General features: G+C 27.6%; 47 protein-coding genes (1 of these 47 running past the window's edge). 26 read left to right on the forward strand and 21 right to left on the reverse strand.

The features are described from left to right. The 15 genes from I1A51_RS09040 to I1A51_RS09110 form a co-directional block, all read left to right on the forward strand. Positions 1-1,969 (forward strand): DUF7507 domain-containing protein (locus I1A51_RS09040; protein WP_196893193.1); only part of this gene is annotated, 1,969 nt, incomplete at its 5' end. A 22-nt stretch (positions 1,970-1,991) separates the two neighbouring features. Then, positions 1,992-2,933: a PorP/SprF family type IX secretion system membrane protein gene (locus I1A51_RS09045; protein ID WP_196893194.1), complete on the forward strand. Its 942-nt coding sequence runs from the start codon at positions 1,992-1,994 to the stop codon at positions 2,931-2,933. Between the two features lie 86 nt (positions 2,934-3,019). After that, positions 3,020-4,936: an OmpA family protein gene (locus I1A51_RS09050; RefSeq protein WP_196893196.1), complete on the forward strand. Its 1,917-nt coding sequence runs from the start codon at positions 3,020-3,022 to the stop codon at positions 4,934-4,936. A gap of 119 nt (positions 4,937-5,055) precedes the next feature. After that, positions 5,056-6,231 (forward strand): GlmU family protein, encoded by a 1,176-nt coding sequence (locus tag I1A51_RS09055; RefSeq protein ID WP_196893198.1) that lies wholly within the window; start codon positions 5,056-5,058, stop codon positions 6,229-6,231. 160 nt (positions 6,232-6,391) lie between these two features. Next, complete coding sequence (locus I1A51_RS09060; RefSeq protein WP_196893200.1) at positions 6,392-7,747, forward strand: NAD-dependent succinate-semialdehyde dehydrogenase; 1,356 nt, start codon at positions 6,392-6,394, stop codon at positions 7,745-7,747. A 514-nt stretch (positions 7,748-8,261) separates the two neighbouring features. Then, positions 8,262-8,735 carry a c-type cytochrome gene (locus I1A51_RS09065; RefSeq protein WP_196893202.1) on the forward strand — a complete coding sequence of 158 codons (474 nt, stop codon included), beginning with the start codon at positions 8,262-8,264 and terminating at the stop codon, positions 8,733-8,735. A 79-nt stretch (positions 8,736-8,814) separates the two neighbouring features. Next, on the forward strand, positions 8,815-10,224 hold the full coding sequence (gene rlmD / locus I1A51_RS09070; protein WP_196893204.1) for a 23S rRNA (uracil(1939)-C(5))-methyltransferase RlmD: 1,410 nt from the start codon (positions 8,815-8,817) through the stop codon (positions 10,222-10,224). Between the two features lie 70 nt (positions 10,225-10,294). Continuing rightward, positions 10,295-10,753: a DUF6452 family protein gene (locus tag I1A51_RS09075; protein ID WP_196893205.1), complete on the forward strand. Its 459-nt coding sequence runs from the start codon at positions 10,295-10,297 to the stop codon at positions 10,751-10,753. Continuing rightward, positions 10,719-11,435 carry a DUF6048 family protein gene (locus tag I1A51_RS09080; protein WP_231374001.1) on the forward strand — a complete coding sequence of 239 codons (717 nt, stop codon included), beginning with the start codon at positions 10,719-10,721 and terminating at the stop codon, positions 11,433-11,435. The genes I1A51_RS09075 and I1A51_RS09080 overlap by 35 nt, the downstream gene beginning before the upstream one ends. A 19-nt stretch (positions 11,436-11,454) precedes the next feature. Then, positions 11,455-12,399: an isopenicillin N synthase family dioxygenase gene (locus I1A51_RS09085; RefSeq protein ID WP_196893207.1), complete on the forward strand. Its 945-nt coding sequence runs from the start codon at positions 11,455-11,457 to the stop codon at positions 12,397-12,399. 171 nt (positions 12,400-12,570) lie between these two features. After that, on the forward strand, positions 12,571-12,756 hold the full coding sequence (locus tag I1A51_RS09090; RefSeq protein WP_196893208.1) for a hypothetical protein: 186 nt from the start codon (positions 12,571-12,573) through the stop codon (positions 12,754-12,756). Next, positions 12,732-13,088 (forward strand): translation initiation factor, encoded by a 357-nt coding sequence (locus I1A51_RS09095; RefSeq protein WP_196893209.1) that lies wholly within the window; start codon positions 12,732-12,734, stop codon positions 13,086-13,088. The genes I1A51_RS09090 and I1A51_RS09095 overlap by 25 nt, the downstream gene beginning before the upstream one ends. A 111-nt stretch (positions 13,089-13,199) precedes the next feature. Then, a complete protein-coding gene (locus I1A51_RS09100; RefSeq protein WP_196893210.1) occupies positions 13,200-14,072 on the forward strand; it encodes a nucleoside phosphorylase in 873 nt (290 codons plus the stop codon). A 70-nt stretch (positions 14,073-14,142) separates the two neighbouring features. After that, positions 14,143-15,012, forward strand: coding sequence for a substrate-binding domain-containing protein (locus tag I1A51_RS09105; RefSeq protein ID WP_196893211.1), 870 nt, complete (start codon positions 14,143-14,145; stop codon positions 15,010-15,012). 19 nt (positions 15,013-15,031) lie between these two features. Beyond that, positions 15,032-15,196 carry a hypothetical protein gene (locus I1A51_RS09110; RefSeq protein WP_196893212.1) on the forward strand — a complete coding sequence of 55 codons (165 nt, stop codon included), beginning with the start codon at positions 15,032-15,034 and terminating at the stop codon, positions 15,194-15,196. A 51-nt stretch (positions 15,197-15,247) separates the two neighbouring features. On the opposite strand, the gene I1A51_RS09115 is transcribed toward I1A51_RS09110, so the two are convergent. Continuing rightward, positions 15,248-15,997: a hypothetical protein gene (locus I1A51_RS09115; RefSeq protein ID WP_196893213.1), complete on the reverse strand. Its 750-nt coding sequence runs from the start codon at positions 15,995-15,997 to the stop codon at positions 15,248-15,250. Between the two features lie 13 nt (positions 15,998-16,010). Continuing rightward, positions 16,011-16,919: a hypothetical protein gene (locus I1A51_RS09120; protein WP_196893214.1), complete on the reverse strand. Its 909-nt coding sequence runs from the start codon at positions 16,917-16,919 to the stop codon at positions 16,011-16,013. A gap of 285 nt (positions 16,920-17,204) precedes the next feature. Here I1A51_RS09120 and I1A51_RS09125 point away from each other — a divergent pair, with 285 nt between their 5' ends. Next, positions 17,205-17,822 (forward strand): porin family protein, encoded by a 618-nt coding sequence (locus tag I1A51_RS09125; protein WP_196893215.1) that lies wholly within the window; start codon positions 17,205-17,207, stop codon positions 17,820-17,822. Positions 17,823-17,875: 53 nt separating this feature from the next. Here the strand turns inward: I1A51_RS09125 and I1A51_RS09130 are convergent, their stop codons facing one another. After that, on the reverse strand, positions 17,876-19,225 hold the full coding sequence (locus tag I1A51_RS09130) for a DEAD/DEAH box helicase (RefSeq protein WP_231374002.1): 1,350 nt from the start codon (positions 19,223-19,225) through the stop codon (positions 17,876-17,878). Between the two features lie 370 nt (positions 19,226-19,595). Between I1A51_RS09130 and I1A51_RS09135 the strand changes: the two genes are divergently transcribed. After that, complete coding sequence (locus I1A51_RS09135; protein ID WP_231374003.1) at positions 19,596-20,564, forward strand: M23 family metallopeptidase; 969 nt, start codon at positions 19,596-19,598, stop codon at positions 20,562-20,564. A 203-nt stretch (positions 20,565-20,767) separates the two neighbouring features. Here I1A51_RS09135 and I1A51_RS09140 read toward each other — a convergent pair whose 3' ends face one another. From I1A51_RS09140 to I1A51_RS09155, 4 genes are all read right to left on the reverse strand, one after another. Beyond that, positions 20,768-23,179 (reverse strand): ABC transporter permease, encoded by a 2,412-nt coding sequence (locus I1A51_RS09140; protein ID WP_196893216.1) that lies wholly within the window; start codon positions 23,177-23,179, stop codon positions 20,768-20,770. 2 nt (positions 23,180-23,181) lie between these two features. Beyond that, positions 23,182-25,587, reverse strand: coding sequence for an ABC transporter permease (locus I1A51_RS09145; protein ID WP_196893217.1), 2,406 nt, complete (start codon positions 25,585-25,587; stop codon positions 23,182-23,184). 161 nt (positions 25,588-25,748) lie between these two features. Further along, positions 25,749-26,450, reverse strand: a complete 702-nt coding sequence (locus I1A51_RS09150; RefSeq protein ID WP_196893219.1) for an ABC transporter ATP-binding protein — start codon at positions 26,448-26,450, stop codon at positions 25,749-25,751. A 54-nt stretch (positions 26,451-26,504) separates the two neighbouring features. Then, on the reverse strand, positions 26,505-27,752 hold the full coding sequence (locus I1A51_RS09155) for an efflux RND transporter periplasmic adaptor subunit (protein ID WP_196893220.1): 1,248 nt from the start codon (positions 27,750-27,752) through the stop codon (positions 26,505-26,507). 234 nt (positions 27,753-27,986) lie between these two features. Between I1A51_RS09155 and I1A51_RS09160 the strand changes: the two genes are divergently transcribed. Both I1A51_RS09160 and I1A51_RS09165 read left to right on the forward strand, forming a co-directional pair. Further along, positions 27,987-29,360: a sigma-54-dependent transcriptional regulator gene (locus I1A51_RS09160; protein ID WP_196893221.1), complete on the forward strand. Its 1,374-nt coding sequence runs from the start codon at positions 27,987-27,989 to the stop codon at positions 29,358-29,360. Between the two features lie 28 nt (positions 29,361-29,388). Then, positions 29,389-30,708 carry a sensor histidine kinase gene (locus tag I1A51_RS09165; RefSeq protein WP_196893222.1) on the forward strand — a complete coding sequence of 440 codons (1,320 nt, stop codon included), beginning with the start codon at positions 29,389-29,391 and terminating at the stop codon, positions 30,706-30,708. 58 nt (positions 30,709-30,766) lie between these two features. Here the strand turns inward: I1A51_RS09165 and hutH are convergent, their stop codons facing one another. Then, positions 30,767-32,278 carry a histidine ammonia-lyase gene (gene hutH, locus I1A51_RS09170; RefSeq protein WP_196893223.1) on the reverse strand — a complete coding sequence of 504 codons (1,512 nt, stop codon included), beginning with the start codon at positions 32,276-32,278 and terminating at the stop codon, positions 30,767-30,769. Between the two features lie 332 nt (positions 32,279-32,610). Between hutH and I1A51_RS09175 the strand changes: the two genes are divergently transcribed. Beyond that, on the forward strand, positions 32,611-33,615 hold the full coding sequence (locus I1A51_RS09175; RefSeq protein WP_196893224.1) for a TlpA family protein disulfide reductase: 1,005 nt from the start codon (positions 32,611-32,613) through the stop codon (positions 33,613-33,615). A 78-nt stretch (positions 33,616-33,693) separates the two neighbouring features. Further along, positions 33,694-34,734 (forward strand): TlpA family protein disulfide reductase, encoded by a 1,041-nt coding sequence (locus I1A51_RS09180; RefSeq protein WP_196893225.1) that lies wholly within the window; start codon positions 33,694-33,696, stop codon positions 34,732-34,734. 64 nt (positions 34,735-34,798) lie between these two features. On the opposite strand, the gene I1A51_RS09185 is transcribed toward I1A51_RS09180, so the two are convergent. The 4 genes from I1A51_RS09185 to dapF form a co-directional block, all read right to left on the reverse strand. Next, positions 34,799-35,434, reverse strand: coding sequence for a lysozyme family protein (locus tag I1A51_RS09185; RefSeq protein ID WP_196893226.1), 636 nt, complete (start codon positions 35,432-35,434; stop codon positions 34,799-34,801). 289 nt (positions 35,435-35,723) lie between these two features. Further along, complete coding sequence (gene mltG / locus I1A51_RS09190) at positions 35,724-36,752, reverse strand: endolytic transglycosylase MltG (protein WP_196893228.1); 1,029 nt, start codon at positions 36,750-36,752, stop codon at positions 35,724-35,726. After that, positions 36,746-37,279, reverse strand: coding sequence for a GNAT family N-acetyltransferase (locus I1A51_RS09195; RefSeq protein WP_196893230.1), 534 nt, complete (start codon positions 37,277-37,279; stop codon positions 36,746-36,748). The genes mltG and I1A51_RS09195 overlap by 7 nt, the downstream gene beginning before the upstream one ends. 1 nt (position 37,280) lies before the next feature. Continuing rightward, positions 37,281-38,066 carry a diaminopimelate epimerase gene (dapF, locus tag I1A51_RS09200; protein ID WP_196893232.1) on the reverse strand — a complete coding sequence of 262 codons (786 nt, stop codon included), beginning with the start codon at positions 38,064-38,066 and terminating at the stop codon, positions 37,281-37,283. Positions 38,067-38,389: 323 nt separating this feature from the next. On the opposite strand from dapF, the gene I1A51_RS09205 reads away from it, so the two are divergent. Both I1A51_RS09205 and I1A51_RS09210 read left to right on the forward strand, forming a co-directional pair. Beyond that, the gene (locus tag I1A51_RS09205; protein WP_196893234.1) at positions 38,390-39,814 is read left to right on the forward strand and encodes a Do family serine endopeptidase; all 1,425 of its coding nucleotides are present in this window, start codon (positions 38,390-38,392) and stop codon (positions 39,812-39,814) included. Between the two features lie 118 nt (positions 39,815-39,932). Beyond that, a complete protein-coding gene (locus I1A51_RS09210; RefSeq protein ID WP_196893236.1) occupies positions 39,933-41,381 on the forward strand; it encodes a glyceraldehyde-3-phosphate dehydrogenase in 1,449 nt (482 codons plus the stop codon). An 84-nt stretch (positions 41,382-41,465) separates the two neighbouring features. On the opposite strand, the gene I1A51_RS09215 is transcribed toward I1A51_RS09210, so the two are convergent. Next, entirely contained in the window at positions 41,466-42,104 is a 639-nt protein-coding gene (locus tag I1A51_RS09215; protein ID WP_196893237.1) for a low molecular weight phosphatase family protein, read from the reverse strand. Positions 42,105-42,192: 88 nt separating this feature from the next. Here I1A51_RS09215 and I1A51_RS09220 point away from each other — a divergent pair, with 88 nt between their 5' ends. Beyond that, positions 42,193-42,765 carry a Smr/MutS family protein gene (locus tag I1A51_RS09220; RefSeq protein ID WP_196893239.1) on the forward strand — a complete coding sequence of 191 codons (573 nt, stop codon included), beginning with the start codon at positions 42,193-42,195 and terminating at the stop codon, positions 42,763-42,765. Positions 42,766-43,058: 293 nt separating this feature from the next. On the opposite strand, the gene I1A51_RS09225 is transcribed toward I1A51_RS09220, so the two are convergent. From I1A51_RS09225 to I1A51_RS09235, 3 genes are read right to left on the reverse strand one after another with little or no spacing between them, the layout of a single operon-like run. Further along, positions 43,059-43,799 carry a CDP-alcohol phosphatidyltransferase family protein gene (locus I1A51_RS09225; RefSeq protein ID WP_196893241.1) on the reverse strand — a complete coding sequence of 247 codons (741 nt, stop codon included), beginning with the start codon at positions 43,797-43,799 and terminating at the stop codon, positions 43,059-43,061. 53 nt (positions 43,800-43,852) lie between these two features. After that, positions 43,853-44,491 (reverse strand): SanA/YdcF family protein, encoded by a 639-nt coding sequence (locus tag I1A51_RS09230; RefSeq protein ID WP_196893243.1) that lies wholly within the window; start codon positions 44,489-44,491, stop codon positions 43,853-43,855. Beyond that, complete coding sequence (locus I1A51_RS09235) at positions 44,484-44,936, reverse strand: DinB family protein (RefSeq protein ID WP_196893245.1); 453 nt, start codon at positions 44,934-44,936, stop codon at positions 44,484-44,486. Before I1A51_RS09235 ends, I1A51_RS09230 begins: the two co-directional genes overlap by 8 nt. A gap of 139 nt (positions 44,937-45,075) precedes the next feature. Here I1A51_RS09235 and I1A51_RS09240 point away from each other — a divergent pair, with 139 nt between their 5' ends. Beyond that, on the forward strand, positions 45,076-45,756 hold the full coding sequence (locus I1A51_RS09240) for a PepSY domain-containing protein (RefSeq protein WP_196893931.1): 681 nt from the start codon (positions 45,076-45,078) through the stop codon (positions 45,754-45,756). A gap of 33 nt (positions 45,757-45,789) precedes the next feature. On the opposite strand, the gene I1A51_RS09245 is transcribed toward I1A51_RS09240, so the two are convergent. The 4 genes from I1A51_RS09245 to I1A51_RS09260 all read right to left on the reverse strand — a co-directional run bounded on the left by I1A51_RS09245 (position 45,790) and on the right by I1A51_RS09260 (position 54,585). Next, positions 45,790-48,678 (reverse strand): T9SS type A sorting domain-containing protein, encoded by a 2,889-nt coding sequence (locus I1A51_RS09245; protein WP_196893247.1) that lies wholly within the window; start codon positions 48,676-48,678, stop codon positions 45,790-45,792. Positions 48,679-48,910: 232 nt separating this feature from the next. After that, positions 48,911-50,254 (reverse strand): adenylosuccinate lyase, encoded by a 1,344-nt coding sequence (gene purB, locus I1A51_RS09250; RefSeq protein ID WP_196893248.1) that lies wholly within the window; start codon positions 50,252-50,254, stop codon positions 48,911-48,913. A gap of 73 nt (positions 50,255-50,327) precedes the next feature. Next, positions 50,328-52,181 carry a transcriptional regulator gene (locus tag I1A51_RS09255; protein ID WP_196893250.1) on the reverse strand — a complete coding sequence of 618 codons (1,854 nt, stop codon included), beginning with the start codon at positions 52,179-52,181 and terminating at the stop codon, positions 50,328-50,330. Continuing rightward, positions 52,156-54,585, reverse strand: coding sequence for a P-loop NTPase fold protein (locus I1A51_RS09260; RefSeq protein ID WP_196893252.1), 2,430 nt, complete (start codon positions 54,583-54,585; stop codon positions 52,156-52,158). Before I1A51_RS09260 ends, I1A51_RS09255 begins: the two co-directional genes overlap by 26 nt. Before the next feature lie 106 nt (positions 54,586-54,691). On the opposite strand from I1A51_RS09260, the gene I1A51_RS09265 reads away from it, so the two are divergent. Beyond that, complete coding sequence (locus tag I1A51_RS09265; RefSeq protein WP_196893254.1) at positions 54,692-55,858, forward strand: T9SS type A sorting domain-containing protein; 1,167 nt, start codon at positions 54,692-54,694, stop codon at positions 55,856-55,858. A 98-nt stretch (positions 55,859-55,956) separates the two neighbouring features. Here I1A51_RS09265 and I1A51_RS09270 read toward each other — a convergent pair whose 3' ends face one another. After that, positions 55,957-57,671: the 3' portion of an amidohydrolase gene (locus I1A51_RS09270; protein ID WP_196893256.1), read on the reverse strand. The gene runs 163 nt beyond the window's last position; only the last 1,715 of its 1,878 coding nucleotides appear in the window; its start codon lies off the right edge, out of view; the stop codon is at positions 55,957-55,959.

Below are 57,671 nucleotides of genomic sequence, written 5' to 3' on the forward strand. Positions count from 1 at the left end.
AACAGTTGTGGAAGATACACTTTCGGATGATCCAGAAACGGCAGCAGATAATGATGAGACGATTACTGCTTTAAATCAAACTGGAACAATTGAACTTACAACAAATGATTCATTAGATTTAGGTGCAGATGGAATTTTAAATGCTGGTGATGTAATTACTTATACAATTGAAGTTACAAACACAGGAAATACAACATTGAGTAATATTTCAGTTACAGATTCAGGAATTGATTTTGGAGGGAATCCAACAACAGCTTCTTCGTTAAATGTAGGAGCAACAGAAACTTTCACAGGAACTTATGTTTTAACTCAAGCAGATATTGACAGTGGAAGTTATTCGGTGCAATCATCAGTTACATCAATGCTTCCTGATGGAACAACTGTTGTGGAAGATACACTTTCAGATGATCCAGAAACGGCGGTGGATAATGATGAGACGATTACTCTTTTACATCAAATTCCAGGAATAGAAGCAACAAAAATTGTGAATGATATTGATGATAATGGTGATGGAATTTTAAATGCAGGAGATGTAATTACATATAATATCACAATTAAAAATACTGGAAATGTAACTTTAACAAATGTTACACCTATTGATATTATTGAAAACTTCAATGGAGATACATCTACTTTATCTATCAATTTTGTATTGGCAAATCAATTAAGTCCAGAAGGAACATTGAAAGTAGATGAAGTTGCTTTTTATAATGTAAGTTATGTAATCACACAAGCAGATGTTGATGCTGGAGGAATCAGAAATAGTGTTACTGTAACAGCTGACAGTCCGACTGGTGAGGAAATTTCGGATGTGAGTGATGATAATGATGATACAGATGGAAATACAGAAGATGATAAAACGGAAACTGTAATTCCTGATACTTCAACAACTGGATCACCAAGTTTAGATGTTGTGAAAACAGCAACTGTACAAGATAATGGAGATGGTGAATTAGGAGTTGGTGATGTTGTAACTTATACAATTACAATTGAAAATATTGGAAATGTTACTTTATCAAATATGGTTTTAGAAGATATTTTCCAAAATATTAATGATGAAGCATTAGAATTAACTACAGGTCCTACTTTCGAAGGAGGTTCTTTAGGAAGTTCTGAAGGAGCTGTTCAAGTTGGGGAAATTATCACTTATATAGCAACATATATAATCACTCAGGCAGATGTAGATGCTGGAGGAATTAAAAATATTGCAATTGTTGATGCGATTACTCCAGGTGGTTTAGAAGTTACAGATACAAGTGATGATGGAAATGATACAGATGGAAATGAAGATGATGATCCAACTGAAATTATTTTTGATGCTTTATTTGAAGTTTCTGTTCTTAAAGAAGTAGATAATCCTACACCAATTGTTGATAATAATGTGATTTTTACAATTTATTTAATGAATGAAGGAGATGTTACAGCTAGTAATATCAAGATTTCTGAAGAAATTCCTTCTGGTTATGAATTTGTAAGCGCGCAATCAAGCATAGGTGAATATTCCGCATCTTTAGGAATTTGGACAGTAGATTTATTACCGATTGAAGCAGTAGAAACTTTAGAAATTGAAGTAAAAGTTCTTGGAGATGGTGATTACGAAAATATAGTTACAATTACTGAGTTTGAAGGTGGAATAGATGCAAATGAGAAAAATAATACAGCATCTGCTATTACAGAGCCTTCATGTCTGACAATATATAACGAGTTCTCTCCAAATGGAGATCAAATTAACGATACATTTATTATTGATTGTATAGAAAGATATCCTAATAATAGGCTAGAAGTTTATAATCGTTGGGGAACCATGGTTTATAAAAAAGATGGCTATTTAAATGAATGGGATGGAACTTCTGATGCAAGTGCAACAGTCAAAGAATCAGATGGGTTACCAATTGGAACTTATTATTATATTTTGAATTTAAATGATGGAACAGAGCCAATTAAAGGATGGTTATATATTAACAGATAAAAATTGATACGCTTTGAAAACAATGAATTATATAAAAAAGAAATCATCCTTTTTAAAATTAATTGGATGTTTAATCATAACAATTTTTGGAAATACCAAAATTGGATATGCACAGCAAGAGCCTCAGTATACACAATATATGTATAATACAATGGCAATAAATCCAGCTTATGCTGGACAAAGAGATGTGTTAAGTATTACAGGTTTATATCGATCACAATGGGTCGGTATATCTGGTGCTCCTGAAACACAATCTTTCGGAATTCATTCGCCTTTAAGAAATGAAAATATAGGTTTAGGTCTTACAGTTGTAAATGATAAACTTGGGCCAGCAAATGAATTATATGTGAATGCAAATTTTTCTTATTCGATAAAATTAAATGAAAGAAATTTAAAATTGTCTTTTGGAGTAAAAGGAGGTTTTAATCATTTAAAAACAGATTGGAGCAAAGGAAAATTTAAAAATCCAGATTTACTTTATAATGAAAATATTAGTCAGTTTTCACCAACAATTGGAGCTGGATTATATTTACATAATAAGAAATGGTATGTAGGATTATCTGTTCCGAGTTTCTTGACGACAAAGCATTTTAGAGAAAATGAATATGCAATCGGAAAAGAAAGATTACACTATTATTTAATTGGAGGATATGTGTTTGATTTAAGTGAAAATTTAAAATTCAAGCCAACTGTTTTTGGAAAAGCTGTTGCAGGTTCTCCTTTAACTGTTGATGTTTCTGCAAATTTTTTAATCTATGAAAAGTTTACAGCAGGAATAGCATATCGTTGGGATGATTCTGTAAGTGGATTATTAGGTTTTCAAGTTTCTAAAGATATTTTCATAGGTTACGCTTATGATTATTCTACTACAGATTTACAAGATTATAATGATGGAAGTCATGAAGTCATTTTACGCTTAGAATTCAGAAAACATACACCTTATTTATCACCTAGATTCTTTTAAAATTTTACAAAATGAAAATCAAAAATATACTGATCATATCATTTGCATTTTTCTTTTCTGTGTCCATTTTTGCACAGAAAGGAAAAATGAAAAAAGGAATAAAAAAGTATGAAAACCTAGCTTATATTGATGCAAGTGAAAAACTTTTAGCAGCAGTTGAAGCTGGAGAAAAATCACCAGAAGTTTATCAAAAATTAGGAAATACTTATTATTTCAATAATAAAATGGAAGATGCTGTAAAATGGTATTCTGAATTATTTTCTTTAGGAGAAAAAGTTGATTCTGAATATTATTACAGAATTTCACAAGCTTATAAATATCTTGGAAAATATAAAGATTCAGATACTTGGATGCAAAAGTTTGTAGCTGAAAATCCATCTGATTCAAGAGCAAAATTATATGAAAAACAACAAGATTATTTAATAAATATTGATGATTTTTCGAAAGAAATTAAATTGAAAAATGTTGTGTTTAACAGTGAGAAATCAGATTTTGGAGCAACACTTTTTGAAGGAAAAATCTACTTTGCATCGAATAAAAAAGATGGAGATAAATACAAATGGAATGAAGAACCATTTTTAGATATTTATGTAACAGATTCTAGTTTTATTCAAACAGAAAGTTTCGATAAAAAATTGAATTCAAAACTTCATGAATCGTCTATTGTTTTTACACCAAATGGGGAAATTGCTTTTTTTACAAGAAATAATTATGTAGAAAATAAAGAACATACAGATTCTGTTGGTGTCAATCGTTTACAACTTTTACGAGTGCGAAAAGACGCGGAAGGAAATTGGGGAAAAGCTGAATTAGTTTCTATTAATAATGAAAATTATAGTATTGCACATCCAACTATAAATAAAGCTGGAACTAATTTATATTTCGCTTCAGATATGCCAGGAACACATGGTAAATCTGATATTTTTGTTTCTACAATTGATGTAGAAGGAACTCTTGGAACTCCAAAAAATTTGGGAGAATTAATTAATACAGAAGGACAAGAAACGTTTCCTTTTATCAATGAAAAAGGAGATTTGTTTTTCTCTTCCAATGGACAAGTTGGTTTAGGAGGTTTGGACGTTTTTGTAGTTCGTGAATTGGAATTTACAAAACCTTTAGAAGAACCGCTTTATGTGGAAAATATGGGAATGCCAATCAATAGTTCTAATGATGATTTTGCTTATGCTGAATATTTAAGTAAAAAGAGAAAAGGATTTGTTTCTTCAAACAGAGAAGGCGGAAAAGGAAATGATGATATTTATAGCTTTATCGTTCCAAAATGTTATCAAATTATTGATGGAATTGTAAAAAATCGTCAAACCGATCAAATTTTAATTGGAGCAAAAGTTGCTTTAAAAAATAAAAAAGATAGAAATGATCATTATGAGATGATTTCTAAAAATGATGGAACTTTTTCTTTTAAAGTTGGTTGTGAAAAAACTTTTAGAGCTTTTGGAACAAAGGAAGATTTTACACCAGATAAAGAAGATATTTTTATTCCAAGAAGAAAAAAGAAGAATTTTATCACATTACGATTAAATCCAATGCCTAAAAAAGAAGAAATTATTTTAGTGGATACAAAAGGTGAAGAACAAATTGTAGATGTGGATTTAAATGAATTTCAGAAAGGACAAAATTTACGTGAATTGTTAGGATTAAAACCAATTCGATTTGATTATAATAAATCTTCAATACGTAAAGATTCAAAAGAAGAATTATTAAAGATTATTCAAGTTTTAAAGAAATATCCAAAGATGAAAATTGACATTCAATCGCATACGGATGCGAGAGGAAGAGCTTCTTATAATTTAAAACTTTCTAAAGCAAGAAATAAATCTACTGTAGATTTTATCATCAAAGAAGGAGGAATTGATCCAGAAAGAATTTCAGGTCAAGGATTTGGAGAAACGAAAATTTTAAACAAATGTAAAGATGGTGTAAAATGTACAGATGCTGAACATGAAGAAAATAGAAGAAGTGATTTTATTATTTTAGAAAACTAACTAGAAATTTTCATATTCAATTTAAAACCTATGTCAATTTAGATATAGGTTTTTTTTGTGGAATTAATTTTTTTGCTGAAAATAGTCTACATTTATACACGCTTACAAAACGAAAAAAGATGAACTATATATTATTTGATGGAGCAGTAAGAAATAGTCTGTTGCCATTTACATATACAAGACCAGTTGCAGATATTCGCGTGGGAATTCTTACAATTCGTGAGAAATGGGAAAAGTATCTTGGATTCACAACAACTACAATTACTGAAGAATATTTAGAAGAAAAATTTCCGATGATTGAAGCAGAAAAAAATATCATGATTGATGCTTCGGTTTTGCCTTCGGAAGAATTAGTTTCTGTAATTAAAGATTTGAAAGAAAATCAATGTGTTGTTTATAAAGAAGAAATTATTGCTTTTTTTACAACAGAAAATCAAGAAGAAGTTGATTTTGATGCATATGATGTAATTGAATTTACAGAAGAAATTATGCAAATTCAAAATACTTGGGATATTTTCGCAAAAAATGGAGAAGCAATTCAAGCAGATTTTGATTTATTGACAGAAGGAAGAGTTTCACAGCCAATTTCTCCAACAAATAATGTATTACATCCAGAAAATATTTTTATTGAAGAAGGTGCAAAAATAGAATTTGCAACATTAAATGCTTCTACAGGACCAATTTATATTGGAAAAGAAGCAGAAATTATGGAAGGAAGTTTGGTTCGTGGACCTTTAGCACTTTGTGATCATTCTGTTTTAAAACTTGGAGCAAAAATTTATGGACCTTCGACTTTCGGACCTTATTGTAAAGTGGGAGGAGAAGTAAATAATTCAGTGTTATTTGGTTATTCAAATAAAGGACATGATGGTTTCTTAGGAAATTCAGTTCTTGGAGAATGGTGTAATATTGGAGCAGATTCTAATAATTCAAATCTGAAGAATAATTATGCAGAAGTTCGTCTTTGGAATTATGAAACAGAAAATTTTGCAAAAACTGGATTGCAATTTTGTGGTTTAATGATGGGAGATCATTCTAAATGTGGAATTAATACAATGTTTAATACAGGAACAGTTGTAGGAGTTAGCGCAAATGTTTTTGGAAGTAATTTCCCTAGAAATTTTATTCCGTCATTTAGTTGGGGAGGAGCTTCAAAAATGATTACTTATCAAATGCGAAAAGTAAATGAAGTTGCTGAAAAAGTTATGGCAAGAAGAAATATGGTTTATGATGAAGTGGAACAACGAATTTTAGAACATATTTTTGAAGAAACAAAAAAATATAGAAAAGACTAAATTATACAGAGCGATAACATTTTGTTGTCGCTTTTTTTATGATTATTTTTAGTAGAACATATGTAGAATAATCTGAAATTTGTATAAAGAGATTCATTTTGTATTCTTTTTTAAAAATGAAATCACAAAAAGATAATTTTAAACTAAACCAGAATTGACCATGAAATTTGAAACGATTAATCCAGAAAACCAAGAAGTAATTCAAGAATATACCTATCTGACTTTAGAACAATTGCATGAAAAATTAGATTTATCAAAACATGCATTTACTTATTGGAAAACGGAATCTTTAGAAGCAAGAAAGTTTCTGATTAATAATGTAAAAGAATTGTTGATTACAAAGAAATTAGATTATGCAAATGTAATTACGACAGAAATGGGAAAACCAATTTCTCAGTCGATTGCAGAAATTGAAAAATGTGCTGCACTTTGTGATTATTATATTGGAATTGTTGATGAAAGTTTGGCTCATAGAGAATTTCATACAGAATTTAAAAAGAGTTATGTTCGATATGATCCAATCGGTGCAGTTTTCGGAATTATGCCTTGGAATTTTCCATTTTGGCAGGTTTTCAGATATGTGATTCCAAATATTTTAGTTGGAAATGTAGTTTTATTAAAACATGCACAAATAACAACAGGATGTTCTTTAAAAATGCAAGAATTATTTGAAGAAGCAGAATTGCCAAAAGGAGTTTTTCAAGCATTGGTTTTAGATAAAAAACATACAGAAGAAGTAATTAAAAACTCGATTGTTGCAGGAGTAACTTTAACTGGAAGTGAACCAGCAGGAAGAATTGTTGCTTCTTTAGCAGGAAAATATTTAAAGAAAAGTGTTTTAGAATTAGGAGGAAGTGATCCTTTTTTAGTTTGTAAAGATGCGGATATTGTCAAAGCTGCAAAAAATGCTGTTTTTTCAAGATTGATTAATACAGGACAAACATGTATTTCTGCAAAACGATTTATTGTAGAAAAAGAAGTGTCAGAGAAATTTATTACGGCTGCAATTTTAGAAATTGAAAGAATTAAAAGCGGTTCTCTTTTAGATGAAAATACACAAATTGGTTTTATGGCTAGAGAAGATTTAGCAGATACTTTAGAAAAACAATTGGAAGATTTAGAAAGATCTGGAGGAGAAATTTTAGTAGGAGGAGATCGTGATGGAAATTTCTTTTCACCTTCGTTAGTGAAAGTAGATAAAGAAAATACATATGCAAATTATGAAGAACTTTTTGGGCCAATTGGAGTTGTAACTGTGGTAGATTCGGAAGAAGAAATGATTTCAATTGCAAATAATACACCTTTTGGTTTGGGAGCAGCAGTTTGGTCAGAGAATATTGAAAAAGCAGAAGAAATCGCTGGGAAAATCGAAGCTGGATGTGTTGCAATTAATGATTTTGTGAAATCAGATCCACGTTTTCCTTTTGGTGGAGTGAAGAACTCTGGTTATGGAAGAGAACTTTCTTCAAATGCTTTACATGAATTTGTGAATATTAAAACAGTATATGTGAAATAAGATTTTATTTCTCTTAAATATAATTTTAAACCAGTATTTTATTTAAAGTACTGGTTTTTTGTTTTTTATAGAAATGTTTATATGATAAATCTTTAGATTATAATGAGTTAATTAATTTGTATATAAATCATATAGAAAAAAATGGATTAAATTTTTCAATTCATTTTACAATAAAATTGAGAAACTATAAGCATCGTTGGTTTTTATAAACATATAGAGAAAATATGAATTTTGATAATAAAGGTGTATATGGAAGAAAATAATTTGATTAAATTCTAATTTAGAATAATTCTTAGTTGTTGTTTAGGAATATTTATGAAAATTAAACAATTGAATAGTAGTTTGTTAAGTGTTTTTTATTCTGTTTTTTATTAATTTTACATTTTCTTATAAGAAATTAGTTCTTATAACATGATAAATATCAGTTTTTTGAAAAATTGTGCAATTTACTTTTGTAAAGTGTTCAAAATGTAATTACATAAAGAAAATTTAATTCAAACCAAAACCAAGAAGAATGTTAAGAAAATCACTTTCAATCCTAGCAATTGGACTTTTTGTTATTTCTTGTGGAAATGATAAAAAAGAGGAGAAAACTACTCCAGCAACAGAGCCAGCAAAAACAGAAGCTGTAGAGGAGAAAAAAGAAGAGCCTAAAAAAGAAGAGGCTGCTCCAGCTGAAACTACAGAAGCTGCGGATGCAACTCAAGAAGGAGATATTGCAGCAGGAAAAGCTTTATTCTCTAAAAAAGCATGTAATGCATGTCACCAAGAGCAAAACAAACTTGTAGGTCCAGCGTTAAAAGATATCGCTAAGATTTATAATGAGCAAAATGCAGATATGGTTACATTTTTAAAAGGAAACGGAAAAGCGATTGTAGATACAGATCCAGGTCAGGTTGCTGTGATGCAAGCAAACTTTGCTGTAACAAAAACTTTATCTGATAAAGAATTAGCAGATATCTCTACTTATATTAAAAGTGTAAAATAAAGCACTTTATTTTAAAAAAAATAGGCATCTCTTTTAAATAGGGATGCTTTTTTTATTAGAAATGTAGTACCTTTGCCGAATGGGAAGAAAGAAGAAGAATTATATATTCGAAAATATAGAAGTAATTGATGCAGGAGCACGTGGAAAAAGTGTTGCAAAAGCTCCTGACGGAAGAGTGATTTTTTTGACAAATACAGTTCCTGGTGATGTTGTTGACATTCAGACAGGACGAAAAAGAAAAGCTTATTTTGAAGGAAAGGCGATTAAATTTCATAAACTTTCTGAAAAAAGAGCAACTCCAGTTTGTAAGCACTTTGAATATTGTGGTGGATGCAAATGGCAACACATGGATTATCCATATCAATTAGAATACAAGGAAAAAGAAGTTATAAATAATTTAACTAGAATTGGACATTTAGATTTACCAGAAGTTACGCCAATTTTAGGATGTAAAACGATTTATAACTACAGAAATAAGATGGAATTTTCTTTCTCAAGTTCACGTTGGTTGACTTTTGAAGAAATTGAATCTAAAGAAGAGGTTTCGAATAGAAATGCTTGTGGTTTTCATATTTCAGGAATGTGGGACAAAATTTTGGATATTGATGAGTGTCATTTACAAGAAGATCCATCAAATGAGATTCGAAATTTCATCAAGAATTATGGAATTGAAAATGAAATTGAATTCTTTAATCCAAGAGAACATACAGGAATGCTTCGTACAATGATGCTTCGTATTGCTTCTACTGGAGAAATTATGTTAGTAATTCAATTCTATCAAGAAGACAAAGAAAAAAGAGAAGCTTTATTAGAGGCAGTTTTAAATAAATTTCCTCAAATAACTTCTTTACAATATGTGATTAATGGAAAAGCAAATGATACACTTTACGATCAAGATATTATTCTTTACCATGGAAGAGATCATATTTTTGAAGAGATGGAAGGTTTAAAATTTAAAATTGGACCAAAATCTTTTTACCAAACGAATTCTGAACAAGCGTATGAATTGTATAAAATTACAAGAGATTTCGCAGGTTTATCGGGAGAAGAATTAGTCTATGATTTATATACTGGAACGGGAACAATTGCACAGTTTGTTTCTAAAAAAGCAAAGAAAGTAATTGGTGTAGAAGCAGTTCCAGAAGCAATTGAAGATGCGAAATTAAATGCAGAAATCAATAAAATTGATAATGTTGCGTTTTTTGCAGGTGATATGAAAGACGTTTTTAATGATACATTTATTGCTACACATGGACATCCAGATGTTATTATTACAGATCCGCCAAGAGATGGAATGCATAAAAATGTAGTTGCTAAAATCTTAGAAATTGCTCCAAAAAGAGTGGTTTATGTTAGTTGTAATTCTGCAACACAAGCAAGAGATTTAGCATTGATGAATGAACAATATAAGATTATTAAAACACAAGCAGTTGACATGTTCCCGCAAACGCATCATGTGGAAAATGTGGTTTTATTAGAGAAAAGATAAAATTTTCGGAATCTTTTAATAAATGGCGATTTAAGTCGTAAATTGCAGCTTGTTAATTAAATACTATTTTATGAAAAAATACATATTCATCTTTTTATCACTTATTACAATTTTTATATCATGTGATAGAGATGATATTTGTACAGATGCAACAACACCAAGGCTGATTATTCAGTTTTATAATAATATAGATAGAACAGAAAAGAAGCAGGTTACTAATTTTTATATTTGGGCTCAAGACAGAGATAGTTTGCCTGATTATTTTGGAGTAAATACGGATTCGATTGCGATTCCTTTAGATGTTACAGAGGATTTTACAAACTATTTACTTTCAAATAATGAATTAGTGGACAATGTGAATTTGACATATAACAGAGCAGATGTATTTGTATCTCGTTCTTGTGGATATAAAACCATTTTTGATGAATTGGAAATTCCGAATTTTTCAACAGAATGGATTAAAGAAATTGAAATTTTAAATAATAATGTAGAAGATGAATCTGAGACACATATTAACATTTATCATTAGTAGTAGTTTATTTCTTTTATCTTTTACAGCTTTTTCTCAAGAAGAAAATTCGAATTCGAAATCGGATACTTTAGATATTGAGCAAAAATACGGAATTCGTGTTGGACTTGATATAAGTAAACCAATTATCACAATGTTTAATGCAGATAAAAAAGGGTTACAAGTAGTTGCAGATTATCGAATTAGACCAAATTTGTATATCGCAGGAGAATTTGGTTATGATGATCATACAAGAGAAGAAGATTATTTAAACTTTACAACAAAAGGATTTTACGGAACAATTGGTTTAAATTATAATGTTTATGAAAATTGGTTAGACATGAATAATGAAATATTTTTCGGATTTCGTTATGGATATGCTCGATTTTCTCAAACACTAAATAGTTATACAGTTTATCAATTTGGAGAATATTTTCCAGAAGAAACCGTAACAAATCCGATTGAATTTGACAATTTAGATGCGCACTGGGGTGCTTTAGTAGCAGGAATAAAAGTGGAAACATTTAATAATTTATTCCTTGGAGCAAGTGTAAGTGTGGAAAAATTATTTTCAAGTAAACAACCAGAAAATTTTAGGAATTTATTTATTCCTGGGTTTGAAAGAGTTTACGCGAATGATACAGGAATTACTTTTAATTATACAATTTCTTATGTAATTCCATTTTACAAAAAGAGAAAATAAACAACAAACATAATAAGAGATGAAGAATATACCTAGCGTAGATTTATCTGATTTTTTATCAGGAGATGAAGAGAGAAAGCAAAAGTTTGTAAAAGAGATTGGACAAGCTTATGAAGAAATTGGTTTCGTTGCTTTAAGAGGACACTTCTTATCAGACGAACTTTCTGAGAAACTGTACGACAAGATTAAAGCTTTTTACAACTTGCCTACAGATGTTAAAAAATCATACGAGATTGAAGGAATTGGAGGACAAAGAGGGTATACTTCTTTTGGAAAAGAGAGTGCAAAGGGCTTTGATGAAGGAGATTTAAAAGAGTTCTGGCATTTTGGACAAGAAGTAGATGATGACGATGAGTTAAAAGCTCAGTACCCTGACAATGTTATTGTAAAAGAAGTAGAAGGTTTTAATGAAACAGGAAATGAAGTTTATAAGCAATTAGAAAAAACTGCTACTTATGTTTTAAGAGCTTTAGCTTTATATGTTGGATTAGAAGAAACGTATTTTGACAAATTCGTTCATAACGGAAATAGTATTTTACGTCCAATTCACTATCCACCAATTACTTCTGAACCTAAAAATGCAGTTCGTGCTGCAGAGCATGGAGACATCAACTTAATTACTTTATTAATGGGTGCTTCAGCTGCTGGATTACAAGTTCAAAACAAACAAGGTGAATGGATTTCTGTAACAGCTTTACCAGAGCAGTTAGTAATTAATGTTGGTGATATGTTACAAAGATTAACAAACAACAAATTACGTTCTACAATTCACCGAGTTGTAAATCCACCAAGAGAAGAGTGGGGAGAATCAAGATTCTCAATTCCTTTCTTTACACACCCAAAAAGCGATATGCCTTTAAATTGTTTAGAGAATTGTATCGATGAAAAACACCCTAAATTATACGAAGATTGCACAGCAGGAGAATTCTTGAATGAGCGTCTTAGAGAATTAGGATTAATGTAGAATAATGAATAAGACAGTTATTTCAACATTCACATTTGGAATATTACTATTAGTTATCGGAGCTGTTTCTCAATTTTTTGATTGGAAGCAAGCTCCAATGCTAATGGGGCTAGGAGTATTGTTTGAAACTTTGGCAGTACTTATATTTGCTTATAATAAAATTAAAAATAAATGAGTGAAGCTAGTCCATCAAAGTTAGTACTTCTTAGTATTGCTATTGGTATCGGAGCTATGAAAATAAAAGAATATTGTTTGTTCTGTTACATTGGTCTTTTATTTATAGGTTTTGGAATTTTAGTATATGCTGCCATAAAACACTTTAGATATAAATTATGGGAAAAAAAGAGAAAAAGATAAACGATTTATCTGCTCTTGGAGGTTTTGTTTTTTCAACAAATGACGATTTCGAATTAGAATCTGATGAGGTTGTAGAAACTTTAGCTCCAAAAGATCAAAAACTGGAAGCTGTTTTTTCTAACAAAGGAAGAGGAGGAAAAACAGTTACAATCATTAGAGGTTTCATAGGTTCTGAGGAAGATCTGAAAGCATTAGCAAAACTCCTAAAAACAAAATGTGGAGTTGGAGGAAGTGTGAAAGAGGAAGAAATTATTATTCAAGGAAATTATCGTGATAAAATAATGGAAATCCTTAAAAAAGAAGGATATAATGTAAAAAGAGTGGGGGGGTAATTTTAACAAGGAACTAACTTTATTAATTAGTGTTTAAAATGATTAATTAGTAATTTGAGCCATGTTATTCTTAAACTACCTACAGAATATAGTAACCTAAACGAGTTAAACATGAGAAGGATTGCAGAATCAGAATTAATAATCAATCCAAATGGAAGTATTTACCATTTGAATTTAAGACCAGAAGATATTGCAACAGATATTATTTTAGTTGGAGACCAACACAGAGTTCCAATCGTTGCAGAACACTTTGATTCTATTGAGGAGGATATTCAAAAAAGAGAATTTAGAACAATTACAGGAACTTATAGAGGGAAACGTTTCTCTGTAGTTTCAACAGGAATTGGACCAGATAACATTGATATTGTTATTAATGAATTAGACGCTCTTGTTAACATTGATTTTGAAACAAGAACAGTTAAAGATAAAATTACTTCATTAAATTTTGTACGTATCGGAACTTCAGGTTCTTTACAAGCAGATATTCCTGTAGATTCATTCGTTTTAGGTAGATATGGTTTAGGAATGGATGGAATGATTCATTCTTACGATGCAGAACATATTCTTGAAAAAGATATTGAAGATGCTTTTATTGCGCATACAAATTGGAGCCCAAGAAAAGCTAGACCATATATTGTAAAAAATAGTGATAAGTTAGAAGCAAAACTTTCTAGTGATCAAACTTTTGAAGGAATTACTGGAACTGCTGGAGGTTTCTATGGACCTCAAGGAAGAATTCTTAGACTTGCTATTCAAGATAATGATTTAAATAGAAAAATGGATTGTTTTGAATATGAAGGAACAAGAATTACAAATCTTGAAATGGAAACTTCAGCAATTTATGGATTGGCAAAATTACTAGGTCACAACGCTTGTTCTATGAATGCAATTATTGCAAACAGAGCAAATGGAACTTTTAGTAAAAATCCATATAAAACTGTGGAAGATGTTATCAAATATACATTGGACAGATTAGCTGAATAATTTGAATAAAATTACATTTGAAAGCTTTCTTTTTAGAAAGCTTTTTTATTTTTGACTATAATTTTATCAGATGAAAACAATACATATAGGAGGTGTTCCCGAACATTTTAATCTTCCTTGGCATTTAGCTCTTGAAGAAAAGCTTTTTGAAAAAGAAAACATAAATCTTATTTGGAAAGATTTTCCAGGAGGAACAGGAGCGATGAATCAAGCATTAAGAAATGGAGAAATTGACATCGCAATTATTTTAACAGAAGGAATTATAAAAGATATTTCTCAGGGAAATCCTTCTAAAATTGTACAAACTTATATTGATTCTCCTTTAATTTGGGGAATTCACACGGCTGCAAATGCTTCTTTTGAAACGATTGATGATTTAAAAGGAAAAAAAGCTGCAATTAGTAGAATTGGCTCTGGTTCGCAATTAATGGCTAAAGTAAACGCTAAAAAACATAATTGGGAAACAGATAATTTATCATTTGAAATTGTTGGAAATTTACAAGGAGGAATAGATGCTTTAACAACTGGAAAAGCAGACTATTTTATGTGGGAACATTTTACTACTAAACCTTTAGTTGATAATGGAATTTTTAAAAGAGTAGGAGATTGTCCGACACCATGGCCTTGTTTCGTAATTGCTGTGCGTGAGGAAGTTTTACGTACAAATGAAGAAGAAATCAAATCTATTTTAAGAATAATTAATCAAAAAACACAAAATTTTGACACTTCTGAAAACAAGCAGAAATATGCAAAAATGTTTTCTGAAAGGTATGAACAGAAACTTGAGGATATTTTAAAGTGGTTAGAATTAACTAGATGGAATCAAGGAGAAATGTTAAATAAAAAAGATTTTGATAAAATTATATCACAATTACTAGAATACAACGTTATAGATAAAGAGTTAAAATTTTCAGATTTCACTAATTTATTATATCTTTGATACGGAAAAACTATCGAACATGAAAAAAATTATTTTTTTATTAGCAGTTGGCTTTGCTTTTTCATCATCATTAATCTCTTGTAAATCATCTCCAAAAAGCTGTGGATTAGCCTCTAAACAAGAAATTCACAAATTGGAAAAACAACTTGAAGAAACTGATACTGTGGTTGCAGAAGCCGAGTAACATATTTTAATATGAAGACATTAAAAAATCCACATAAAAATGTGGATTTTTTTATTCTTTCTTCCAAAGTGGAAGATTTAGTTTATTTTTCAACTTAAATGCATCATGTAACATCATTTCCTTATCTCCATGTTGCATTATATTCATTCTTTTTCCGTCTTTTAAAACGACATTTAATTCATAACATTTATACATTCCTGATTTTCTTACATCTAATTTTGGGACGATTTGTAATCCTTGAATTTCCGAAAAATTAATTTTTCTGTTTCCTATTAGACTTCTTTTGTTTAAATCAAATTTTTTTGAAGGAGTTAGAAACAAATAAACAAGGATTCCTGCCATCATAAGTAAACCTCCAGTGAAAACAAACTTTAGAAGAGCATTTCCAATAGAAAAAGGATTTTCTTTGACTATAAAATATTCATAGTAACCAAAAAATAAAGAATTCACACCGATAAAGAAAATAGTTAAATATAAAGTCTTTAAGACATATGTTCCACGAGTAATTATTTTATTACGATTTTTAAAATCTAGTTTTATTGTATATGTATTACTTTTTCCAATAGCAATTGGATTAGTATCTAAATGGTTTTCTGTTGGAATTTTATCAAATGTATATTGATTTAATAAATGTTTTAATCTGTGTTTTTTTCTTTTTAATAAAATAGAATTGATTAAAAAGAAAAAAACAAAAGTAATAACAATTCCAATAGCAACAGTTTTTTCTAAGCCTTCAATGTCTTTCCCTTCTAAAAAATTAAGAAATGAAAAAGACAAAAACAATATTTGAAAATATATCATTTTAAATCTAATATTATTCTGCTTTCCAAAGTGGAAGATTAAGTTTATTTTTTAATTTAAACGCATCATGTAACATCATTATTTCATCTCCATGTTGCATTACATTTGCTCTCTCTCCATTATTTAAAACGATATTTAATTCATAACATTTATACATTCCTGATTTTCTTGTACTAACTAATTTAGGAACGATTTGTAATCCTTGAATTTCCGATAAATTCACAGTATTCAGACTTATAAATCGCTGATTTTTTAAATCAAATATTCCTGTCGGATTTATAAAAAGAAAAATTGCAACAGCAATAATCATAAAAATTCCACCAGAAGTAAAGAATTCGGAGAATATACTTCCAATTGTAATAGGATTTCCTCTGACAACATAATGTTTGTAATAACTAAAAATAAGAGAATTTAATCCTAAAATAAACATAGCAACATACATAAATTTAATAAGATATGTTCCTCGAACAAACACATAATTTGATTTTTTAAAATCTAGTTTTGCTGTATAAGAATTACTTGTTGTTCCTGATGAAATTGGTGTAAAATCAATTAAATTATTATGATGATAATCCAAAGGTGGATGATCAAATTGAAATTGCTGTATTTTATTCTGAAGTCGCTTTTTTTTCTTTTTTGTATAAAAATAAGCTAATAAATAAGCAATTCCAGTCAAAATAAAAATTCCAATCATGATGCCATATTGCATGAAATTTATATTTGCACTACCCAAAGCAACACTAACAGTATTATATGTTGACTCAGAAATTTCGCCTAATTCATAGGCTGCTTTATTTTCATTTAATTTTGTTTGATTATTTCCAAACATTTTAAAAAAATTAAGGAAAGTAGGAGAAACTTGTGTAAATACGATGAGAAGGAAAATTCCTCCAAAAAGTAAAGTAATATTCTTTTTTTTCATTTTTTTCATTTTTGTTAATCAAATATAGAGAAAATTGAAAATACTGTATTTATAAAACACTATTTTCTTATTTTTATTAAATAATTAACTCTCTATTTTCAGTGTTACATAAAATGTAAATTTATATATGTATTTATATGAATAAAATATCTATTTTGAAATTTTATTAAAAAATACTTAATATTTTTTTTAAATTTTACTGCTTTCTAGAAATATGATGTATGGAAAATTCAATAAAATTTTGTTGATTTGTATTGAAAATCAAATTTAAAATTTAATAAAATCATGAAAAAATTAATTACTTCTATTGCTTGTGCAACTGCATTATTTTTCTCAGCTAACTCAAACGCTCAAGAAGTTGAATTCGGTGCAAAAGCAGGAATTAACTTTTCAAATGCATCAGGAGATATTAAAAATAATTCTGCAAAATTAGGATTCTATGTTGGAGGTCTTGCAGATATCAAAATTTCAGATAAATTCTCTATTCAACCAGAATTAGTATATTCTTTAGAAGGATATAATCTTGAAACATTAACTGTTGATGGAGCATCAATCACTACAGAAGATAAACCTTTAAATTTATCATATTTAAACGTAGCTGGAATGGCTAAATATTATATTACAGATGGGTTAAATGTAGAAGCTGGACCACAAATAGGTTTCTTATTAGGAGCAAGTTTTGATGGAGAATCTGAAATTAGTGGAGTAGAAATTAAGGATGGTTATAAATCAATTAATTTCGGATTAAACTTTGGAGCTGGATATGAATTAGAAAGCGGTTTAGGATTTAATGCTAGATACGCTCTAGGATTATCTTCTATTGCTGAAGATGTTGATGGTGAGAGTTTTTCTGAGAAAACAGCAACTTTTTCAATTGGAGTTTTCTATAAATTCAACAAATAAAAATTTATTTAAGATCATAAAAAAAACTCCTGATTTTTTCAGGAGTTTTTTGTTTATCTACGTTTTCTTTTTTGACCTCTTGTTTTTGGTTTTTTATACTTTTCACGCATTACATCTGCTTTTCTTTTCTTGATGTTTACTTTTTTATTCTTTTCTTTTTTCTCATGAAAAGCTGGACCAACATCTTCTCTTTTTGGAATTTTAATTCTTAATTCTGGAATTTCTTCTCTTGGAATTTCAATTGGAGCTAAATTTGTCGAAATCTCTAAATCTTCTGGTAATTCTTTTTTAGAAATTTCAATATTCATTAATTCTTCAATATTCTTCAAATTTTCCATTTCCCCTTCAGAAACTAAAGCAATTGCATTTCCATCTTTATCTGCACGACCCGTTCTACCAATTCTATGCATGTAATTTTCTGGTGAATCTGGTAAATCAAAATTGATAACATGACTTACATTTTCTACATCAATTCCTCTTGCGACAACATCTGTTGCAATTAATAATTGATAAGTTCCATCTTTGAAATTATTCACTGAATGAAAACGGTTGTTTTGTGATTTATTTGAATGAATTACACCAATTTTATCTTCAAAATCATCTTCAAATTCTTCATAAATAGCATCCGCGATTTTCTTATTTCCAGCGAAAACCAATACTTTTTGCATGGTTTCATCTTGTGAAATTAAATACTTGATTAAGTTTATTTTTGTGTAAAAATTTGGAAGAAAATATTTTGATTGCTGAATTTTCTCTAAAGGAGTTCCAGAAGGTGCAGCTTCAACTTTTTTCGGATCATTGAAAAAATCTTTAATTAAAATTTCCACATCTTCTGTTAAAGTTGCAGAAAACATCAAGTTTTGTCTACGCTTTGGTAAAAGATCAAAAATTTGAATCAATTGATGACGAAAACCTAAGTTTAACATTTCATCAACTTCATCAATAATGAATTTTTTAATTTCTTTCAATTTTAAAACACCATCAAGTGATAAATCAATCAATCTTCCTGGAGTTGCTACTAAAACATCTAAACCTTGAACAACAATATCTTTCTGTGTTCGAATATTTGTTCCACCATACACTCCACGAACAACAACATTCATGTATTCCGTAAGTTTTTCAACTTCTTCTACAACCTGATTTACCAATTCTCTTGTTGGAACAACAATTAAAATTTGTGGAGCAGTACCTTTTGAGAATTTCCATTGTCTTAAACTTGGTAATAAATATGCAAAAGTTTTTCCTGTTCCTGTTTGTGCAATTCCTACAATATCTTTTCCTGACATCACTTCAGAAAATACTTTTGCTTGAATCGTAGTCGGGCGAGTTATACCCATATCATGCAACGCATTTTTTAAAGATGTGCTTAAGTTTAAATCATCAAAAGTTATTTCTCCAGTCATAATTCTAATTTCTAAAAATTGAATTTGCAAAGATACATAACCTAATCTTGATTAGTCGAAAATTTTTGAATTAAATAACTATTTCATAAAATAAATCTTAAAAAAATGGAATAACTTTTAACAATTTTATTATTTAATATAATTCAAAAAATATTTAATTTTAATATGTAGTATTTAAGTATTTATAGGTATTTTTATTAAATGTGTTATTATAAAATATAATATTTAAAAATAATTCAAAATAATTCAGAAAATATTATAAAAATTTTAACATAAAAACTGGGATTCTAAGCACATTTATACTTATATATGCACAATATTTTAAAACCCCTATAGTTTTAAAGGTTATGTTCAATTAATAAGTACAAAAATGTCTTTTAAGAAATTTTTTAACATCGTTTTATTCGCCACATTGATATCCATAAGCTTCAAAGTTGAAGCACAACAATTTATATATTCGACTAAATTTAAAAGTTATAACACAGAACAAAAAAAGTTTAACAAAGCAATTGAAGAAGCTAGAATCGAGCTTGAAAAAATTGAAGCTGCTAAAAAAGCAAAAGAGGCTGCAATTTTAGCAAAGAAAATGGCTTTTTTAAATGAAAACTGGACAAACAAACAGTTCTTTGCTTATGACAGAAAAACTATAAAAGAACCTTTTCACCTTGAATTTGATACTTTAAATTATTCTTCGCCAATAGATAAAGATAAAGTTGTAACCTCTAGATTTGGTTGGAGAAAAGGAAGAGCGCACAATGGAATTGACATTGATTTAGTAAAAGGAGATTCTGTTCGAGCGATTTTACCAGGAAAAGTACGTTACGTAAAATGGCATGGAGGTCATGGTAGAACTGTGGTTGTTCGCCATGATAATGGATTGGAAACTGTTTATGCACATTTGACTAAACAATTGGTAAAAGAAAATCAAGAAGTAAAACAAGGAGAAGTTTTAGGAACTGGAGGAATTACAGGAAATGCTCGTGGAAGTCACTTACATTTGGAGGTTCGTTATAAAGGACAACCAATTAATCCTGAGTATTTATTTGATTTCTCAGATACTAATGAAATTCGTTCACAAGATCTTTGGGTTTCAAGAAAATATACAAATCCAGTAAATTTTTCTTCAAGAAGAAAACCAAAAATTACAGTTCATAATTCTGAAGAAGAAGCTAAAAATGCTAGTAAAATTCAGAAGAAAATTTATAGAATTAGAAGAGGAGATACGCTTTCAAAAATTGCATATCGCAATAATATGAGTATCACTCAAATTTGTAAATTGAATAAAATCAGTAGAAATAAAACATTAAGAATCGGTCAAAAATTAGTTTTGATTGAATAATGAATTTAAATTTAAGATATAGAAAAGCCGAAGTTTTAAACTTCGGCTTTTTTGATTTATAATGTTATTTCCGTAAACTATAAATCTAAATTAATACAAATTATAAAAAAAGTTCTTTTAATGTTTCAAAGACGAAAACGAGTGTGTTATATACAGTTTCACTAAAAATATATTTAGATAAAACTTTTAAAATTTCAATCAGATTATTCATATTTTAAATATTGCGTTGTTTTAATTTTTGTTGCGATAAATGCTTTTGTTCCTACAACAATTAAAACTAAAAAAGTTAGTAGAATAGGTGTTAATACATAAGGTAAAATTGGCATATGGATTCTATAAATAAAGTTATCTAGCCAAAGTTGCATCAAATAAAAAGCAATTGGAAAAACTAAAATACTTGAGATAAAAACCACTTTGAAAAATATTTGCATCAAAGGAAGCATCATTTCTTTTGTTGTAGCTCCTAGAGTTTTTCGAATAGCAATTTCCTTATATCTTTCTTGAATTGTTAAGCTACAAAGTGCAAAAAGTCCAAGAGTTGCAATTAAAATCACTAAAAAAGATAAGATTTTAAATAAAGTCATTTGTTGTTGGTATTCCTCATAACTTTTCGCAAATTTTTTATCTGCAAATTCATAAGTAAAAGGAAACTCTTTTTGATAATTATTCCTCCAAAAAGTTTCAATATGAGAAATAGTTTCAGGAATATTTTCAGAACTAATTTTAAACTGTATTGAATTCATCAAACTGCTAAACCATTCAATATTTTTAAAACTTGTCAAAACCATCGGTTTGATTTCATTATCAAATCCAAGAATATGATAATCTTTTACCATTCCAACAATTGTAACCCAACCATCAAATTTTTCAGTTTCAATTCCAAGTCTCACTTTTTTTCCAATTGGATCTTCTAAGAAATTCAATCGCTTTGCAAAAGCTTCATTAATGATGATATTTCTTAATGTATCCGAAGCAATATTTTCTTTAAAATCTCTTCCTTTTACAACTGGAATTTTATACATATCTAAATAATCAGTTGTGACTAAATTAATTTTCGCATCGATAATTTGATCTTCATAATTTAAAGCGAATGTTATAAAATCTCCTCCTGGTGGAACTGAATTTGTGCTGATTTCATGAATAGAAGAATGTTTTATCAATTCTTTTTTAGCTAATTCAAATTTTTTGATTGTATTCTCTTCTTCATGAAAATCTACAATTAAAATTTGATCTCCAGAAAAACCTAAATCTTTGTGCATCATAAAATCAACTTGCTTTTGAATTACAAGAATTCCTATGATGAAAAAACCAGAGATTAAAAACTGTGTTCCAAGAATAAAATGTCTGAAAATTTTTCCTTTTTTAGTTTTAAATTGATTTCCTTTTAATGCTTTAATCATTTCTATTTTATAAAAATAAAAAGAAGGAATTCCACTGATAAAAAGTGTGAAAACTAGAGTTATTAAAAGAATTTGAACTAATGTTTTCCAATGAAAAAGAACTAAATTAATTCCCATAAATTGATTAAAATATGGAAGTAAAATTTCAATCAAAATAAACCCAGAAAACAAAGAAAATAAAGTAAGAATTAATACTTCTAAAAAATAGAATTTCGCTAACGATAGAGGGGAAGTTCCCAAACATTTTTTGATTCCAATTTCTTTTGCTCTTTGTGTCAAAGTTACTGTTGCCAAATTGATGAAATTTAATCCTGAGATAATCAATAATAAAATGGATAAACCAAGAAGAATCATAATCATCTGATAATTTGCTTTCCTCTCTGGTCCAGCATTTTCAGCAATTGTGTTTAAATGTAATTCCGATAAAGGCTCGACAATAATTGCCATTCCAAGTTTTTCTTCATATTCTTCAACAGATAATCCTTCTTCTTTTGCTCCAATAGTGGAACGATAATTACTAAAAATTTGATTCATTTTTTCAGCAACTAATTTTGAATCTGCATTTTCAGAGAATTTGCAAAAAAGTGTTTTAGAAAACCAATCCCAATTGTCAATTTCAAGGTTTCGTAATGGAACAATCATTTCTGGTTGGAAATAGGATTTTTCTGGAATTTTATAAACAGATATGATAATATAGTTTTCCGAATCATAAAAAAGATTTTTACCGATTACATCTGTTGTTTTAAATATTTTTTTCGCAAAACCATCAGATATTGCAATATGCGTTTTACTTTCTTTCAGTTTTTCCGAATTTCCTTTTATAATTTCATATGGAAAGAAATCGAAAAAATTGGATTGTGAATGAAGAATTTTCTCACTGTAAATTGATTTATTTTGATTTTTTACAATTCTTTTTTCGTAATAGTTTTGTGTCAAAAAATAATCTTCAACTTCAGGAATTTCTTCTTTAAAAGTAGGCCCTTCTATAAAAGTTGCTGTTGACCAAATTTCGTTTTCGGCATGACTTTTATGTAAAATTCTATAAATATTTTCTTTTTCTGGATGCCATTGATGGTATGATTTTTCTTCATTTAAATACAATAACATTAATGTCAATCCAGTAAAACCTAAAGTTAAACCTAAGTAATTTACAAAAGTGTTTAACTTTCGTTTTTGGTGATGTTTCCAAAATAATTTAAACCAAATCTTTAGCATTTTTATTCGTATTTTAAGTAATGAGTGATATCAACTTTTGTAGCATTATAAGCTTTTACTCCAACAACAATCAAGACTAGAAGAATCAAAATAATTGGTGTAAAAACAAAAGGTGTGATTGGCATTTCAATTCTGTAGGCAAAATTATCTAACCATAATTGCATTAAGTAAAAACTCAGGGGAATTACAATAATACTTGCAATAAGAGCTACTTTTAAAAAGACATTTAGAAGAGATTTCATCAATTCTTTATCAGAAGCTCCGAGTGTTTTTCGAATTGCGATTTCTTTGTATCTCTGCCTGATTGTTAAAGTTGATAGCGCGTATAATCCTAGAAGTGCAATCAAAATTACAACTCCAGATAGGATTAAAAATAAAGTTTGTTGTTTTTGATATTTTTTAAAATAACGAGCAAATCTTTTATCTAAAAAATCGTGAACAAAAGGATATCCTTGTTCGATATTTTCTTGCCAATAATTTTCAATATAGGCGATTGTTTCTTGAATATTTTCTTCTTTTATTTTAAACTGAATGATATGAAAATTAAATTGCTTAATCCAGTCTACAGTTTTCCAATGTAAAATAAAAGTTGGTTTAATCTCTGAGTTAAAACCTCTTGCATGATAATCTTCTACAAGCCCAATAACTTCCATTGGTTCATCTCTATATCCTATTTGGATTTTCTTCCCAATAGGATCTTCATAAATTCCTAATTTTCTAGCAGCAGTTTCATTAAGTAACACATGTTCAATTGTATCTGAAACATATTTTTCCTCAAAAGATCTTCCTTTTAATATTTTAGAATTTACCATATTGAAATAACCAAAATCAATCGCATTTGTATTAGATTGTACACTAACATCTTTGTATTCTATAGTCGTGGAACTGCTTCCCGCCATATTCGGCACATTGAATGCACTTGTGATAAATTCAATATTTGGATGTTTAATCAATTCTTTCTTTAATAATTCATATTTTTTATAGCGATTTGGACTTTGTTCATTTAACATTACAACCAAAACTTGTTCTCCAGAAAACCCAACATCTTTGTTTAATAAATAATTCACTTGAGAATAAATTACCATGGTTCCGATTAAGAAAAATCCAGAAATAATAAACTGAATTCCAACCATAATATTTCTTAGAAGAACTCCTTTTTTCGTTTTACCAATATTTCCTTTTAATACATAAATACTTTTGAATTTTACCATAAATATTCCAGGAATTAAGGCAATTAAAAATGCTAATAAAATTGTAGTGCCAACGATTTTTATAATTTCTGAACTTGGAAGAAAGTTCATTTCTAATCGCATAAAATCTGAAAAATATGGAAGAAGAAGTTCTACAATAATTAGAGAAAGTAAAAAAGCAAAAAGACAATTTATAATTACTTCTAAAACATATTGGATAAAAATTTGAAAGTTCGAAAGTCCAAGAGTTTTTTTAATTCCAACTTCTTTTGCTCGATCCAAAATACTCGCCACAGCAAGATTAATAACATTTACCACAGAAATAATTATCAAAACAATCGAAAGTCCAAAAAGCATCATAATTAATTTATAATCTCCAGAACCTTCTGGTCCAGAATCACCAACATAATTTTTTAATCTAATATCAGATAAAGATTCTAATAAAACATCCATCGCATATTTATCTTCAAACTCTTCTGGTGTAATTCCAATTAATTTTGCTTGTGTTGTTGTACGATATTTTTTAAAAATAGCATTCATTTTATGCTGGACTGTTTGTACATCTGCATTTGGACTAAGTTTACAAAACAACACTTTAGAGAAATTTCCCCAATCTCCATTTAATTCGTTCTGATATTGAAGAATAATATTTGGATTGAAATAAGATTTATCATTTCTTTCAAAAACTGTAGCTACTTTATATAAAACACCATCTAATTCAATTGTTTTTCCAATCGCAGATTCTTCACCAAAAAATAGTTTTGCTTTCTCTTCAGAAATAGCAACATGATTTTTTACTTCTGAAAATTTTTCCATGCTTCCTTCTACAATTTTAAATGGAAAAAACTCAAAGAAGTTCTTTTGTCCTAACGTAATCTTTTTAGTGTAAAAATCTTTTTCTGCAACTTTAATTTTTAATGATTGATACCAATGATTATTGTAATAAATAGATTCAACTTCTGGAATTTCACTTAAAAAATAGGCTCCTTCTTTTTCTGAAGAAGTATCCCAAGCTTCATTTCCTTTCATTTGATGAACAATTCTGTAAATATTATCCTTATTAGGATTCCATTGATTGTATGATTTTTCTGTAAAATAATATGTAGAAACCAAAATAAACCCAACCAAACCAAGTGTTAATCCGAGTAGATTAATAATAGTATGTAGCCAATTTTTTCGACTATTTCGATAGAATATTTTAAACCAGATTTTTAGCATTTTTTATTTTAGAGTTTGAAGTTGATTAATAGTTTTTGATGATGATTTATTTTATGATAAAGATGAATTTACTGTGGTGGCTGAGCGAAGTCGAAGCTAGATACGATTCTATTTTTATTATTTTTTATAAAACTTCCACGACGGCTGAGCGAAGTCGAAGCCTATTGCACTAAAACATCTAATTTTTGAATATTACTATGCTCTGAAACAATTTCTCCATCTTTCATTTTTATAATTCTACTTGAAAATTTAGCATCGTATTCCGAATGTGTTACCATTACAATTGTTGCTCCTTGCGCATGTAATTCACTAAAAAGTTCCATCACTTCATTTCCATTTTTACTATCCAAGTTTCCTGTTGGTTCATCTGCTAAAATCAATTTCGGATTCGTAACTAAAGCTCTTGCAACAGCAACTCTTTGTTGTTGTCCTCCAGAAAGTTGTAAAGGGTAATGCTTTGCTCTATGAGAAATTCCAACTCGTTCTAAAATTTCTGTAACTCGTTTTTTTCGCTCATTTGGTTTTACTTTATTATAAATCAGAGGAAGTTCTACATTTTCATATACAGACAATTCGTCAATCAAATTAAAATTCTGAAATACAAATCCAATATTTGCTTTTCGAATTGTTGATCTTTCTTTTTCTTTTAAATTTGCAACCTCTTTCCCGTCAAAACTATAACTTCCTTTCTCTGGAGAATCTAATAATCCAACAATATTCAATAAAGTGGATTTTCCACAACCAGAAGTTCCCATAATCGAAACAAATTCCCCTTTTTTAATTTCCATATCTAAATTGTGTAAAGCTGTTGTTTCTACTTCCTCTGTTCTATATATTTTGCTTAAATTTTTAATACTTAACATGTTCAATTTTTTTATAATTAATACTTAATTTTCTTTTTATAATTTTAAATAAACCTATTTTACATTTAATTGTTCCATTTCTTTAAAATTCTCATAACTTGAAACAATTACTTTTTCTCCTTTTTCTAGTCCATTTTTGACTTCATAATAAAAAGGATTTTCTCTTCCTAATTCGATTTTTCGTTTTGTTGCTACACCATTTTTATTTAAAACAAAAATCCAACTTCCTTGTGTATCTTGATAAAACATTCCTTTAGGAATTAATAAAGATTTTTGATTTCCTGAAAGGAAGATTTTAGATTTTAAAGACATTCCATGACGAATATTTTCGGTGATGCTATCTTTTTGAAAAAACAATTCTACTTCAAATTTTCCTTGTTTAATTTCTGGATGAATTTTAGAAATATATACTGGAATCTTTGTAGAATTCATCACAACTTCTCCCAATAGATTTGATTCCAATTTTGAGATATAATATTCATCAACTTGCGCTTCTAATTTATATCCATCATTCATATCGATTTTTCCTAATAATTCTCCTTTTTGAAAAGCTTGTCCAAGTTCTGGATTAAAAGAAGAAAGAAGTCCGTCAATTGGCGATTTTATCGTGAAATTTTCTTTATTCCCTTTTAAAAAATCTAAACTTTTATGCATAGAAGCTAAAGAATTATTAATTCCATTTATCTGTATATTCCTATCGATTTTTTCCTGTTGAACACTTTTTCGAATTGCTTTATTTCTGCTACTTTGATAATGATATGCTTGTTGTGAAATCTCAAAATCATTTCTAGAAATAATTCCTTTTTTGTATAAAACAGAATCTAAATCGTATTGACGTTTTGCATTTTTATAATCGTTTTTAATGCTTAAAAGTTGTTCATTTAATCGTAATTCTTGATTTTTAACATTAACTAAAATATTTCTTAGATTATTGATTTGTTCAACCATGGCAGTTTCCTGTGTCAAATAATCAAGTTCGGATTCAGGATTGTAAATACGAACCAAAGGTTGCCCTTTTTTTACAAAATCACCATTTTCAACAAATATTTCCGCAATAGAACCATTATTAATTACATTGATTAAAATCGACTTTTTTGGAACAACTGTAGAATTTAATAAAACGACATCTTCAAATTCATCAAATTTTACTTCTTTAATTAATAATTGACTTTTTTCTAAATTCACTTGCTTTTTATGACTAAAACTAAAAGCCACTAAAACAATCACTAAAAGACAACCACTTAAAATGAAAAATTTGGTGGATTTAAAAAACGTTTTCTTTTTTGTGATGACTTTGTCCATTTTTATTTCTTTTTATGTTCTTCTTCAGAGGTAGAGTTAAAATTTATCGCACTTTTGTAAAGTGTACTCATTATATATTTTGTTACTATGGTATGATTTACGAGAAGTGTACCATTAAAAAAATAAATATAAAATCTCTTGTTTTTCAATGGTTTGTGAAAGTGAATATAAAATCAACTGTTCGAAAACGCACACTTTTTTGTTCGTTTTCATACAATCTTGTATCTATGTAGTATGAGAAAAAAAGAAACAACCATTCTTATTGTTGATGACGATGATGATATTCTGTTTTCGGCAAAAATCAGTTTACGAAAGAATTTTTCTAATATTCTGACTACAAATAATCCAAAGAAAATTATACATCTTTTAAATGAAAATACGATTGATGTTGTTTTGATGGATATGAATTACAGAAGAGGATTTGAAGATGGAAAAGAAGGAATGTATTGGTTGAAGGAAGTGAAAAAGATAAGTCCAGAAACAACAGTTTTATTAATGACTGCTTTTGGAAGTATCAATTTAGCTGTAGAAGCAATTAAACAAGGAGCGACAGATTTTATTTTAAAACCTTGGAATCAAGAAAAGTTATATAGTATTGTAAATGCTGGTGTTGATTTAGCAAGATCTAAGCGAAAAAACAAGCAATTTACTACAATTCAAGAACAAAAAAATCAAGAATTTCAGCAAAAAACAGAATTGATTTTAGGGAAATCTGCTTCGATGAAAAATGCGATGAAACTTTTACAAAAAGCAGCACCAACAGATGCAAATATTTTAATTCTTGGAGAAAATGGAACTGGAAAATATGTGTTTGCTAAGGAAATTCATTTAAATAGTGAAAGAAAAGAACAACCTTTTATTCATGTTGATTTAGGAGCTTTAAATGAAAATTTGTTTGAAAGTGAATTATTTGGATATGTAAAAGGAGCTTTTACAAATGCGCAAAAAGATACGATTGGAAGATTTGAATTAGCGAAAGGAGGAACGATATTCTTAGATGAAATTGGAAATTTACCATTGCATTTACAATCGAAATTATTGACTGTTTTACAAAATCGAAAGATTACAAGATTAGGTGAAGGAGTGGAAAGAGCAATTGATGTTCGAGTGATTTGCGCAACAAATGCAAATATTTATGAAATGGTTTCGGAAAATACATTTCGACAAGATTTGCTTTTTAGGATTAATACGATTGAAATAAATCTACCGACATTAAAAGAGCGAAAAGAAGATATTTTGGTTTTAGCATATCATTTTTTTCAGAAAAATATTCGAAAGTATAAAAAACAATTTTCTAGAATTTCAGAAAAAGCAGAAAATGCTTTAATTTCTTATCATTGGCCAGGAAATATTCGTGAATTAGAACATATAATAGAACGAGCTGTGATTATTGCAGAGGGAGAAGAAATTGAGGTTGATGATTTACAGTTTTCAAAAACAAAACAAATTAAATCTTCCAATCAAGAGAATTTGAATTTAGCACAAACAGAAAAACAATTAATTTCTATTGCGATTCAAAAACATCAAGGAAATATTAGTAAAGCTGCAAAAGAATTAGGTTTAACTAGAGCAGCTTTGTATCGAAGAATGGAGAAATATGATTTGTAAAATCTAAAAACAGTAGTTTAAAATTAAAATGAAACAATTTTATATAAAAGGAAGTATTCAATTATTAATCATCATTTTGATGAGTATTATTTTACTAATTACTATTCAAAAAGATTATGTTTTTTCTTCAGTTGCAATTGGAATTTTACTTGTTTTTGCTGGAATTCAGTTTTTAAATTGGATCCGTAATTATGTTTTTGAAATTGAAAAAATCGTGGATTGTATGTTGGTTGATGATTTTTCTGCAACGATTTCTCAAAAGAAACAACAGCAACCAATTTTTAAGAAGCTGCAAAAACAATTAGATAGAAATAAGCGAAATTTATTATTGCAAGATGTAGAACAAGAAGTTTTTCAAAATATTTTAGAAAGTTCTACTACAGGAATGTTGATTTTAAGAAGAAAAAAAGGAGAAAAAATAGAAGTTTTTCAAATAAATACTGCATTTACAGAATTTTTAAATATTCCAAAACATTATCATTGGCATTTATTAAAACCCAAAATTCAACCGATTTTAGATACTATAAATATTGATAAATGGGAAGAATGTAAAAAAGTGGTGACGATTAATTCACTTGAAAATACCGAAGCATTTCATTTAAAAACAAATATTACAAAGACATTAGAATTTGAATATTTAGTGATTTCTCTCGAAACTTTACAACAAGTAATTGATAAAAAGGAAAAAGAATCTTGGTATAAATTGATGCAAGTAATGTCACATGAAATTATCAATACAATTACACCAATTCATAGTTTAGCTGAAAATTTGGGAGATTTAATTGAGGAAGACACGCCAGAAAATAAAGAAGAATTGCAATACGGACTTCGAATTATTAAAAAAAGATCTGAATATTTATCTAGTTTTATTGATTCTTATCGAATGATTACGGAATTACCGAATCCAGAAAAAGAATATATTTCATTGCTTGAATTAATAGAACAAAGTGTGCATTTATTTGAAAAATCACATCCGAAAATGAAATTTTCCATAGAAATTGAAGATAAATTGGATATAATGGTTCATGTTGATAGAAAGCAAATAGAGCAAGTTTTAATAAATTTATTTACAAACTCAGTTTCTGCAACAGAACAAGAAGAAAAGCCAGAAATTAGAATTGAATTAAGAAAGAAAAGACAGAATTTACAAGTGTTGATTTCTGATAATGGAATTGGAATTTCGGAGAATATTAGAGATAAAATTTTTGTTCCATATTTTACAACAAGAGAAAAAGGAGCAGGAATTGGTTTGACACTTTCAAAAAATATTATGGAAGCTAATCAAGGATATATTCATTTATTAAAGCAAGAAAAAGGCGCAACATTTGTGTTGAGTTTTATGAAATAATATGATAAAAAGAGGATTAGAAATTTCTAATCCTTTTTTATATAAAATATATTTTATTCTAGTAGAAAAGTTGTTCTGGATCAATAGATAATTGTTCAATAAAACGAACTGCATTTTGTATGTCTTTATGCATTACTCGATCATTTTCAACAACAGGAACTTCTTGGCGGAACATTTGAACAAAAGAATCTAAGAAATCAGAAGATTTTAAAGGTTCTCTGAATTTTAAAGCTTGTGAAGCATTAAATAATTCGATTGCTAAAATAGTCTCTAAGTTATCTACAATTTTCTTCAATTTTGTAGCAGCATTTGCTCCCATACTCACATGATCTTCTTGTCCATTACTTGAAACAATACTATCAATAGAAGCAGGAACAGCCAACTGTTTGTTTTGACTAACAATACTTGCAGCTGTATATTGAGGAATCATAAATCCACTGTTTAATCCAGGTTTAGAAACCAAGAAAGCAGGTAAACCTCTTAAACCAGAAACCAATTGATATGTTCTTCTTTCAGAAATATTACCAAGTTCTGCTAAAGCAATCCCTAAGAAATCCAAAGCATAAGCTAAAGGTTGTCCGTGGAAATTTCCACCAGAGATAATCTTATCTTCTTCAACAAAAATATTTGGATTATCTGTAACCGAATTTATTTCTGTGATAAATGTTTTACTAGCATAATGCAAAGTATCTTTACTTGCTCCATGAACTTGTGGCATACAACGGAAAGCATATGGATCTTGAACATGTGCTTTAGGTTGTTTAATTAATTCACTTCCTTTTAGGAATTTACGAATTCTTTTTGCAGTTTTTAATTGTCCTCTATGTGGACGAATTAAATGAATATCTTGATCAAATGGAGAAGCAATACCGTCGAAACCTTCTAAAGAAATTGCTCCAACTAAATCAGCTAAATAAGAAAGTTTATACGCTTTTAAAAGAGAATGAATTCCGTAAGCACTCATAAATTGAGTTCCATTTAATAAAGCTAAACCTTCTTTAGATTTTAAGTTGATTTTTCTCCAATTATTTGTTTGAAGTAAAGCATCACCAGACATTCTATTTCCACCACAAATTACTTCTCCTTTCCCGATTAACGGTAAAGAAAGGTGTGCAAGAGGTGCTAAATCACCAGAAGCACCTAAAGAACCTTGTGTGTATACAACAGGAATGATATTGTTGTTGTAAAATTCAATTAATCTCTCTACAGTTTCTAGTTGAACACCAGAATGTCCATAACTGATAGATTGGATTTTTAAAAGAAGCATGATTTTCACGATTTCTGTAGGAACTTCTTCACCAGTTCCACAGGCGTGACTCATCACAATGTTTTCTTGTAGTTGATTTAATTCTTGGTCATTAATTTTTACATTACATAAAGATCCGAATCCTGTATTAATCCCATAAATTGGCTCTTTTTGTTTTGCCATTTTTTGGTCTAAATAATCTCTACACTTTGTGATTCTATTTTTAGCATCCTCAGATAGAGCAAGTTTCTTTTCTGTATAAATAATGTCGTAGATAGTTTCTAAATCTAATTGATTTGAACTTATTAAATGAAATTCTTCCATAACCTAAATTTGAAACCCCAAAATTCTACATTCAAAATTATATATCCAAATATTTTACTAGGTATCTAATTGTTAAAATAATGTTATTTTTCTGTTTCAATTTAAGATTTACTGTAATCAAAGGTTGAATTTAAGACTATTTCTACAGAGAAAGAATCTGTAGTAAACTAATTGTACATGAAAAAGTTATCTTAAGATTTGATTTTGAATTTAATATCTAAAAAAGTGATAAATAACAGTTGAATTCCTTAAAGCTTTTTAGAGTGAATTATTTTTATTTCTATAATTAATTTTATATTTGAATAGTAAAACTTAATATAAAGGATGAAATCATGAAAAAACTTACCGTTTTAATCGCAGCTTTTGCTGTTTTTGCTTGTAATAAAGAAGCAAAAGATTATGTGACTTTTGAAGGGAAGATTGTAAATAAGAACAGCGATACTTTAACAATAAAAGGTCCTGAATACGAAAAGAAAATTGCATTAAAACAAGATGGTAGTTTTCAAGATACATTACATGTAAAAACTGGAGTTTATACACTTTTTGATGGAAAAGATGCAACACCATTATATTTAAAAGATGGATTTGAAATCCAATTGGATTTAGATACAAAGAATTTTGATGAATCTATTAAATATAAAGGAGAAGGAGCAAACGCAAATAATTATTTAGCAGAGAAAATTAGAATTCAAAATAAATATTTAGAAGATGATTCTTTCTTGTCTTTGAATAAAAAAGATTATGAAGAGATGAAGAAAAATTTCAATTCTGAATTAGGAGGTTTATTGGATAAAACTACAGGATTAGATAGTATTTTTATCTCTGATGAAAAAAGAGAAGTAGTACAAATGAACAATTATATTGATCAATTTTACAACCAAAAACAAGAACTTCTTACAAAATTAGCGAAAGGAACACCTTCACCAGTTTTTAATGATTATGAAGATTATAGTGGAGGAACTAAATCTTTAGCTGATTTTAAAGGAAAATTTGTATATATTGATATTTGGGCAACTTGGTGTGGACCATGTATTAAAGAAATTCCTGCTTTAAAAGAAGTAGAGAAAAAATATCATGATAAAAACATTACTTTTATAAGTATTTCTGTAGATTCAGAAAGAGATCATGAAAAATGGAAAACAATGGTGAAAGATGAAAATTTAAGTGGAGTACAATTATTTGCGAATCCAGCAGATCAAACATTTTTCCAACAATATTTTGTGAGTACAATTCCAAGATTTATTCTTTTAGATCCTCAAGGAAATATTGTAAATCCAGATGCACCAAGACCATCAAGCGAGAAATTAATTGAAATATTCAACGATTTAAAAATATAAAAAAACAATAGAAAGACTATTTGTAATTTCATAATAAATAGTCTTTTATTCTTATAGATTTACACCAAAATTATACTTATGAAAAAAATATTACTGACTGGATTAGCTTTAACTGTATTAGCTTCTTGTAATTCAAAGAAGGATGAAAAACATGATTATGTTCATTTAACTGGAAAAATTGAAAATGCAGCTTCTGATAAATTTACAATTAAAGGAAGAGGAGGATACGAGAAAACTATAAATATTGGAGAAGGAGGAAGTTTTGATGATACTTTAAAGGTAAATCAAGATGGATTTTTTACTTTAATTGAAGGTCGTAAAAAAATGCCAGTTTATTTATCAAATGGAGTTGATTTAGTTTTAAATACTTCAGAAGATAATTTTAATACAGGAGCTAAATTTGAAGGTCCAGGTGCAGTTTCAAACAATTATATTGTTGAGAAAATTGCTTTAATGCAGTCAGATAAAGCAATGCCACAAGCACTTTTCAAATTAGATAAAGATGCTTTCAATAAAACTTTTGCTGAAACAAAAGCAAAAATGCAAGATATGCTTGAAAAAGCAAAACAGCAAGGTTTAGATTCTGCTTTGTATGCACAAGAAATGAAATCAATTCAAATGTTTGAAGATTATATTCAAAAGAATTATGAAAGAAATCATTTGAATGCAACGAAATTTAAAAAAGGAAATCCATCACCAACTTTTTCTGATTATGAAAATTATAAAGGAGGAACAACTTCTTTAGCTGATTTCAAAGGGAAATATGTTTACATTGATGTTTGGGCAACTTGGTGTGGACCATGTAAAAAAGAAATTCCGGCTTTAAAAGAATTAGAAAAAGAATTTCATAATAAAAATATTGAATTCGTTAGTATTTCTGTAGATAAAAAGCAAAACCATGAAAAATGGAAGAACATGGTGAAAGATAAAGAATTGTCTGGAGTTCAGTTATTTGCGGATAATGATTTTAAATCTAAATTTATCCAAGAATATGGAATTAATGCAATTCCAAGATTTATCTTAATTGATCCTAGCGGAAATATTGTTGATTCAAATGCTCCAAGACCATCAAGTGGAAAAAGAATCAAAGATTTAATCAATGGTTTAGAAAAAATATAAGCATAAAAAAAGCTCAGGACATAACTGTCTTGAGCTTTCTTAACTAACCAAAAAATTAACCAAATTAAATTACAGGATTTCTGACTGTTTCAATATTTGAAGTATCATAACCTGCGAATTTCTTTATATATAAATATATAGAAGTTCCAAATGCATCTTTAAAATTATTGCTTCCTCGACTTCTTAAATATTTTCTAACATTTCCTGCTCCTCCTAAATGAGCAGCTGCTAAAATTCCTGACTCTGTTATTTCAACACCGTTGATTTTTTTACCAACCCATTGTTGAATTTCCTTTCTTAAAATCCATTTATTTACAGAACATAATGCTACGAAAGCTCTTTCTTGTAAAATAGGATCTTTTAAGAAATTTTGAGTGTCATAAATTTTGAAATGTTTCAAAGTTCTTTTACCAAATTGATATTTTCCTAAATATCCCAATTTGTTAACCATATCGTATTTTCCTCTAGATTCTTTATAAGCAATTGCTTCTTTGAATCCGATGAATGATTTCCCTAAATATGGAATCTCAACGAAGTTTCCAACTTCGTCTTCACTCAAAACCGTAACCATTTTAGATTCCGATTTCTTTTTTTCAGATGTTACATTGTCTAGTTCAGTTTCTGTATAAAAAAATGCTGGTCTTCCTATCGCCACTGAAAAAAACAATAAAAACAGAACGTTTAGTGCTTTTCCTCTCATAAATTTAGCATTAAATTAAACTTCTCACGTCGTTTATTTTATTGCGATGCAAACGTACGACTTATTTTGAAATTAACAATAAGTTTAAATATATGAGGTTGTTTTTAGGAATTATATAATGAAAATACGAAATAATTATTTTTAATTTAATTAAAGAAAAGCTAATTTTTAATTTTAACTAAAAGTAACTTAAAAAAATGTTAATGTGATTTCCAAGAAAATGTTAAAAAAATGTTAATTTTAGTATTTGTCGTAGTTTTTATCTAAGATTCAGAGAATCAGTGATAAATTAACGAATGTTTTGTTTTCGTAGCCAATTGTGGTATTTATTGGCGTTTCTTGTATGCTGTGCATTTGTTTTTGCGAAGTTGTGTTTTCCACTAAAATCAGGTTTTGCACACATATAATAAAAGTCGTGTTTTTCATGATTTAGCACAGCTTTGATTGAAGAAATATCTGGCATTGCAATTGGACCAGGAGGTAAACCAGTAATTATATAAGTATTGTAAGGAGAATCAAATTCTATATGTTTTGTACGAACTCTTTTGATAATAATATCTTCTCCATGATGTTTTTTAAATCCAAAAACTGCTGTTGGATCTGCTTGTAATAACCAACCATTATTTAATCTATTTAAATAGAGACCGGCAACCTTTGGTTTTTCAGAATTTACTTTTGTTTCTTGTTGAACGATAGAAGCTAGAACTACAATATCTTCTTTAGATAAATTTAAATTATTCGCTTTTTCGATTCTTTCTTTTGACCAAAACTTTTCATATTGTTTTAGCATTTTATTTCGAAAACCTTCAGGAGAAATATCCCAGTGAATAAAATACGTATTTGGAATATACATTACCAAAGCATTTTCTAAAGTCAAATTATTTTCAGAAAGAAATTTTACATCTTTCATCGTATGAACAAGAGAAATAGAATCTGCTTGAATTTGTTGTGAAATTCTTCCAGCTAATTTTTCTAAAGAATCTTGATTGTTAAAAGTAAGTTTAATAGCGTCTTTATTTCCGCTTCGAAGTTTGTTTATTATATCATTCGAACTTGTACCTTTTTTAATAAGATAACGTCCTTTTTTAATTTTACTTGGATATTTTTTTAATTCAGAAACAAAAACAAAACTACTCATATCATTTAAATGAGGTTTGATTTCTTCTTTTAAAGAATCATAAGAAGTATTTTCTGTGATGAAAAGTTCAAAATCGTCTTTTACATTTGACTTGTAAATTTTTTGATACATTACAAATCCAAATATTCCACCACCTATAATAAGAATTGCAAAAACTGCAATGATAACTTTCTTTAACATTTTTCTGAAATTAATTGAAATAATAATTCGTCTTTAAAATTATTATTTATGGAATAAATCCAATCTTTTTTAGTTCCTGTTTGTTGAAAATTACACTTTTTAAATAAAGAAATACTTTGTGTATTATCTTCAGTGATATTCGCATAAAGTTGATGTAATTGCAAATAAGAAAAACAATAATCTATAATTAATTGTAAACTTTCTGTTGCAAAACCTTTATTCTGTTCTGACTTAACAATCATGATGCCAATTCCAGCTCTTTTATGAAAAGGATCAAAGTCAAAAAGATCTACAAAACCAATTGGTTCTTCTGAATTATTTTTACTAATAACCAATCTTAATTGTTTTGCAGTATAAATATCTAAATGTGCATTTTCCAAATAGTTTTTTAAAATAAATTTTGAAAAAGGAGCTGTCGTATTACTTACTTCCCAGAAATCTTCATCATTTTCAACTTCAAACAAGAAAATAATATCTTCTTCTTCCAAAGCTCTTAAATGAATATGTTCTCCTTTTAATTTTTTCATTTTAAATTTCTATGTTTCCTTCAAAAACAAATTTGGCAGGACCTTTTAAAAATACATTTTTATAAGTATCATTTTCTACATCGAAAGATACGATTAAATCACCGCCTAATACTTTTGTATGAATTTCCGTTGTAGATTTTTCAACTTGATTTGTTTTATGCATTGCAATTGCAACGGCAGTTACACCAGTTCCACAAGCTAAAGTTTCATCTTCAACACCTCTTTCAAAAGTTCTAACTTTAAAAGAAGAGTCTCCAGTTTTTTCTACAAAATTTACATTTGAACCTTCTTGGAAATATGGAGCACCATTTCTAATTTCTTTTCCTTTAGAAAATACTGGGAAATTATCAATATCAGAAACAATTTCCACGTGATGTGGAGAACCTGTATCTAAGAAACAATGTGAATTTTCAACTTCAATAGAAGAAACATTAATCATTTGAAGAGAAATAATATCATTTTCAATGGAAGCATAATGTAAACCATCGATTGCATCAAAAGTAGTTTCCTTGTCGAAAATATTTAGCTTTTTAGCAAAAGCAACCAAACATCTTCCACCATTTCCACACATCGTACTTTCATTTCCGTCTGCATTGAAATAAACCATTTTAAAATCACTATTTTCTGAATTTTCTAAAAGGATTAATCCGTCACCACCAATTCCAAATCTTCGATCACAAAGTTTGTTGATTAAAGCGACATTTTCTTTTGGGAAAAAATCAGAACGATTGTCAATCATGACAAAATCATTTCCTGTTCCTTGATATTTATAAAAGTGTAAATCCATACTAATTGCAAAAGTACGCTTTCAATAGTAGGATTCCAAGCATAATTTTTAATTAAAATAAACAAGAAAGAGATTTGCTGAAATAAGTGAAAAAATGCTTGTTTTTGTGTTTTGAATTTGTTTTAAAAAGATTCTTTAATTGTTAATTTAATATAATTTTAAGAAAATATTTTTGGATTATTAAAACAACTGGAATCGTTTTCTATAGAATAATGAGAAATTGTTAAACCTAAGTTAAAGTTAACTTTTCGGCAATTCTTGGAATAAAATATGACGACAGAATTAGGTAAATTTGAAACTCTCAAAAAATAAAAACATAAATTATGAAAAAAGTATTTAGCTTATTACTAGTTGCTGTATTAGGAGGGTTTATTTCTTTAGGCTCTTATAAATTATTTTTTGACTCAAACGAAAATATTTATAAAAAAGAGATAGAAGCAGCCCCAATTGTTAGAACAAACTATTCAGCAGTACCAGCAGAACAAACTGATTTTACAGTTGCTGCGGAAGAAACAGTGAACTCAGTTGTACACGTGAAAAACACTTCAACACAAACAGTTCGAGATCCTTTTGCAGAATTTTTCTATGGAAGAGGACAAGGAAATAGACAATTTGAACAAGTTGGAACAGGAAGTGGAGTAATTATTTCAGCAGATGGATATATTATCACGAATAATCATGTGGTAAAAAATGCAACTGAAATAGAAATTACTTTAAATGATAAAAAGCAATATAAAGCAGAATTTATTGGAGCAGATCCACAAAATGATATTGCTTTAATAAAAATTGATGCGAAAGATTTGCCATATATTACTTTTGGAGATTCGGATGCTGTGCAAGTTGGAGAATGGGTTCTTGCAGTAGGAAATCCTTATAATCTTACTTCAACAGTAACGGCAGGAATTGTAAGTGCAAAAGCACGTGATTTACATGGAAATAATAGTACGGAATCTTTTCTTCAAACAGATGCAGCAGTAAATCCAGGAAATAGTGGAGGAGCTTTAGTGAATACAAGTGGAGAATTAGTTGGAATTAACACAGCGATTACTTCAAAAACTGGTTCTTTTGTTGGGTATTCATTTGCTGTACCTTCTAATATTGCAAAGAAAATTATCGAAGATATCATGGAGTATGGAGATGTACAACGTGCATATTTAGGAATTTACTTTGAAGATTTAAATGCAGAAAAAGCAAAAGAATATGATTTGTCAACTGCACAAGGAATTTTAGTTCGTGAGGTAATTGATAAAGGAGCTGCAAAAGATGCAGGAATTAAGGATAATGATATTATTATCAAATTAAATAATGTAGATATTACAAAATTTGCTGATTTCAGTGGGCAGTTAAGTGCAAAACGTCCTGGAGATGTTGTAGATGTAACTGTTTTAAGAGATGGCGAAGAAGTAACAATTCCTGTAAAACTTAAAAACAAATTTGGAAAAGAAGGAAAAGGAACAGATGATTATACTGGATTCTATATCGGAAGTTTTGAAAATTTATCAAAATCAGATAAAGTGAAATTTAGACTGAACTATGGATTAAAGTTTAAAGATGTAAAAAATCAAAATTTAACAAAACGATTTGGAGTTGAAAAAGGAGATATTTTATTAAGTATCAATGGAGAAAAAATTCAATCATCTGACCAAATAGAAAATATTTTAGAAAACAATCAAGGAAAAGATTATGTTGTACTTGAGATATTTACGAAAAAAGGAAAAATTGAATATGTTCCTCTAACAATGAGGTAAAAAATAGTTATTAGTTATAGTTTGAAAACGCTCTTCGGAGCGTTTTTTTTATGATAAATTTTTCTAGTATAGGAAGAAATCTTATTTTTGGCGCATTATTAAAAATAACACAACAGCAATGTCAAATAACGAGATATACGAAAAGGAATTATCATTCCAAGCAGATAGAAGAAGAGCGACTGTAGAGCTTATCAAAATTATCAGTGATCTTTGGTATGATAAAACAATTGAGTTAGTACTTTTTAGAAATCAATTAATCGATAGAAATGTAAGTGAAATCTTAAACTTAGTAGAATATGCTAGTGATTTCGTTGAAAAACCAATTTCTATTTTCGATACGGTTGAGGTAGCAAAAGCAATTAGCCAATTAGATTTACCACCATCAAAATTAGATATCGGAAAATTAGTTTACGAATATCATTTAGATGGAAACGATAATACAAGTGTTATCGAATTTATCTCAAATGTATTAAAAGATGCAAAATCAACTGACGAAATTGAGCCAAAAGATGTTGTATTATACGGATTTGGTAGAATCGGACGTTTATTAGCTCGTGAGTTAATGACTAGAACTGGTAGAGGAGGACAATTACGTTTAAGAGCTATCGTTACTAGAGGAAAAGTTGATCAAACTGTTTTAGAAAAAAGAGCATCTTTATTAAGAAATGATTCAGTTCACGGACATTTCCCTGGAACTGTTACAGCTGACATCGAAAAGCAAGCATTAATCATCAATGGAACAACTGTTCATGTGATTTCTGCAAACGCACCAGAAGAAATTGACTATACACAATATGGAATTTCTAATGCTTTAGTAATGGATAATACAGGAGCATTTAGAGATAAAGAAGCATTAAGCAGACATTTACAATCTAAAGGAGTTGATAAAGTTTTATTAACTGCACCAGGAAAAGGAATTCCAAATATCGTTCATGGAGTTAACCATTTAGAGCACAACCCAGAAGAAGTTGATATTTTCTCAGCAGCTTCTTGTACTACAAATGCAATTACACCAATCTTAAAAGTTATTGAAGATAACTTCGGATTAGAAAGCGGACACTTAGAAACAATTCACGCTTATACAAATGACCAAAACTTAGTAGATAACATGCACAAAAAATACCGTAGAGGTAGAGCTGCTGCATTAAACATGGTTATTACTGAGACTGGAGCTGGAAAAGCTGTTTCTAAAGCATTACCATCTTTAGAAGGAAAATTAAGTTCAAGCGCAATTCGTGTTCCTGTTCCAAACGGATCTTTAGCAATCTTAAAATTACGTTTAAACAGAGAAACTTCTGTTGAAGAAATGAACTCTATAATGAAGAAAGCTGCTTTAGAAGGACCATTAGTTGAGCAAATCAAATATGAAATGAGTAATGAGTTAGTATCATCTGATATTGTTGGAACAAATGCTCCATCAATCTTTGACAGTAAAGCTACAATTGTTACTGATGAGGGTAGAGATGCTGTACTTTATGTTTGGTATGATAATGAGTATGGATATAGCCACCAAGTAATGCGTTTAGCAAAACACATTGCGAAAGTAAGAAGATATAATTTCTATTAATAGAAATCAAATTATAATTAAAAACCTCGAAGTAATTAAACTTTGAGGTTTTTTTATTTAAAATAAGATAGAATTTTTAAAAATCTATAGTAATTGATAACTTTTAATTTTAGAAGCTATATATCCAAAAAGAAAAGCCATCTCAGAAGCTATATTCATGTTTAATTCATTGTACTTTTCATTTTTTAAAGCGGTGTAATCATAATTTTTTGGATCTGTATATGGTAATTGAAAATATGCCAAACAATCCGTGAAAAGTGGACAATTTTTTTCTATAGAATTACAAGTTGTAATTGCGATATAAGGTGATTTGTTATTTTGATCTTCAATAAGTTTTGAATAAGCAAGAATTGGTTTTTTACAATCTTGATATGAAATTAAATATTCTGGATTTTGATGATTAAAAGTTTTAACATCAAATCGAAATCCAACTTCTTTTAAAGTTTTAACCGTATTTCTATGTAAAGCTGTAACTACAGTTCCTCCTGAAAAACATTCCATATTTGGAATGGAAAAAAAATTAATTGCATAATTGCCCCAAATTTGTGCAAACTGACTTCGACGTGAATTATGAGAACAAATAAAATTCAAATTCACTCTTTCATTTCGTAAATACTCATCTAAAACTGCTTTTGCAATATCATTCAAAGTTTCCTTTCTATCATTTGTTATTTCTATATCATTTTGAGAAATTCTAAAGAAGTTTTCTGTATTAACTTTCATATATCTTATTGAGAATGTATTTTTGCGTAAAAAAACTAATTTATTGTTTTTTAGATATTGTCTAATAATTATTAAAAAGTTAAGAGTTGTGAAACTTGTTAAAGGAGATATAGTTGCAGTTATTGAAGATGCTTTTAGAGGTGTTGTAAAACAAGTAAAAGGTGAGAAAGTAACGATTGTTACTGAAGATGATTTTGAGATTGTTTATAATATAAATGACCTTGTGAAAATTAAGGAAGATCAAAAAGAATTAGCGAAATATCGTGACATAAAAAATAAACATCTTGCCCAAAAATCCGATGATTATGTAAATAAAAAAGAATTGAGCAAGAATAAATTAAAACTTCCAAATAAAGATCGTGCTCCAAAACATGTGATGGAAGTAGATTTACATATTGAAAAACTGATTAAAAAACATAAAGGGCTTTCAAATTTTGAAATTCTTTCGATTCAATTAGAAACTGCTAGAGAAAAAATTGAATTTGCAATTGATAAAAAGATTTCAACAATTGTTTTTATTCATGGAATTGGGGAAGGAGTTTTAAAAGAAGAATTAAAATATTTATTTGGAAGATACCATGTTGATGTGAAAGACGCTTCTTATCAAAAATATGGTTTAGGTGCAACAGAAGTGTATTTATATCAAAGTAATTTTAATTAATTTAAAAAGAAAATACAAACCTATATAAAAGCAAAAAAGAGTATCATAGCAAAATACTCTTTTTCTTTTTCAATAATTAAAAAACAATCACGGTAAACTATTCGTTTCTTTTCTCAATAAAAAACTAACTTTCTTTTTTCATGCAATTTTTCGAAAACTTTTTTTTAATTTTTAATTATTAAAATACATACATTGTTGTAATGAATAAATAACTTCAACACTGCAATATTAAGACATAATTGAATTCTCCACAATACCCAATTTCAGTTATATTTTTTTCTAACCAAAATTAGCTAAGCCGTTTTTTTGCCTTTTTTACTGATGTTTTCAATGATTGAAAGTAATACGTAAACTAAGATAACTAGCGGAATTGCAACTACTTGCAATGTGATTATTAATGTGATTGTAATAATTAAAAATAAATATTTTATAATATTTTCTTTCCAGGCAAAACTTTTAAATTTTAAAGAAAATAACGGTAATTTGGCATTCATTAAATAGCTTCCTAGAATTGTGATGAAAATCAATACATATTTGTTATGAATTAAATCCACAAAAAATGTGCTTGAACTATAATTTAAAATCAAAGGAAGTGAAATAACTAAAAGTGTATTTGCTGGAGTTGGAATTCCAATAAAAGAGGAAGTTTGTCTTGAATCAATATTAAAATTCGCCAAACGATAACAAGAAGCTAAAACGATTAATAAACCAAAAAAAGGTAAATAAGACATTTGACTAAAATCTGTGAACCAAAGTGGATTTGAATCTCCAATTGACATTCTTAATAATTGAAACATGACAATTCCTGGAACGACTCCACTTGTTACCATGTCTGCTAAAGAATCTAATTGCTTTCCTAATTCTCCTGACACATTTAAAATTCTTGCAAAAAATCCATCAAAGAAATCAAAGAAAATTCCAAGACAAACAAAATAAGCTGCATATTCTAACTGATTTACACTTGCAAATAATACAGCGATAACTCCGGATAATAAGTTTAGTAACGTTATTAAATTTGGGATATGTTTTTTCAATTTAATTTAAAATTTAGTTTTGGTAAAATTAATAAAAAAGTAGTGGAAGACTCTTAAATTTTAATAGGTTCTCCCAAGAATTTTGGTTGTTTGTTGATTGCCAAATCCAAAATCATTTTTGTTCTAGCTAAATATTCTCGAACCAATGTTTTTTTACTATAATTAAAAGAAACACTTTTCGCATTAAAACCAACAACATCTAAATTTTTATTATTTGCGATACAAATTGCTCGTTCATTATGAAAATTTTGCGAAATAACTGTAAAAGAATCTTGGCCAAAAATTTTATTTGCTCGAATCACAGAATCTAAAGTTCTAAATCCAGCATAATCTAAAATAATTCGATTTTCAGGAATCCCAAGTTCAATTAAATCTTCTTTCATCATCGAAGGTTCATCATAATCTTTTCGACTATTATCTCCACTGATTAAAACATACTCGATTTTTCCTGCTTTATAAAGTTTTTCTGTTGCTTGAATTCGATATTTATAAAATAAATTTAGATGTCCTCTAGATGTATGCTTTCCTGTTCCAAGTAATAAACCAACTTTGTTTTTCGGAATTTGATTTACATTTGTGAAAATCTGATTTTTTGTAGATTTTTTCACATAATAATGACTTCCTAAAACACTTAAAATTCCCATAAAAGTGAAAAGAAATCCAGTTATTAAAATTTTCTTTTTTCTAGTCATTTTGATTTTTGATTTGTTGTAAATGATGTTCTAAATGTGCAATATAATCTGTCATTAAAAATTCTAAATTATTTTTTTCTCCAGATGGAAACTCAATTATAAAACTTAAAGTTTCTTCAGTTTGTAGCTTCATCAGGAAAATAATTTGCAAATTTAATGCCTTCCAAAGATTTATTAATTCTTCTGTTTTTGCTTCATGGTAAAAATTCACTTTCACCAATTCATTTTGCTTATAAGGCTTAATTTTAAAAGGTTTTTCTGAAAACTGAATTTCTGTAAATCGTTGTAAATTATTAATTGCAGAATCTACTAAATGACCTAAAATTTCTTTTTTTGACCATTTTTCTGGAACTATTTTTTTAGATAAATTTTCCTCAGAAATTGTTTCTAAATAAAGAATTCCATCTTGTACTAAACTTTCAAATTTTTCTATAGATTTTTTCATATGTTGTTTTTTGCAAAAATAAGATTTCCTTTAGAACTTTAACACAATAGTTTTCAAAAGAACTTCTTTTTGGAGCCATTTTTGAAAAGAATTTTTTCCTCAAATAAATCAACAAATGAAACTTTAAAAAACAAAATTAATTCGAAAATCACATCGTTATTTAGGAATTTTTCTTGGAATCCAATTTTTATTTTGGACAATTAGCGGATTGTATTTTAGTTGGACAGATATTGATGAAATTCATGGAGATCATTTTAAAAAAGCTAACGTTGAAAAAACAGCTTTTACGAATTTAATTTCTTTAAATGAATTATCTATCGAAAATGGTGTAAAAACAATCGAGTTAATTGAAATTGATAAAACGCCTTTTTTTTGGATTAATAATAAGCAATTATTTCATGCAAAAAATGGAAATTTAAAACCTGAAATTTCTAAAGAAGAAGCGATAAAAATTGCAAATAATAGCGTTGTAGAATCTTTAGAATTTAAAGAAATAAATGAATTAAATGAAGTTGGAAAACATCATGAATTTCGTAGTAGAAAATTGCCTGTTTATGCAATTTCTTACAAAGGGAAAGAAAATGTTGTTGCTTATGTTTCTAAGTTAAACGGAAAATTTTTAGGCGTTCGACACAATGATTGGCGAATTTTCGATTTTCTTTGGATGACACATACGATGGATTTTGAAGGAAGAGATGATTTCAATACTTTAACTCTACGAATTTTCTCTCTTTTTGGATTGTTTACAGTAATTAGCGGATTTTGGCTTTGGTTTATTTCTTCTCCAACAATAAGAAGATTTCGAAAGAAAAGAAGATAAAAAAGCATCTTAAATTTAAGATGCTTTTCGATTTTAATTTATAAAGATTTTCGAAGGAATTATTTTACCATTATTGAGTTTCACTTTTAAAATATAAATTCCTTCTTCATATTTTTCTATATTATAATTTACTTCTGAAATAGGAATTTCAAATGTTTTAGTCTCTAATAAATTTCCTTTTAAATCGTATATCTCAAAGCTAGAAATTTTCTGATTTTTACTTGAAATTTGTATTGTGAAACTTGTTGGGTTAGGAAAAATATTGATAAAATTAGAATCGTTTTTTATTTCTGAAAATTCTTCATTTTCTAAAGGTAAAAAATCTGGTTTTGTCACATATAATTCTTCACCATTTTTAGTTGTTTCTGCTGCAAAAAACAAATTGTATTTTGTTTTTCCTAATCGTTTAATAACAATATTTTCCTCATTATTTAAGACATTAATTGTATTACTAATAGGAATATTTTCTCCGTCTTCTAAAAAGTAAATATCGTTTGTTTGCGTTCCTTTTAAATAGACAAGATGATTTTCCATACAATTTATTTCTCTTATACTTGAATAACTTTGATTTTCTTCATCAATTTTAAAAACGCCAGAATTATTAATTCTCCAAATTTTAAAAATAGAATTTATGTGCTCTCCAACAGTGAAATAAATATGTTCTCCACATTCAAAAATATCTTCTATAATCATGTAATCCATTGTAGTTTCAGATTCAAAAACCAAATTTGTTCCTTGAATTGTTCCATCCGTTTTATAAAGATAATTTCTCCAGTTTTCTTGATTTAAAAAAGAAAAATAAACTTCATTTTTTGATTCGATATATTTAATTTTTAATCCCGAATAATCAAAGTTAAATGTCTGTAAAATTGTTTTTGTTGTTCCATCCCAAAAAGCTACATTTTCTAAATTAAAATCATTTTCAGAAGATTCAAATAATAAAAGTTTATTATTCAATTTTGTAATTCCATGATAAGATTTGTCTGCTAAAACTTCTACAGTTCCCGTTTCTGTACCATTCGTTTTCCATAAACTTTTTACAGCATTTTGATTGTTGGAAGTAAAATATAATTCATTGTTGAAAATTGTAAAATTCTTTGGATAACTTCCGCCATTTGGATTTGTAATTTTCAGAATTTGCGTTCCCGTTTCTGTTCCGTCCGATTTCCATAATTGAAAACCTGAAATTCCATCATCTGCACTAAAATATAAGTTTCCATTCCAAACAATCAATTCATTATCTGAAGTTACACTAGAAGCAGTTCCAGAATAAATATCTTTTAATAAAGACGAAGAATTATTTTCAAAATTTGTTTTCCAAATTTCACGTCCGTAAATTTCATGATTAACTAACGAAAAATAATCATCATTTAATTTTACATTTTTATTTCCAATTTGTAGTTCTGTTTCTTCGATTTTATTTTCAGAAGCATCAAAATAAAATAACTTTTTTTCATTTGGTTTTTGATTTGCTGTAAAGTAAATTTTATCTTCTAAATCAAATTGAAAATTTGGTTCACTATCCGCATTCACTTTCGATTCAAATAAAACAGAAATTTCTTCTGGATTTTCATGTAATTCCCAAAGTTCATAACCATTCAAATCTGAATAAGCTGAAAATACAGTTTTTCCGTTAAATGTAAAGAAAATAGAAGTAGTTTTAATTTTCAATTTATTTGAAAATTCATGTGTTCCTTCTTCTGTTCCATCTGTTGTCCAAAGTGTTTTGAAATCCTCTGGATTTGATGTGTTTCCAAAGAAAAAAAGCTGATTGTTAAGTTCATCAACATAAAAATCACTAATAAAAATATCTTGATTTTCATCTGAAAAATGATCTTTGACTAAAACTGTTCCTTCCATAGTTCCATCTGATTTCCAAATTTCATTTCCATAAATTCCATCATTTGCATAAAAATAAACCTCATTATTAAAAGTTTTCAGCGCAATATTTCTATTTGTAAAATCACTTTGTGGAAACGATTTTAATAGAATTGTTCCTTCTTCCGTTCCATTAGTTTTCCATAAATCAAAACCAATTTCAGAAACATTAGAAGCAGGAGAGAGGAATAATATTTCTCCATTTAAATTAGTACCGTTTAGATGAGATAAAGAAGTTTCATTTTCTGTGATGTTTTTTACCAACATAGTTCCCTGTGTTGTTCCATCGCTTTTCCAAAGTACATCTCCAGAATTTGGATTTAAACTTAAAAAGTAAAAATCATTTTCATTAATAATAATATTGAAATCATCTTTATTTACATTGCTGTCCCAATAATAAACAGAAACAGTTCCTTCCATAGTTCCATTTGTTTTCCAAAGTCCGAAACCAGATACAATAGAACTTTTACCAAAAAAATACAATTCATCATTAAAAATAAATTTGTAAAAACTTTCTTGTTCTAAAACTTTATGTGCATTGGAAAAACTTCCATCTGTTGTCCAAATTTCATTATTATGAGAGAAATAAATTTGATTATTATATACAATTAAATCTTTATTTTCATCTGTAAATTCATTAGAAAAAGAATCTGTTATAATTGTAGTTCCATCGGCTGTTCCATCTGTTTTATATAAAGAAAAATCCGTGTTTTCGCTTTTTCCAACAAAAAATAAAGTATTATTTAATAAAGTTAATTCTTTCGGATTTGCACCTTCATTTCCAGAAATAATATCTTTTACAAGATAAGTTCCTTCTTTTGTTCCGTCAGAAAACCAAAGTTCTCGATAGGTATCTTCTATATGATTTATATTTGAAGAATTTAAACCAGTAAAATAAAAACCAGAATTTGTCTTGATGATATTTTTGGGGTAAATACCACCTCCTTTATTTAATTCAATAAATGTAGCATCCAATTCTTGAGAATGCGATTTTATCGAAAAAATGAAAAAAGAGAGTAATAATATTAAATTGACAATTTTCATACTTTTTAATTTTAAAATTTCTGTAAAAGTATAAAATATATGTTAAAATGATAAAAATGCTTTTTTTATGAAAGTCGCTTAAATTAAAAAAGCATCATACATGAAGTACAATGCTTTTTAAACAATTCGTAAAATAATTTTTTAGAGCAATATCAATCAGGGGCGATTTTCATTACATCACAAAATTCATTTTACTTTTTCACACTAAAAACTAGAATCAAAGGCAAATGAATTAGATTCCGGTATAATTACTTGGTGTAATTGCTTTCAATTCGTTTTTTATATCGTCTGAAACTTCTAATGTATCAATGAAATTCGCAATAGAAGTTTGATTAATTGTTTCGTTTGTTCTTGTCAATCCTTTTAAAGCTTCATACGGATTCGGATATCCTTCTCTTCTTAAGATTGTTTGAATTGCTTCCGCAACAACTGCCCAATTATTTTCTAAATCTTGTGCAAACTTTGCTTCGTTGATTAACAATTTATTCAATCCTTTTAAAGTTGCAGCAAAACCAATCATTGTATGTGCTAAAGGAACACCAATATTACGTAAAACCGTAGAATCTGTCAAATCTCTTTGCAATCTAGAAATTGGAAGTTTTGCAGCTAAATGTTCAAAAATAGCATTTGCAATTCCCATATTTCCTTCTGAGTTTTCAAAATCAATCGGATTTACTTTATGTGGCATTGCAGAAGAACCAACTTCTCCAGCTTTGATTTTTTGCTTGAAATAATCATTTGAAATATATGTCCAGATATCTCTGTCCAAATCAATGAAAATTGTATTGATACGTTTTAAAGCATCAAAAGTTCCAGCAATATGATCGTAATGTTCGATTTGTGTTGTTGGGAAAGAATGGTGTAAACCTAAAATATCCTCTACGAAATGCGTTCCGAAAGTTTTCCAATCAGTTGAAGGATACGCAACTTTGTGGGCATTATAATTTCCTGTTGCTCCACCAAATTTAGCAGCAAAAGGAATGGTCATTAATTGCGCTAATTGCTCTTGAATACGAACGATAAAAACCTCAAATTCTTTTCCAACACGCGTTGGAGAAGCTGGTTGACCGTGCGTTCTTGCAAGCATTGGAATTTCCGCCCATTCGTCTGCAAGTTCTTGTAATTTCGCTAAAACATTGTTTAATGCAGGAATGTAATCATTCTCAATAGCATCTTTTAAAGAAAGCGGAATTGCAGTGTTATTAATATCTTGAGAAGTCAATCCAAAATGGATAAACTCTTTGTATTTCTGTAAGTTTAATGCGTCGAATTTTTCTTTGATAAAATATTCTACAGCTTTTACATCATGATTTGTAACGCTCTCGATGTCTTTGATTTTTTGTGCGTCTTCCGCAGTAAAGTTTTTATAAATATCTCTTAAATCAAAGAATAAAGAAGTATCAAAATCTTCTAATTGTGGTAAAGGAATTTCGCAAAGTGCAATAAAATATTCGATTTCCACTTTTACACGATATTTGATTAAAGCTTCTTCCGAAAAATAGGTTGCTAAGTTTTCTACTTTTCCTCTATATCTACCATCAATAGGTGAAATTGCGTTTAGGTTTGTAAGTGTCATTTTTCTGTTGTTGTGTTGAAAAGCAACAAAAATAATTATTTCTGTTAAAGTGGGGTGGGTTTATTGGATTTATTTAATTTCTGATATGAGGTTTTATATGATTAAATTCAAATTCAATAGGTTCAAATTTATTTTCTTTTAGTCTATTGTAGAATGATGTAAATTCAATTATAAATTCATCTTCTTTAAATGATTTTAATAAATTGATTAGTTTGGAATCATTATTTTTATCATAAATAAAGAAAAATACTCTATGTAATATAAAATTATTTTCATTTTCTTGAATGGTGTTATAAGAAATAAAATCTTTTAAATTTTCTAAACTTTTATTTTTTGCTCGTATTAAATTGTTTAGTTTAGTTCTATTACTTGAATAACTATAAATGTTAAATAAGTCATCAGAGTAACCGTTTTTCTTCATTTTTTTAGCATCTGTCAAATGTTTTGAAAAGAAGCTAAATTTAAATTTTTCCATTTCTTCTTCGGTGAAAACAGAATAGTCTTTATTTAAAAAATCAAGATTTTGTATAATATTTGATTCTATTACATAAGGAAATTTTGAATTTTCAAGTAAAGTTTCTTCATGGTAATCTCTGAAATCTATTTTATTTGGAAATAGTTTTTGAATTTTATCTGAATTATAATTCAGGTTTGTAGTAAAATTTCCAAAATTAAAGTCATATTTTAATTCTCTAGCTATTTTTAAACTTGTTTCTATATAATTTTTGTATATCTCTATGGAAGAAAAGATGCTATTTTGATTGTGAATGTTTATATTTATAAAAAGAAATAAATTGTTTCGTTCATTAATAATATCTTTAGTATCATTTTCTATATATTTATCATAGTATGTATTAAATACATCAAAAAATAAATTTAGATTAGATTCTATATCTAGAATTTTAGCAATTAAATTAGTTCTTATGCTTAATATATTTTTTGAGAAATTAATTATAATATTTAATCTATTGAAAATAGAATCAATTATTTTGTAAGTTGAAAATATTATAACATCATTTGATTTAGAGTTTTTCAGCAAATAATTATTTTCGAATAGGTCATAAATATTTTTAATTGTTTCCTCTTTTAAATTATTATCAAAATCAATTTTTAAATACTTAATAAAATGAAAAAGAAATATTTTTTGATTTTTATTAATATCATGTTTAAATATATCTATTAATAAATTACTTTGGATAGTGTGATTATCTTTAGATGAGATAATTTTATTTGTATAATTATTTTCTATTTTTTGTAGAAACTTAAATTCAAATTCTAAAGGATAGTTTTTTATTAAATTTTCATTATATACTAAATTTTTATTATTGAAAAATATTGATATTATATTATCATATTCTTTTTTATTTTCAATGAAATTTTCAAGAGTTTTATTATTTTCAAAGTCGAGATGTTTAATAAAAGAATCAATATTGGCTATATTTAATTTTTTAATTATGTCATAATATGTTTCAATAAATTTGAGGTAATTTTCTTTTGTAGTATAGTTATTTAATATAGAAAATTCTTTATTTAAAAAATTAAGAATATCTAAATCAAGTTCTTTATTTGAATAAGAATTTTCAATAGCTTTATATAAATTGAAGAAAATATCACTTTTTTCTTTCTCAAAAATTTTTTTTATAAAATTAAAATGAAATGTTGAAATATCTTTTTTGTTTAAAAAATCTATTTCATTGATTAAGTTGGATATTATTAAAGGGTACTTAACATTGTTAAAATGTTTTATTGTGAAATCAATTAAATCTTCTTTTTTTGAATAAAAATTAAGACTAGTAGAATTTAACAGTTGTTTGTATATCTCTTCAAAATCTTTAATTTCATCTTCATTAAGTCTATGTTCACTTACAATATATTCACAAACAAATAATTGATTTATAAATTTAATTTGCTCTTTTTCTAATTCCATTTTTAATTTCATTTAATTTACCATTAATAATAAGATCATTTAATTTATCTTCTAAAACTTCTATGTTTTCTAAATCTAAAATTTCTTCAAGCTCTTCAGTTGATAAATCATTTTCATAAAGCCTTAAATTTATATATCTATGAATGTTTTTTGAATAAATAATAGAGTTTAAATCATTTCTAAATTCTTTTATTTTTAAAATGTCATTTTCTTCAAAAAGATATTTTAAAATTTCAATTATATCTTTTATTTTAGGGTTTGAATTATTTTTATCAACTGTATTGTAATCTTTAATAATTAAAAAAGTATTTGAATCATCACTTTCTTTTTTTAAAAAAAATCTTTTTTCAGAATTTTTTTCTAAATATCTTTTAATATTTGAAAAAAGTAAGTTGTAAACATCTAAATATTTTATTTTTAAAAGTTCAATTAATAATAAGTCATAAATAACAATATCTCTTTCAATATCTTTAATATTTGTAATAAATGAATTTGAGAATCGAGTTGTATCTCTAAATGTATTAATATGATTTCTTGAAAAAATATTAAATTCTTCATCTATATTTAAGGACTCTTTTAGTTTATCTTTAGATTTTTGATTTTTAAGTCTATCAATAATTAATTTTTCTAAATGAATTAGATTGTATTCATTTTTAAACTTTGGTAAAGGAAATTCCGATTGAAAAATCTTCTCTAAATAATTTTCATGTTTTTCATTTATTTCTTTTACGGCTTTTGAAACATACTCTTTATCATAAGCAGTAATAAAAAATACATTTTTAAAATTAGCAGTATTTCTTATAATCCTTAAAACTTCAATGACTTCTAATTTATCTAAACGATCCAAATCATCTATGAAAATGAAAATTTTTCTATCTATTTCTGAAATTATATTATTAATTATATCAAATTCCTCTTTAACAGATTTTGGAGATTTTATAATTGTCTGAATAGGTTTTAAAATTGATTTACCACCAACTTCTGAATCTAATAATAATTGAATGTATAATTGAATATTGTGTTCTAATTTAGAATGAAAAGGTTTTAAGGAATTACTTAAGGTATTAAAGAAATCTTTAGTTATTAATTTAGCATCTTTATTTAACCAAGGTTTAAATTCTATAATTATATTTTCATTATTTAATAGTTTATAATGAACTATTTTTATTTTATTAATTATATTTTCAAGCTCTTTATAAGAATGTGCTTTTAATGAATTTATAATTTCTTGAACAAAATTATTATTTGTTTTGTTTAGAAATACTCTAATATTTTTTATTTCCTTTTCTGAATTATTTAATTCGTTTTTAATTTTGTTGAAATCTTTGATATTTTCAAGATTAATAATTTTATTTATAGAATTTTGTAATTTGAAAATATATTCTATTTGAATATTAATTTCTTTAATAAAATTCGGTTCAATTTTATTTTTATACTCTTCAAGCTTTATCTTTGTCTCTTCTAAATTTGAAATGTAATTATTAATATCACCTTTTTTTACTTCAATTTTGGCAATTTCATCTATAATGTTTTTTAAATCTAAATTACTTTTGATTTTTTGTGAAATAAGTTTAATATTCTGTTTGTTGGTTTCGTCAATATATTGATTTATATTTTCTAATAAATCAATAGTTTTCATTAAACCATTTTTATGCTTTTCTTCATCCTCTTCATCTTTTATTTTTTCAAGAATATTTATTACAGTTTCAAGTTGTTTTCCTTCTAATTCATTTTTAAGTAAATTCATAAAAGAAGATTTTCCAGAACCCCATTCTCCAATAATTCCAACAGCAAAAGAGTTTTCTTTTGCATCTGTTTTTTCTAATTTATAAGCAATTTGTTTTGCAAAATTTACTCTACCGAGAGATTCATCATCTTCTGATGAAATAGGTTCGTCAACATGAAAACCTTCATAATCGTTTTCGTTTATTTCAATTTTAGCATTTTTTAATTTATTCTGAATTAAAAAACCTAGAAAATACAATCCAAAACCAAAAGCAATAAAATCTATAAAAACGATTTTGTTTTTTGAAGGATGAAAAATCCAAGCATTTCCTATAAGTCGTTCATATATTATAATACCGATAACAACGGTACTAATAATAAAACCTCTTTGTGAATACTTATGATTATTGTAAAGTTTAAGGCTGAAAGAAATGAGAAAAAAGATGAAAACTAAAATTAAAACATAATAAATTTCAGTTGTTTCTTTAAAAATATCGAATTTTCCTTTTACAATATTTTTATACCAGAAATCAATAAATGGTTTTCTGAAAAAAACATAAATCAAAGTACCAATAAAAATGTATTTATGTTCTAAACAAAACTCATAAATTGATTTTAAATATTTAATGAAAGTCCTTTGGTATTCATAAACTTTCTCAGCAATCGATTCTTGGCTCATAGAAATTTGGTTTGAACAAATTTAAATAATTAATAGTTACGATTTTATTTAGGCGTTGTATATTTGCATCGCTTTGAAAACAAATATGAATTGATAAAAAAATATTATGAAACAAAAATTACTATGCATCTTAACGTTATTAATCAGTATTTCAACATTTAGCCAATACAAGCCACTTTTAGAAGAAAATAAGATTTGGGTATATTGTGTAAAAACAGATGATGTTATTTACCCAGATATTGCTCCAGTGTATAATACCATAAGCCAATGTTTTAAAGTTTTTTTGGATGGAACCGAAGAGATTAATGGAATTACATATAGAAAAGTTTATATGGAAAAATTCTATGAAGTTGATTATATACTTGATTATACTGATGGTTCAATTGTTATAGAAGAAACACTAGAAGCAAATCCAAATACTTATGAGCATTTATCTGGAGGTGAAGTGCTTCAAATGATGGAAAATGCAGATGCGCCTGCTTTGATCGGATATATGCGAGAAGATATTACAGAAGAGAAAGTATATGCTATCTCGTTATTATATGATAATTCAGATGAAGAGTTTATGTCTTCTGAATATTTAGCATATGATTTTAGTGTTACAGAAGGAGCAGAATATTATACAAGACTTCATTGTGTTAGAGATGGATATATGCGAGATGCTTCATATTATTCGACTGAAGAAGGAGATGCGGTGGAAATTCAAGAAATTAATACAATTACAATTGAAGGTGAAGAACGAAAACAAATTAGTAAGATTAAAAGTGAAATTCACGATATGACTTTATTAGATTTAAATTATGAAAATATTAAATTTATTGAAGGAATTGGAAGTACCAATAATTTGTTACATCCTTTATCTTGGAAGATTCTTTATATAAGAAAGAAAAATGAAAGAGTAACTGGTGCAAATGGATATGAGAATTGTAATTATGGACAATTAATGTTTATTTCCAAAGATGATGAGGTGATTTTTAATCCATCAAATTTTGAGTTTAATAGATTCATTTTAAATGTAGAAACAGAAAAAGAAGCTTTTGAAAATTTAATGATATCTCCAATTCCAACAAAAGATAGAATTCAAATTAAGGGTATAAATCAAGAATTAACTTTTGAATTATTTGATTTAAATGGGAGAAAATTAAATGTTTCTTCAGAAAGGTTAAATACCGAATATTCTCTTAATATTTCTCATGTAGAAAAAGGAATTTATCTTTTAAAAATTAAGAATAAAAACAATTCTATAATTACAAGAAAAATTGTAAAAGAATAAGTTAGGCTTTGTTTAAATATCAAGTTAATATTAATAAGTTATTTTAAAAAACATAGCAATAAAAAAGCGAAGTTAAAATCAACTTCGCTTTTTTTTATTTATAGTTTAGGATAAACTTGAATACCATCTTTCCAAGTCTCCTCAACTTTAATATTTCGCATATTTAAGAATGGATTTGGCATTTCCAATGGATTTTGCTCTAAAATCACATAATCTGCAAATTTTCCTTCTTCCAAAGAACCAACCCAATTATCCGCATGACATTGCCAAGCTGCATCAATTGTTACAGCTCGTAAAGCATTTACAGGTGAAATTCTTTCTTTTGGATTTAAAACATTTTTCTCATGAATTTGTGGTGAATTTGGACTTGCTTCCATTACTCTTGTGATTGCTTGTTCCATCATTCGTAATCCTCCAATTGGACTTACACCAAAATCACTGTGGAAAGAAATTTTTAAACCATGATCTAAAGCAGATTGACATAAATCTAGTTTTTCTGCTTTTTCCATAAAAATGGCATTTCTAAACACATATCCCCAATAACCAACATGTCCAATTAAGAAACTAGGTGACAAGTTTAATTTTTTAAGTCTAAAAAGATTTGTTTCATTTAAAATAGAACAGTGCTCTACACGATTTCTAAAATCAAGTGGATTTTTCTTTTCAACAGAAAATTTGAAAGCATATTCAAAAGCATCGATTGTTTGACTTACAGCAGCATCTCCATTTGCATGTGTCATTATAGACCAACCTTTATCAATACAAATTCTAGTTAATTCTCTTAATTCTTGATTTGAAAAATTAGCAATTCCTAAATTATTTTTTGGTTCACAGCAATAATATTCTGTTTGAGATCCAGTCAAACCTTGATTAGATCCATCAGAAACTATTTTAATAGAAGCAATATATCCATTATGATAATTTTCTATTTTTTCAAACTCTTTTAAATCTTCCGCTTGATTTTCACTAAAATAAATTTTCGCACCACCAAAACGCACAGGAATTTCATTTAAATCTGCATATAATTTTAAAAATTCAATAGAGCTTTTTTGCAAAGCAGCATCATATAAAAAAGTTACACCTTGTTTTGCTGCTTCATCAAAAGTTTCTGCAACATACTTAGAAACATTTTCAACCATAAACGAAACTTGATTTATAGGAAGTGCAGGAACTAACCATTTCATTTGTTCAACTTCTTGAAGCATTCCATTTGTTTTATTTATAAAATCTTCTAAAGATTCATACAATTTTTTGAAATCTTCATTTAAAGAATTTGCTTTATATGTTTTTTCAAGTGCTAACTTATTTAAATATAAAGTGTGCATAGAAGCTGCCATCAGTACGATTGGAGTTTCTGTACTAATTTGATCTAATCGTTCAAAATCGAAAGTTTCTAATTGTGTTAATGAACCAGGGCTTTGATTTATTTTAAAAGGCATCAAAGAAGGATCAACTTCTTTTCCAAAAAACCATAATACTTTAGCATCTGAATCTACATTTTTTAAAATTTTAATTTCATTTTGAATTGTTTCTTTAATGTAATCAAAATCATATTTTGGAATTAATTTTTGATTTTCAATTCGAGATAAATTTTTCCAAGTTCCTAGAAAAGAACTGGGAATAATATGCATGTGTGGTTCTACAAATCCTGGAAGTAACGTTTGGTTTTTAGTTAAATAAATGGTGTCATATGAAACTTTCTTTTTGTCTAAAATTGACTTTACATAGTCTTCAGTTCCATTAGCTAAAACTTTTCCTTCGTGAAAAGCAATAGCTTTTACTTTTGCAGTTTGATTGTTGTTTATTGGAATTA

The organism is Aureivirga marina (assembly GCF_015767265.1).
Taxonomy (GTDB): Bacteria; Bacteroidota; Bacteroidia; order Flavobacteriales; family Flavobacteriaceae; genus Aureivirga; species Aureivirga marina.

Bases quoted from the DNA above. Each gene is read 5' to 3' on its own strand.
- I1A51_RS09125 (WP_196893215.1), top strand. From the start codon at position 17,205: ATGAAAAAATTAATTACTTCTATTGCTTGTGCAACTGCATTATTTTTC.
- I1A51_RS09205 (WP_196893234.1), top strand. From the start codon at position 38,390: ATGAAAAAAGTATTTAGCTTATTACTAGTTGCTGTATTAGGAGGGTTT.
- I1A51_RS09230 (WP_196893243.1), bottom strand. From the start codon at position 44,491: ATGACTAGAAAAAAGAAAATTTTAATAACTGGATTTCTTTTCACTTTT.
- I1A51_RS09195 (WP_196893230.1), bottom strand. From the start codon at position 37,279: ATGAAAAAATTAAAAGGAGAACATATTCATTTAAGAGCTTTGGAAGAA.
- I1A51_RS09265 (WP_196893254.1), top strand. From the start codon at position 54,692: ATGAAACAAAAATTACTATGCATCTTAACGTTATTAATCAGTATTTCA.
- I1A51_RS09235 (WP_196893245.1), bottom strand. From the start codon at position 44,936: ATGAAAAAATCTATAGAAAAATTTGAAAGTTTAGTACAAGATGGAATT.
- I1A51_RS09120 (WP_196893214.1), bottom strand. From the start codon at position 16,919: ATGAAAAAAAAGAATATTACTTTACTTTTTGGAGGAATTTTCCTTCTC.
- I1A51_RS09110 (WP_196893212.1), top strand. From the start codon at position 15,032: ATGAAAAAAATTATTTTTTTATTAGCAGTTGGCTTTGCTTTTTCATCA.
- dapF (WP_196893232.1), bottom strand. From the start codon at position 38,066: ATGGATTTACACTTTTATAAATATCAAGGAACAGGAAATGATTTTGTC.
- I1A51_RS09090 (WP_196893208.1), top strand. From the start codon at position 12,571: ATGAGTGAAGCTAGTCCATCAAAGTTAGTACTTCTTAGTATTGCTATT.
- I1A51_RS09095 (WP_196893209.1), top strand. From the start codon at position 12,732: ATGGGAAAAAAAGAGAAAAAGATAAACGATTTATCTGCTCTTGGAGGT.
- I1A51_RS09260 (WP_196893252.1), bottom strand. From the start codon at position 54,585: ATGAGCCAAGAATCGATTGCTGAGAAAGTTTATGAATACCAAAGGACT.
- hutH (WP_196893223.1), bottom strand. From the start codon at position 32,278: ATGGAAGAATTTCATTTAATAAGTTCAAATCAATTAGATTTAGAAACT.
- I1A51_RS09185 (WP_196893226.1), bottom strand. From the start codon at position 35,434: ATGAGAGGAAAAGCACTAAACGTTCTGTTTTTATTGTTTTTTTCAGTG.
- mltG (WP_196893228.1), bottom strand. From the start codon at position 36,752: ATGTTAAAGAAAGTTATCATTGCAGTTTTTGCAATTCTTATTATAGGT.
- I1A51_RS09055 (WP_196893198.1), top strand. From the start codon at position 5,056: ATGAACTATATATTATTTGATGGAGCAGTAAGAAATAGTCTGTTGCCA.
- I1A51_RS09150 (WP_196893219.1), bottom strand. From the start codon at position 26,450: ATGTTAAGTATTAAAAATTTAAGCAAAATATATAGAACAGAGGAAGTA.
- I1A51_RS09100 (WP_196893210.1), top strand. From the start codon at position 13,200: ATGAGAAGGATTGCAGAATCAGAATTAATAATCAATCCAAATGGAAGT.
- I1A51_RS09065 (WP_196893202.1), top strand. From the start codon at position 8,262: ATGTTAAGAAAATCACTTTCAATCCTAGCAATTGGACTTTTTGTTATT.
- I1A51_RS09175 (WP_196893224.1), top strand. From the start codon at position 32,611: ATGAAAAAACTTACCGTTTTAATCGCAGCTTTTGCTGTTTTTGCTTGT.
- I1A51_RS09145 (WP_196893217.1), bottom strand. From the start codon at position 25,587: ATGCTAAAAATCTGGTTTAAAATATTCTATCGAAATAGTCGAAAAAAT.
- I1A51_RS09155 (WP_196893220.1), bottom strand. From the start codon at position 27,752: ATGGACAAAGTCATCACAAAAAAGAAAACGTTTTTTAAATCCACCAAA.
- I1A51_RS09080 (WP_231374001.1), top strand. From the start codon at position 10,719: ATGAATCTGAGACACATATTAACATTTATCATTAGTAGTAGTTTATTT.
- purB (WP_196893248.1), bottom strand. From the start codon at position 50,254: ATGACACTTACAAACCTAAACGCAATTTCACCTATTGATGGTAGATAT.
- I1A51_RS09085 (WP_196893207.1), top strand. From the start codon at position 11,455: ATGAAGAATATACCTAGCGTAGATTTATCTGATTTTTTATCAGGAGAT.
- I1A51_RS09165 (WP_196893222.1), top strand. From the start codon at position 29,389: ATGAAACAATTTTATATAAAAGGAAGTATTCAATTATTAATCATCATT.
- I1A51_RS09215 (WP_196893237.1), bottom strand. From the start codon at position 42,104: ATGAAAGTTAATACAGAAAACTTCTTTAGAATTTCTCAAAATGATATA.
- rlmD (WP_196893204.1), top strand. From the start codon at position 8,815: ATGGGAAGAAAGAAGAAGAATTATATATTCGAAAATATAGAAGTAATT.
- I1A51_RS09210 (WP_196893236.1), top strand. From the start codon at position 39,933: ATGTCAAATAACGAGATATACGAAAAGGAATTATCATTCCAAGCAGAT.
- I1A51_RS09105 (WP_196893211.1), top strand. From the start codon at position 14,143: ATGAAAACAATACATATAGGAGGTGTTCCCGAACATTTTAATCTTCCT.
- I1A51_RS09130 (WP_231374002.1), bottom strand. From the start codon at position 19,225: ATGACTGGAGAAATAACTTTTGATGATTTAAACTTAAGCACATCTTTA.
- I1A51_RS09135 (WP_231374003.1), top strand. From the start codon at position 19,596: ATGTCTTTTAAGAAATTTTTTAACATCGTTTTATTCGCCACATTGATA.
- I1A51_RS09140 (WP_196893216.1), bottom strand. From the start codon at position 23,179: ATGCTAAAGATTTGGTTTAAATTATTTTGGAAACATCACCAAAAACGA.
- I1A51_RS09245 (WP_196893247.1), bottom strand. From the start codon at position 48,678: ATGAAAATTGTCAATTTAATATTATTACTCTCTTTTTTCATTTTTTCG.
- I1A51_RS09075 (WP_196893205.1), top strand. From the start codon at position 10,295: ATGAAAAAATACATATTCATCTTTTTATCACTTATTACAATTTTTATA.
- I1A51_RS09160 (WP_196893221.1), top strand. From the start codon at position 27,987: ATGAGAAAAAAAGAAACAACCATTCTTATTGTTGATGACGATGATGAT.
- I1A51_RS09255 (WP_196893250.1), bottom strand. From the start codon at position 52,181: ATGGAATTAGAAAAAGAGCAAATTAAATTTATAAATCAATTATTTGTT.
- I1A51_RS09045 (WP_196893194.1), top strand. From the start codon at position 1,992: ATGAATTATATAAAAAAGAAATCATCCTTTTTAAAATTAATTGGATGT.
- I1A51_RS09180 (WP_196893225.1), top strand. From the start codon at position 33,694: ATGAAAAAAATATTACTGACTGGATTAGCTTTAACTGTATTAGCTTCT.
- I1A51_RS09060 (WP_196893200.1), top strand. From the start codon at position 6,392: ATGAAATTTGAAACGATTAATCCAGAAAACCAAGAAGTAATTCAAGAA.
- I1A51_RS09050 (WP_196893196.1), top strand. From the start codon at position 3,020: ATGAAAAAAGGAATAAAAAAGTATGAAAACCTAGCTTATATTGATGCA.
- I1A51_RS09115 (WP_196893213.1), bottom strand. From the start codon at position 15,997: ATGATATATTTTCAAATATTGTTTTTGTCTTTTTCATTTCTTAATTTT.